The organism is Streptomyces sp. D2-8, from assembly GCF_023184515.1.
Classification (GTDB): domain Bacteria; phylum Actinomycetota; class Actinomycetes; order Streptomycetales; family Streptomycetaceae; genus Streptomyces.
Genome location: NZ_JAAHBP010000009.1, coordinates 340,223 through 397,893 on the forward strand (window position 1 = coordinate 340,223; position 57,671 = coordinate 397,893).

Genomic DNA, 57,671 nt, shown 5'->3' on the forward strand with positions numbered 1-57,671 from the left:
GTACCGGTCGGCGGCGGCAAGCGGGTGTGGAGCGAGATCGTCGTCACCCGCCCGGAACGGGAAACGGAACCCGGCGAGGAGCCGGACGAGGAGCCTGAGCCCGAGCCGGAGGAGGAGCGCAAGCCGGGCCGCGGCTGGGGCCTGGGCCGCGACCGCACCTGGGGCCTGGGCCGCAACCGGGACCGCCGCAAGGCCCGCGACCAGAGCCCGGACCGCGAGGACGACCGGACCAGGGACCGCGACGGCAACCAGGGCGGGGTCCGCGACGAGGACCGGACCAGGGATCAGATCGGTGACCGGACCGGGGACCACAAGGACGACCGGGCCACGGACCACACGGGTGACCGGACCGGGGGCCGCGACGAGGACCGGACCACAGGCCACATCGACGACCGGGCCACGGACCAGATCGGTGACCGGACCTGGGACCACAACGAGGACCGGACCACAGGCCACATCGACGACCGGACCACAGGCCACACCGGCGACCGGACCGCACACGGGACCGAGAGCCACGACACGGGCCGGAGCGAAGGCGGAATCGCCGGCCTGAGCGGGGGCCTGGGCCGCGACCGGAGCGGGATCCGGGAGCCCGGCCCGAACGGGACCCCGAGCACGGACCCGAACACACCCCCACACCAGAACCGGAACCCGAACCGGCCTCACGAGGGAGGTTTCTGATGCGTGGCCTCGGCCTGCGCGGCGCCGCCGGGCTGCTGGCGGTCCTGCTGGCTGTGTCCCTGGCCGGATGCGCCGACAGCGGCGGGGAGAGCGAGGGTGGTCTGACCATCGGGCTGCTGCTGCCCAGCCGGGCCGTGCCCCGCTGGGAGAAGTCCGACAAGCCCTTGATCGAGAAGCGGGTCAAGGAGCTGTGCCCCGACTGCACGGTCGTGTACGCCAACGCCGAGAACGACGCGGCGAGCCAGCGGCAGCAGATGACCTCCATGATCACCCGGGGGGTCTCGGCCCTGGTCCTGGACGTCGTCGACCCCAAGGCCCTGCGCTCCTCGGTCCGCGCCGCGCAGCGCGAGGGCATCCCGGTCGTCGCCTACGACCGGCTCGCCGAGGGCCCGATCTCGGGGTTCGTCAGTTTCGACGGCGCCCAGGTCGGCAGGCTCCAGGGCCAGGCCCTCATGAAGGGCATGGGCGCCAGGGCCGACGGCGGCGGTGTCGTCATGATGAACGGCGACCCGTCCAGCCCCAACGCCGCCTGGTACGAGGGCGGGGCCCGGGCCGTCCTGGAGGACAAGGTGCGGATCCTGAAGTCGTACAACACCCTGGGCTGGCGTACGGAGAACGCGCACGACCACATGTCCGCCGCGATCAGCGACCTCGGCCCGAGCGCGATCGACGGGGTGCTCGCGGCCAACGACTCGATCGCGGCCGGTGTCATCTCGGTGCTCAGGAGCGCCCGCGTCTCACCGCTGCCCCCGGTCACCGGGCAGGACGCCGACCTCGACGCCGTGCAGCGCATCCTCAAGGGCGAGCAGTACATGACCGTCTACAAGCCGTTCCGGCTGGAGACCGAGGCGGCCTCCGCGATGGCCGTCGCCCTGGCGCGCGGCAACGACATCGACGCCCTGGCCACATCGACGATGGACAGCCCCACGACCGAGGACATCCCGGCGATTCTGCTCACCCCGACCGCCGTGACGCGCGAGACGATCGGCCGGACGCTCGTCCGGGACGGTGTCTACACGCTCGACGAGATCTGCACTCCGAAGCTCCGCTCGGCCTGCGAACGGGCCGGGCTCACCCGGTGAGCGAGGTGGTCCCCGTGGCCCATCCCCCCGTACTGGCGTTGCGCAGCATCACCAAGCGGTTCGGCGGCGTCCAGGCGCTCGTGGACGTCGACCTGCAGGTCCGGGCCGGCGAGGTCGTGGCCTTGGCGGGCGACAACGGAGCGGGCAAGTCCACGCTGGTCAAGGTGATCTCCGGGGTCAGCCCCGCCGACCGGGGCGTCATCGAGTGGGAGGGTCGCCTCGTGCAGATCAAACGCCCGCACGACGCCCACGCCCTGGGGATCGCGACCGTCTACCAGGACCTCGCCATGTGCGACAACCTGGACGTCGTCGGCAATCTCTTCCTCGGCCGCGAGATCGACCGGGTGGGCATCCTCGACGAGGTCGAGATGGAGCGTCGCGCCCGTGATCTGATGCGCGCCCTGTCGATCCGCATCCCCGACGTGCGGATGCCGGTCGCCGCGCTGTCGGCCGGGCAGCGGCAGGCCGTCGCGATCTCCCGCTCCCTCATGGGCGCCCCCAAGGTACTGCTGCTCGACGAGCCCACCGCCGCCCTGGGCGTGGAGCAGACCAGCCATCTGCTGGACCTGATCGAGGAGGTGCGCGACCACGGTATGGCGATCATCCTCATCAGCCACAACATGGGCGACATCAAGGCCGTCGCGGACCGGGTCGCGGTGCTGCGGCTGGGCCGCAACAACGGGCTGTTCGACGTGAGCACGGTGACCCAGGAGCAGATCCTCTCCTCCGTCACCGGGGCGGCGGACAACGCCGTGGCCCATCGCTCGAAGGGCGACGAGGAGGCGTGGCCGTGAGCCGCGGCGGCGGGCCGCACCGGGACGGCGGTCCGGCCGGGCCGGGCAGCGCCGGGCCGGTCACCACCGGCCAGGAGCGGCGCGCCGGCCGCGGCTGGCAGGACAGTCTGCGGGAGTACGCGCTGGAGGTCCGCGGCAGTGTGCGCGAGGGGGAGCGGGGGCCGCTCCTGGTCATCGCCGGGCTGATCATGATCTGGATCGTCTTCCAGGGGCTGGACGACAAGTTCCTCTCGCCGCGCAATCTGTCCAACCTCAGTGTGGACATCGTCGGGACCGGGCTGGTCGCCGTCGGCATCGTGTTCGTGCTGCTGATCCGGGAGATCGATCTGTCGGTCGGCTCGGTCAGCGGCCTGGCGGGTGCCGCGTTCGCCGTGCTGAACGTGAACCACGGGGTGCCGGAGTGGCTGGCGGTGATCGTGGCGGTGGCCGCGGGGACGGCCGTGGGTGCCTTCCACGGGATTTTCCACGCCTGGCTCGGCGTGCCCGCGTTCGTGGTGACGCTGGCCGGGCTGCTGATCTGGAACGGCCTGACGCTCTATCTGCTGGGGGCGAGCGGCACGATCAACATCGACGAGGAGGGCCTGGTCGCTTCCCTGACCAGCCGGCACTTCGACGACGACCTGGCGGCGTACGCGGTCGCGGCGCTCGGCACGGCCGGGTACTTCCTGGCCGCGCGCCGCCGGCGGCGCCGCCACCGGGCGACCGGGATGCCCTACCTGCCCGGGGTGGAGATCTGGATGCGCACCGGTCTCCTCGCGGTGGTCGCCTTCGCCGCGGCCTACACCCTCAACCGGTTCCAGGGGCTGCCCCTCGCGCTGCTGATCTTCCTGGTGGTCCTGGTCGTCTCGGACTACGTGCTGCGCCGCACCCGCTACGGGCGGCGGGTGTACGCGCTCGGCGGCGGGGTCGAGGCGTCCCGGCGGGCCGGCATCGGGGTGGAGCGGGTGCGGGTCGCGATGTTCATGGTGTCGGGGACGCTGGCCGCGGTCGGCGGGCTGTTCGTGGCGTCGGGACTGACCTCGGCGAGCCCCACGACGGCCCGTGCCGCCGGTTCGGGGATGCTGCTGATCAACGCGATCGCGGCGGCCGTCATCGGCGGGACGAGTCTGTTCGGCGGGCGGGGCTCGCCCTGGTCGGTGCTGCTCGGTGTGGTGGTCATCCAGTCGATCGCCTCGGGCATGGGGCTGCTGGGGGTCCAGGACGCCGTGCAGTTCATGATCACCGGTGGTGTGCTGCTGGCCGCCGTGGCGGCCGACGCGCTCTCCCGCCGCTCTCAGGCCAGACGTGGCCGACCATGAACCGCAACATGCCGGAAATCCGCCGATTACTGCGCTTCTTACGAAATGTCTAACAAGTGGCAAAGGTGGGTAGGGGCGAGGTGTCATGAAGCGCAGCCGCCTCACCTACGCGGCCGTGGCCGTCGCGGTCGCAGTCGCCGCCGGTCCGGCCCTCGCCGGGTGCGGTGACACCGATCCGCCCGGCGGCGAGGAGCAGGCCGACATCAGCGTGCTCGCGACGGACGTGCCGCAGATCCAGACCCTCAAGAAGCTCACCAAGAAGCACTTCACGGCGGAGACCGGCATCACCGTCGACTACACGCTGCTGCCGGAGAACGAGGCGCGGGAGAAGATGAACCGCGAGTTCGCGACCCAGGCCGGCACCTACGACGTGGCGAGCGTCAGCGCGTACGAGGTGCCGATCTACGCGGACAACGGCTGGCTCGCCCCGCTGGACTCCTATGTGAAGGCGGACGAGGACTTCGACCAGGACGACGTCTTCCCGAACCTTTCGGCCTCGCTGACCGGGGAGGACGGCAAGCTCTACGCCGAGCCCTTCTACGGCGAGGGCTCCTTCCTGATGTACCGCAAGGACCTGTTCCGCAAGGACGGGCTGACCATGCCGTCGAACCCGACCTGGGAGCAGGTCGCCGACCTCGCCGCCCGGGTCGACGGTGCCGAGGGCGCGAGCGGCATCTGCCTGCGCGGCCTGCCCGGCTGGGGCCAGAACCTCGCCCCGATCAACACGGTCGTCAACACCTTCGGCGGCGCCTGGTACGACATGGACTGGAACGCCCGCCTGACCTCACCGGAGTTCAGGAAGGCCGTCGGGTTCTACGTCGACCTGCTCCGCTCCCACGGCCAGCCCGGCGCCGAGCGGATGGGCGTGCTGGAGATCCTGGACCGGTTCGTCGGGGGCAAGTGCGCCATGATGTACGACGCCACGTCGCTGGCCTCGTCGATCGAGGCCGACAGTTCCTCGGTCAAGGGCAAGGTGGGCTACGTCCCGGCCCCGCACGAGCGGACCGACAAGGCCGGCTGGCTGTGGACCTGGGCCTGGGGCATCCAGGAGGCGGCCGAGAACAAGGACGCCGCCTGGGAGTTCATCTCCTGGGCGTCCTCCAAGGAGTTCCAGGAGCTGGTCGGCCAGGAGGTGGGCTGGACCTCGGCGCCCGCCGGGAACCGCAAATCCCTCTACGAGAGGCCCGAGTACCAGCAGGCGGCCAGAGCCTGGTACCGGCAGGAGTACACGGCGGCGACGGACTCCGCCGACCCGAAGGACCCCGGCGTCGGCCCCCGCCCCTACGACGGCATCGGCTTCCTGAGCATCCCCGAGTTCGCCGTGCTGGGTACGGCGGTCTCCGGGCAGATCGCCGCGGCCATCGCCGGGCAGCAGTCGGTGGACACGGCCCTGGACAAGGCGCAGGACCTCGCCCAGGCCGCGGCGGCGAAGTACCGCGGCGAGTGACCCGGCGGCCCCTCACCGCTGTTCGGAGAGGCCCAGCACCTGGTTGTCCGACGGAAGTTCGCCCCTGGGCGGCAGTTCCACGGTGAACTCGGTGTGCCCCGGCACGCTGCGCACCCGGGCCCGTCCGCCGTGCGCGTGCACGATCGCCTCGACGACGGCCAGGCCGAGCCCGGACCCTCCGGCGCCCGGGCCGCTGCGCGAGCGGGAGGCGTCGGCGCGGGTGAAGCGGTCGAAGACGGTGGCGAGGAGATGCTCGGGAATGCCGGGGCCGTCGTCCCGGACGCGGATCACGCGGCGCTCGGCGGTGTCCTCCACCTCGGCGACGACCGTGGTGCCGGGCGGGGTGTGGAGGCGGGCGTTGGCGAGGAGGTTCGCCACGGCCTTGCGCAGACCCGGCTCGTCGCCGGTGACCAGGGTGGATGCGTCGAGGGCGGTGACGGGGAGCGCCAGTCGCCAGGTGCGGTCCCGGTCCGCCGCCCGGGCCTCCCACACGGCCTCGGCGACCAGCGCCGCCAGGTCCACCTCGGCGGACCGCAGCGGACGGCCCTCGTCCAGGCGGGCCAGCAGCAGGAGGTCTTCGACCAGGCCCGTCATACGGGCCGACTCGGCGGAGACCCGCCGCCAGGCCAGGGCCGGATCGACCGGGGCGGTACCGCGGTTCATCAGCTCGGCGTATCCGGCGATCGACGCCAGCGGCGTACGGAGTTCATGGCCGGCGTCGGCGAGGAAGCGGCGCATGCGTTCCTCGCTGCGGTGCACCCGTTCCTCGTCCCGGTGGCGCGCTGCGCGGGAGGACTCGACGTGGTCGGTCAGGCGGTTGAGCGCGGCGCCGACCTGCCCGGCCTCGCTGCCGGGGCCGGTGTCCGCCTCGGGCACCCGGGGCAGCCCGGCGGGCCGGTCCGGGCCGAGCGGCGCCAGGGCGACCTCGGCGGCGGTGGCGGCGACCCGGTCGAGGGGCCGCAGCTGCCGCCGTACGACGACCGCACAGGCGCAGCCCGCGACCGCCAGTCCGGCGGCTCCGAGGGCCGCCCCGGCCACGGCGAGCCGGCCGGTCAGGTCCTGGACGTCGTCCATGGGCAGTCCGGCGAGGACGCGGACCCCGCTCGCGTCGAGGCCGGTGACCCGGTAGGTGCCGAGGCCGGGGACGGTGCGGGTGCGGGGGGTGCCGTCGGGGGCGATGCCGTGCAGGGCGGCGCGCTGGCCGTCGGTGAGGGTCCGTGGCCCGGCGTCCGGGCCGGTCACCGCCGCGGCGGTGAGCGTGCCCCGCGCGTCGAGCCGGGCGGCGAGCAGCCCGGCGGGGTGGCCGTTTCCGTCGAGGAACGTCAGGTCACGGTCGCCGTCCGGGCGGAGCGAGGCCTCGGCCAGGCCGTGTTCGGCCGCGTCCATGACCCGGCCGTCGAGGTCGTCCAGCAGCAGGGCCCGCTGGACGAGGAACGCCACCGGCGCCATGACGGCACAGACGGCGACGAGGACGGCGCCGATCAGGACGAGGAGCCGGGTGCGCAGGGCGCGGAGGCGTGGCCCGGTGGACGGGGGCGTGGTCATCTGCCGTCCTCGGCCGGGCCGGCCGCGCCGCGGGCGGACGGGACTCGGTTGCGGCCGGGCGGGGGCCCAGGGGTGCCAGACATGTACCGATCCTGCACCGGCCGGCTGGGGGAACCCTGTGTTCAGCCTGAGCACCGGCGATGTCCTGCCCGCGAACGGCGCGGGCCGCGCCCCCGGTCACCCCGGAACGCGGCCCTCGAACTGCCGTGGCGGTCCGCTTACTTGCGGATCAGGCTGCGCAGCACGTACTGCATGATGCCGCCGTTGCGGTAGTAGTCCGCCTCGCCGGGGGTGTCGATGCGGACGACCGCGTCGAACTCGACGCCGGTGTCGGTGGTGACCTTCACCGTGCGCGGGGTGGTGCCGTTGTTGAGCTCCTCGACGCCGGTGAAGTCGAAGGTCTCCTCACCGGTGAGGCCGAGGGACGCGGCGGACTGGCCCTCCGGGAACTGCAGCGGCAGGACGCCCATGCCGATGAGGTTCGAGCGGTGGATGCGCTCGTACGACTCGGCGATGACGGCCTTGACGCCGAGGAGCGCGGTGCCCTTGGCGGCCCAGTCACGGGACGAGCCGGAGCCGTACTCCTTGCCGGCCAGGACGACCAGCGGGATGCCGGCGGCCTGGTAGTTCTGCGAGGCGTCGTAGATGAACGACACCGGGGCGTCCGCCTGGGTGAAGTCGCGGGTGTAGCCGCCCTCGGTGCCCGGCGCGATCTGGTTGCGCAGGCGGATGTTGGCGAACGTACCGCGGATCATGACCTCGTGGTTGCCGCGGCGGGAGCCGTAGCTGTTGAAGTCACGGCGCTCCACACCGTGCTCGGTGAGGTACTTGCCGGCCGGGGTGTCGGCCTTGATGGCGCCGGCCGGGGAGATGTGGTCGGTGGTGACCGAGTCGCCCAGCTTGGCGAGCACCCGGGCGCCGGAGATGTCGGAGACCGGGGTGGTCTCCATCGTCATGCCCTCGAAGTACGGGGGCTTGCGCACGTAGGTGGACTCGGCGTCCCACTCGAAGGTGTTGCCGGTCGGGATCGGCAGCGCCTGCCACTGGGCGTCGCCCGCGAAGACGTCCGAGTAGGACTTGGAGAACATGTCCTCGCCGATGGCGTTGGCGACGACCTCGTTGACCTCCGCCTCCGTCGGCCAGATGTCCTTCAGGAAGACCGGGTTGCCGTCCTGGTCGGCACCCAGGGCGTCCTTGGTGATGTCGACCTTCATGGAGCCGGCGAGCGCGTAGGCCACGACCAGCGGCGGGGACGCCAGGTAGTTCATCTTGACGTCGGGGTTGATCCGGCCCTCGAAGTTCCGGTTGCCGGAGAGGACCGAGGTGACCGCGAGGTCGTGGTCGTTGACGGCCTTGGAGACCTCCTCCGGCAGCGGGCCGGAGTTGCCGATGCAGGTGGTGCAGCCGTAGCCGACGAGGTTGAAGCCGACCTTGTCGAGGTACGGGGTCAGGCCCGCCTTCTCGAAGTAGTCGGTGACGACCTTGGAGCCCGGGGCGAGGGTGGTCTTGACCCACGGCTTGCGGGTCAGGCCCTTCTCCACCGCCTTCTTGGCCACCAGGGCGGCGGCGACCATGACGTACGGGTTGGAGGTGTTGGTGCAGGAGGTGATGGCCGCGACCGTCACCGCGCCGTGGTCGATCTCGTACGACGAGCCGTCGGGGGCGGTCACGGTGACCGGGTTGGACGGGGCGCCGTTCGGGGCGACGGCCGGGGCGTCGGAGGCCGGGAAGGACTCCTGGCCCGCCTCGTCCACGCTGTCGACGTAGTTGCGGACGTCCTGCTTGAACTGCTCGGCGGCGTTCGCGAGGACGATGCGGTCCTGCGGGCGCTTCGGGCCGGCGATGGACGGGACGACCGTCGACAGGTCCAGCTCGAGCTTCTCGGAGAAGTCCGGCTCGGCCTTCGGGTCCAGCCAGAGGCCCTGCTCCTTGGCGTACGACTCGACGAGCGCGAGCTGCTGCTCGGAGCGGCCGGTGAGCTTCAGGTACTTGATGGTCTCGTCGTCGATCGGGAAGATCGCGGCGGTGGAACCGAACTCCGGCGACATGTTGCCGATGGTGGCGCGGTTCGCGAGCGAGGTGGCGGCGACGCCCTCGCCGTAGAACTCGACGAACTTGCCGACGACGCCGTGCTTGCGGAGCATCTCGGTGATGGTCAGCACGAGGTCGGTGGCGGTGGTGCCGGGCGTGAGCTCGCCGGTCAGCTTGAAGCCGACGACGCGCGGGATCAGCATGGAGACCGGCTGGCCGAGCATCGCGGCCTCGGCCTCGATGCCGCCGACGCCCCAGCCCAGTACACCGAGGCCGTTGACCATGGTGGTGTGCGAGTCGGTGCCGACGAGGGTGTCGGGGTAGGCCTGGCCGCCTCGCACCATCACGGTCCGGGCCAGGTGCTCGATGTTCACCTGGTGGACGATGCCGGTGCCGGGCGGGACGACCTTGAACTCGTCGAACGCGGTCTGACCCCAGCGCAGGAACTGGTAGCGCTCGCGGTTGCGGCCGTACTCCAGCTCGACGTTCTGCGCGAAGGCCTCGTTGGTGCCGAACTTGTCGGCGATGACGGAGTGGTCGATGACCAGCTCGGCCGGCGCCAGCGGGTTGATCTTCGCCGGGTCGCCGCCCAGCTCCTTCACGGCCTCACGCATGGTCGCGAGGTCCACGACACAGGGAACGCCGGTGAAGTCCTGCATGATCACGCGGGCCGGCGTGAACTGGATCTCCTGGCTGGGCTGGGCCTGCGAGTCCCATCCACCGAGGGCACGGATGTGGTCGGCGGTGATGTTCGCGCCGTCCTCGGTGCGGAGCAGGTTCTCCAGCAGGACCTTGAGGCTGTAGGGAAGGCGTGCGGAGCCCTCCACCTTGTCCAGCCGGAAGATCTCGTACGACTCGTCGCCCACCTGCAGCGTGCTGCGGGCGTCGAAGCTGTTCGCCGACACGACAGTCTCCTTCATTGATGTGCGCGTACCACCACGATCCTGCCGCCACGGCATCTCGACCGATCCGCTAAGGTAAGGCTAAGTTAGGTGAGCCTTACCAGTAGGTCTGATGGTGGCGTGCGGCTGCGGTGCCCCTCGGCAGATATCTCGATGTCGAGATAACTCTAGTACACGAGGGCCGGATGGTCATGCCCGGATCCCGTGGCGTCCGCCGCAGACCCATGGACGATCTGCCATCGGTGCGCGAAGTCGGGGTATTCGCACTGAGCCGGGGTCGCCCGGTGACACCGAAAGGAGGCACCCCATGCCGCTCACGTTCCGCAAGAGTTTCCGGATCCTTCCGGGAGTGCGGCTGAACATCAACAAGCGCTCCTGGTCCATCACCACCGGCGGCGGAAAGAACGGCCCGCGCTACACCCGCAGCAGCACAGGACGTCGTACGACATCGATGGATCTGCCCGGACCTTTCGGATGGCGGCGCACCACGAAGGCGCGTCGACACTGAGGCCACCGGACGGGGTTGACATTCCGTCACCCGTTCAGACCCCCGGTCGGGCGCCATCTCATATCTGAGATAACCTCAGTCCCATGGCAGACGACTACCTCGTACGCATCGGCAAGCTCATCCGCGACGCCCGGCAGCACCGGGGCTGGACGCAGTCGCAGCTGGCGGAGGCGCTCGGAACCAGCCAGAGCGCCGTCAACCGGATCGAGCGCGGCAACCAGAACATCAGCCTTGAGATGATCGCGCGCATCGGGGAGGCCCTCGACAGCGAGATCGTGTCGCTCGGCTACGCCGGCCCGATGCATCTGCGGGTGGTCGGCGGGCGCCGGCTGTCCGGTGCCATCGACGTGAAGACGAGCAAGAACGCGTGCGTGGCGCTGCTGTGCGCCTCACTGCTCAACGAAGGACGCACCGTGCTGCGCCGCGTCGCCCGCATCGAGGAGGTGTACCGCCTCCTCGAGGTGCTGGGCTCCATCGGCGTGCGCACCCGGTGGATCAACGACGGTGTCGACCTGGAGATCGTGCCGTCGGCCGAGCTGGACCTGGCGGCGATCGACGCGGACGCGGCCCGCCGCACCCGCTCCATCATCATGTTCCTCGGCCCGCTGCTGCACCGCATGGACCACTTCAAACTGCCGTACGCCGGCGGCTGCGACCTCGGGACGCGCACGGTCGAGCCGCACATGATCGCGCTGCGCCGCTTCGGTCTGGACATCGCCGCCACCGAGGGCCAGTACCACGCCCAGGTCGACCGCGCGGTCAGCCCCGACCGCCCGATCGTCCTGACCGAACGCGGCGACACGGTGACCGAGAACGCGCTGCTCGCGGCCGCCCGGCACGACGGCATCACCGTCATCCGCAACGCCTCGTCCAACTACATGGTCCAGGACCTCTGCTTCTTCCTGGAGGCCCTCGGCGTCAAGGTCGACGGCATCGGCACGACCACGCTCACCGTGCACGGCGTGCCGACCATCGACGTCGACGTGGACTACTCCCCCTCCGAGGACCCGGTCGAGGCGATGAGCCTGGTCGCGGCGGCCGTCGTCACCGAGTCGGAACTGACGGTCCGCCGTGTGCCGATCGAGTTCCTGGAGATCGAGCTGGCGGTCCTGGAGGAGATGGGCCTCGACCACGATCGCACGCCCGAGTACTTCGCCGACAACGGCCGCACCCGGCTGGTGGACCTCACCGTCCGGCCCTCCAAGCTGGAGGCGCCGATCGACAAGATCCACCCCATGCCGTTCCCCGGCCTGAACATCGACAACGTCCCGTTCTTCGCGGCCATCGCGGCGGTCGCCCAGGGCCAGACCCTCATCCACGACTGGGTCTACGACAACCGCGCGATCTACCTGACCGACCTGAACCGCCTCGGCGGCCGGCTCCAGCTCCTCGACCCCCACCGCGTCCTGGTCGAGGGCCCGACCCGCTGGCGCGCCGCCGAGATGATGTGCCCGCCTGCGCTGCGCCCCGCGGTGGTCGTCCTCCTCGCGATGATGGCGGCCGAGGGCACGTCGGTGCTGCGCAACGTGTACGTCATCAACCGGGGTTACGAGGACCTGGCCGAGCGGCTGAACTCGATCGGGGCGCAGATCGAGACGTTCCGGGACATCTGACACCCGGGAATCCGGGGCGAGACCGGCCACTTCCGGTCGGCTTGCGGGCAGGCGAAGACGACGCCAGAGGTCGCTGCGCGCAAGGCGGAGCCGGGCGATCCGGGCGCCCGGCCGGTCGCGGCGGCGACACGGATGCCCGTCCCACGTCGTGCCTGTTCGACGCGGAGCCGAAAGCGACGGTGTCGGCTGGACGAGTGGGTCAAGTTCCGGCAGCTTGGGACCTGGTCTGTGGGCTGGGAGAGGGGATACATCGTGCGGGACCTGGCGTCGACGCTGGACCATGTCCGGACGGCGGACGGAAGGCGGCTGCGGGTCGAGTGCTCGGGGGACCCGCGCGGGCGGCCGGTGTTCCTGCTCCACGGCACGCCCGGCAGCCGGGTCGGCCCCAGACCGCGCCCCATGTACCTGTATCAGCGCGGAGTGTTGCTGATCAGTTACGACCGCCCTGGTTACGGGGGATCCGACCGCCAGCCCGGCCGCCGTGTCGTGGATGTCGTGCAGGACGTGACCGCGGTGGCCGACGCCTTGGGTATGGACCGCTTCGCGGTCGTCGGCCGTTCCGGCGGCGCCCCGCACGCCCTGGCGTGCGCGGCCCGGCTGCCGCACCGGGTGACCCGGGCGGCCACCCTCGTCACCCTTGCGCCGCGGGATGCGGAGGGCCTTGACTGGTTCGCCGGGATGGCGCCCTCCAACATCGACGAGTTCAGCACGGCGCTCGCCGATCCCGAGGAGTTCGAAGCCCGGCTCATCCCACGCACCGACTCCATTCGCTCCGACCCCGCCCGGCTGTTGGAGGAACTGCGCAAGGAGATGACCGAGGACGACCGGAAGATCGTCTCGGACAACGGCGTCCGCTCAATGCTGCTGCGCAACTACTGTGAGGCGCTGCGCAGTTCGCCGTACGGCTGGATCGATGACTCGTTCGCCCTGACCGAGCCCTGGGGATTCGACCCGACCTGTATCCAGGTGCCGGTGCTGCTGTGGCACGGCGCCCGCGACGCCTTCTCACCGGTGGCCCACTCGTCCTGGCTCGCGGAACGCATCCCACGGGCCACGTCCGTGATCGAGCCGTCCGCGGCCCACTTCGGAGCCCTGCGTGTGCTGCCGGACGTGCTGAGATGGTCGCTCATCGACGCGCCTCCCAGCGAGGACTTCGCGTTCCGGGAGGAACAGTCCGCCGGCTCGCCTTACACCGCCAGCGGCTCCAGGTCGCGATAGAGACGTCGTTCGTTGCGCGCGGACATCGTGATCGTGTTGTCGTCGCCGAGCAGCCGCCTCAACTCGCCCAGTGTCTCCTCACGCAGGCGGTCCGCCTCGTGGCTGCCCAGTGAACGCAGCGTCAGTGCCGAGTTGGCGACTGCGGTCAGGGTGTCCGGGTGGTGCCGCCCCAGCACCGTGCCCAGGCCGGAGACGGCCTTGTTCTCCAGGTCGTACGCCTCTTCGAAGCGGCCCTGGTCGGCCAGCACGTTGGCGAAGTTGAGTCCTGAGATCAACGTGTGCGGGTGATCCTTTCCCAGCATGTCCCTCATCCGCGGCAGGACCTTCTGGAACACCTCCTCGGCCTCTTCCACGTCCCCGCAGCCCCAGTGGAAGATGCCGAGGTTGTTGAGCGCGCCCTGGGTGTACGGGTGGGCCTCCCCCGGAACCTTCATGTACCCGGCCAGTGCCTGGCGGGCGACGTCCCGGGCCTGCTCCTTCTCGTCGGCCGCGTACAGGTCCGACGCGAGGTTCAGGTCGCAGGCCAGCCAGTCCGGATTCGGCGACGTGTACTGCTCGCGGTACCTTGCCAGGGTCGCGGTCGTCAGCCGTAGCGCGTCCTCCACCTGCCCCACTCTCCGCAGCGACACGGCGAGCGACTTGGCACAGCTGAGCGTGGGCGGGAAGTGCTCGCCCATGATGCGCTTGTGGTCCTCGTACACGCGGGAAAGGACCGCCACGGACTCCTCGTACCGGCCGATCTCCCGCAGGTCGCGGCCGAGGCTGGAGGCCGAGCCGAGTGTGTGGGGATGTGTGGGGCCGAGAACGACCATGCGGCGGTCGTAGACGTCCTGGTCCACGGCCCGGGCCTCGTCGTAGCGGCCCACCATGCGCAGCGCGAGTGCGAGGTTGTTGGCGGCGCTGAGTGTCCGCTGGTGCGACTCGTGGAAGATGTCGCGGAATCCTCGGTGCGCGGCCCTGGCCAGTTCCACCGCCGACCGGTACTCGCCGAGCGCGGCCAGGTCGCTCGAAAGGCCGGACGCGGTGATGTAGGTGTGCGGATGGTTGGAGCCCAGGACCTGCCGCTGACGTTCCAGCAGCTCCTCGTCGATCTCCCGGGCTTCCTGGTAGCGCCCTTGGGAGCGGAGCACGTTGGCAAGCTGACAGCGCAGGTAGAGGTACTGCATGTCGTTCTCACCGAGGCGCTCGATCCAGCGCTCCAGCACGTCCTCGGCCAGTTGGCGGGCGCTCGGGAAGTCCCCTCGCTTCCACAGGTACCGCACCCGGTCGATCAGCAGTCGCCGGGGTTTCGGCTCTGAGCAGTCCTGGATGCCCGAGGCCAGCAGATGAGACCAGATGGAGTCGAAGAGCGGCCAGGTCGACGGGTCGTCGGTGGGCTCGTCCCCGTCGGGCCGGGCGCTCGCGAGGACGGTGTGCACGACGTGCCGGGCCTCTTCCCGTTCCGCCTCCGAGAGCTGTGAGCGGATCACGGCCTGGACCAGTCGGTGGACCTGGATGCTGCCGCTGCTCTGATCGACCTTGGCGAGGGCGAAGCGCCCGATCTCGCGGATCACCCGTCCCAGGAGCAGACTCTCCTGGAGCGACGGGTCCCACTCCCGCAGGGCGTCCAGCATCTCCTTGTTGTAGAGCACGCGTACGGAGATCGGTTCCGGTGCCATGAAGGCGCACAGCTGGAGGAGCCGTACCGAGGCCGGTGAGCGTTCGTTGAGGCGGGCGATGGAGATGTTCCAGGTGGCGGCCACCGGCTGCGGGTAGTCCTTGGGGTGGTTGAGTCCCAGCACGGCGGTGGTCTGCTCGGTCAGTTCCCGCAGGTACTCGTCGGTGGGGGTGGCCGTCTCCGCGAGCCAGGCCGCGGCCTGTTCGACGGCCAGCGGCAGATCGCCCACGGCGTCCGCCACCCGGTCCGCTTCGTCGACGCTCAGGCCGGGGGCCTGCCGGGTGAGGTGCTCCACACTCTCCTCACGCGGGAACACGTCCACGGACAGGGAGGTGCCCTGCTGTGCCCACGCCTGGTTCCGGGAGGTGATCAGGATGTGCCCGCCGGCCGGGAAGTAGCGCTTGGTCGTTTCGGGGTCGTCCGCGTTGTCGAAGACGAGCAGCCAGCGCGTGGTCGGCACGCCGGACTCCAGCATCTGGACGACCTCGGCGCTGGCCAGCGCCATGTCGTCACCTCCGGACGCGCCGATCCTCGAACCGAGTTCGGCGAGCGAGGCGATGATGGTGTCCTTGTGCTCCGCGGAGATCCACCACACCAGGTCGTAGTCGGCGATGAAGCGGTGCACGTACTCCAGGACGATCTGTGTCTTGCCCACGCCGCCGAGTCCGAAGAGCGTCTGGGGCTGGGGAAGCACGATGGAGATGCCTTCACCGAGCTGCGAGCGCAGCTGTTCGAGGACGGCGGCCCGGCCCGTGAAGACGGTGTTGCGACTGGGAGCGTTGAAGATCGTCGGCCTGTTGCCCGGGAAACGTGGGTTCGCCGCACCGGCGGGCACCAGCTCGGCCGTCAGGTTCAGCGCCCTGAAGACTTTCCTGACGCACTCGGTCTCGTCCACACGGTTGAGGTCGACCGAGGGGTGCTCCGGGTCGGACCCGGGCATCTGCACACGGTCCAGCCTCAGTCGTGTCATCTCGACCGGCGGCAGGCCCGGAGCGGAGTCGGTGAGCGCCCGCCAGGCGGCCCGACCGTGTCTGGCCTGCTGGAAAGCGTCCGAGGTGAGGAGCAGCGTGCGCGTGGCCGGGTCCGGGCGCTCCGGGGCGCGAAGGGCCACGTCGTGCAGGGTCACCCGCGAGCAGTACGGCTTGAGGATCCCCTCCAGCCACTCCGCCCACATGCGGTCCTCGCCCGCGTACACCACGAAGACGTCCGCGGCCAGGGTCGTCGGCCTGCGCCGGGTGTAGGCGGCCAGGCAACGCTGCCGCACCGGCTCGGGGATCGGCGGCAGCCGGGTCACCTCTCCGTCCGAGATGACCTCCGTCAGGCGCTCGAAGGCGGACAGCAGCGAGCTGGAGACTCCGCTCTGGTCACCGATGGCCGCGAGCAACTCCTCGTACGCGTAGTACGGGCGGTACGGGATCTCGACCGCGCCCCAGTACTCGTTCAACTGCGCCGGGTCGAGCGGCTCGCCGTCCTTCCCCTTGGGCAGCCCGTCGAATTTCAGGCGGGCCAGTGCCCGTCCCGCGTCGGCCTTCTCCTTCTCGCCCTCGTCGACCCGCATCGGCACGGGAAGCACCCGGATCCGCCGGTCGCGGTAGTCCGCCTCGACGGTCCGGGCCACGGCGGCACCGCCGTCCAGCGCCTGATCGCTGAGCGTGAAGCAGTCGACGAGGACATCGGGCATCTGAATGGTGCAGATGTCCGCGCTGTCCGACAGACCGGTGCGGCTGTCGATGAGGGCGTAGTCGTACGACGCCTTCATGTCTTCGCGCAACGCGTCCAGAAAGATGCCGCCGCCGAGGCGGTCGTAGAAGTTGTCCCATTCGAAGGAGGACACAGTGGCCGAGTACGCGCGGTTCTGCTGCCCGGCGGACAGGAAGTCGAGCGAGCCTCCGTCGGGGAACGACAGTCCGAGGGCCTCCGTATCCAATGAGACGGCGTGCAGGCCGGCGCGCGCGTACTGCCGGTGCCAGGCGCCGGAGCGATGGCCTCCGTTGGTCGCCGCCCAGGAGTACTCGCTGATCATGTCGATCACCCCGGGGGTGGCCGCGAGGGTGCTGGGGTCGAGGAACGGGTGGAAGAAGCGGTGAAGTCCGGGGGCTTCAAGGTCCCAGTCGACGGCCAGTACACGTGCACCGTTGGCGGCGAGGATCCACGCCGTGTTCGCCAAGGCCATCGTGCGGCCCGTACCGCCCTTGTAAGAGTAGAACGTGATGATACGTCCACTCCGGCGCGCCATCATGCTTTTCCTCCGTTGTCGACCCCTGACACATGAAGCAGGGAGTTGGCGGGCTCGATGGGACGAGGCCGGGGTACCCGTCCGCGCTTCCGAGGGGCTGTGGGATCGGGCGCGCGTCGGTCGCGTGGAGAACGCTCAGCCGAGTATTCCCCATGGCGGTCCGGCAACGGAGACGACGACCGCGGCCCTGGGTCCGCGAGTTGACGCGGCTCGAGCGGAGGCAGGGGTCGTGAGCGCTGCCTCGATGTTGCGTCTCCACATACCCCCCTGCCGCTTGATGCCCCGGGGATGTCACCCGACGGCGGCATGTGGCCGGAATCAACACTGTGCCCCACCCGACTCTCCGACGGGTGGTTTGTTTTGCGCCGTTCTCCACCTGTATCCGGACATCTGACGCTGAGCGGTGTCCACAGTGTCCCGCAAGTCCACGAGCGTGACCGCCTTTCCGGCGAATTCGCCCTCGGCCAGGAAACCGTGCGGGAGCAGTGCCCCGATCGCGGCGAAGTCGCTGTCGTCGAGCACGATGTCCTCGTAGGAGATCCACTCTCCGCCGCCCACCACACAGCGGTATGTCCTCATCGGCGGTGGCGGTGTCATGCGGTACTCGGCGAGATGGAGCGCGCTGCACGCCTCGAACCCCACCCGGAACAACAGGATCTGCGCGTTCGCCGCGTACAGTCGCGCCAACGGGGACCGTTCCCCCAGATGGCAGTTCGGGTCGTGACCGGTGAGCAGACCGCGGGCCCGCGGGCCGATCGCGGCGAACGAGGTCTGGGGATGCGCGCTGCGCAACGACCTGGGCGTTGCGCGTACACAGTCGGCCAGCGCACCGACCGCCGGGCAGGGGGTGAGGTCCGGATCGAACGGGGGCATGCCCGCCCGGTAGACCGCCTTCTCCTGATCGGTCAGCCCTGCGGTGAGCGCGCGGTGGCGGTCGGAGGTATCGGAGTTCTCGGGGGTGAAGGCCGGCGTGACGAGCGTGCCCTTCGGGCCGAGGGCGCTCAGCAGGGCGTCACGTACCACGGCGGGAGCCAGGCCGGTGCCGCTCAGCGATGCGTGCACCAGCAGCACGCCTCCGCGCCGGACGCCCAGCCCGCTCAGAAAGTGAGCGAGGCGGGTGCCGTCAGTCATGGAGAGTCGTCCACTCCGTACGCAGCTCGTCGGCCAAGTAGGTTCCGTTCTCCGTGAGTTCATGCCGGGGAAGGCCGGCCAGCTCGCTCAGGACCCGGCCGGCCAGGATGCGCGCCGAACCGGCTTCCGGTGACGGACGGGCGGCTTTGCCGACATACTCGCTGGCCAGGTCGAGGAGACGCCCTGCCGGGCTGCCCGGCAGGTGCAGGTCGACGACCTCGCGCAGAGCGGAGAGCCGCGCCTTGCGACCGAGGCGGGGCAGCTCCCGGACGAACTCCTCCGGCTCGAAGTCGATCCCCACTCCCAGCGCGCCGCCGCCACAGGTGCCCAGCTGCACTCCGGCGCCTGCGGCGAGCGGGGTGATCGTCGTTGCGGCGGAGGCGTTGACGCTCTCCCACCAGCCGGGCTCACGCTCGTCCAGGAGACCGTACGCGGTTCCCAGCCGACTGCGGAACGCGTCCAGAGAGCCGGGGTCGAGCAGTGGGGTGACCGCTGCGGAGAAGCAGTCACGGAACGGGTCGGCGTCATCGATCAGCAGCGACAGACCGTGCCTGAGCGGCAGCGACACCAACGGCCGCCATCTCTGCAGGGTGAGGGACGAACCGCGGGGCCCGCCCGCCACGGGGTCCACGCCGCGCACCCGGAAGTCACCCTCCGCGACCCGGAATTCCACCCGCCCGGGCCGTGACAGTCGCACGGTGCCCAGGGTCGGGAGCGGGACCAGGGGGCTCGGCTGCTCCCAGCGCAGCGTCGCCTCGACACCCGCGCGCAGCGCTGCGGCCGTGGCCACCGCCATGAAGCGCGGCAGATCCGCCGTGCCGTCCCAGGAACGGATCAGGGAGGGCCGGAGATAAGGATGGGAGATGACCGCGTCGAGGTGAGGGGCTGTGGCTTCGTCGGAGTCCAGGCGGACCAGGAGGCTCCAGACCTCGTCCCAGCCGGCACTGCCGGTGAGCTTGGTGTTCACCCCCGCGAGCAGCACACGGTCCAGGCTCAGCCGCGCTCGCCTGAGTGCGCCGACGCTCGTCACCGCCGGAGCCAGCGTGCGCTCCGTGATCCGTTCGGCGACTCCCTCGATCAGGGCACGCAGGTCCGCACAGTACACCGACGGGTTGTCGAAGGCCCGTTCGGTGCTGTAGCGATGTGCGTACAGTCCTCCGCCGCAGGTGTCGAGGACAGGGCATCGCCGGCAGGTCTCGCTGACCCCACTACGGCCGTCCAGGGTCCTCGCGCGCTCGGTGAACTCCCGGAAGCCATGCCGGAACACGTCGTACCCGGTGGCGGGCGCGCCGTCGTACGCGATCTTGAGTGAGTCGGACCGGGTGATCGTGCCGTCGGTCTCGACGACCGCGATGCCGCCGTGGGAGAGTCCCAGCGCCTCGGTCAGGGCGGGGCCACCGCGCAGCGTGCTGAGGATCGAGTCGAAGGTCCGCACGGGCACCGGGCGCCCTTGCTCGTCCCACCGGTCGAAGACTCTGAGAAGCCAGTCGGCGTAGGGCGTGGCCGCTCCCGGGCGCCCGGGCGGCGGTGGTGCGTCCCAAGTGGCGTGGGGCAGGAGGTAGTCGATCCGCGGGGGGTCGAGGCCGGTGAGCGCGTCGTGCACGAGGACCGGATCGTTGGCCACGTCGATCGTGCAGAGCAGCCCCTGGAAGAGGTGCCGGTACTCGGGCAGACGCAGCAGTTCGAGCCCTCGCACCACCCGTTCGTGACTGCTGCGGCCCCGATGGTCGCGCCGGTGCCGGTCGTTCGCGGCCCGGTCGCCGTCCAGGGAGAGGCCCACGGTGACGTCGAACTCCCTGAACACCTCCAAGTGCGCGCGGTTCAGCCGCACACCGTTGGTGTGGATGTGCAGATCAAGGTCGGTCGTGGGGGCCAATGCACGGGTGAGTTCCGCGCAGATCGACCGCAGGCGGGCCGGACCCGCCAGCAACGGCTCGCCACCGTGCAGGATGACCGAGAGCGACCCGAGCTGCTGCTCGCAGGCGTACTCCGAGAGCCGGCGGGCCACCTGACGGAGGGTCGTCTCGGAGATCAGCGGTGGCATCCTCCGCCAGCTCTGATCCGCGTGCCGATACACGTAGCAGTGGTCACACGCCAGGTCGCATCTGCTGTGGACCTTCAGGACCAGTTCCCGGACGGCCACGTCCGTCACACCTCACCGGCAGCGCTGCGCGACCGCATGCCGACCGGGCTAGACGGCGGAGTTGAAGGTGCGGTGCGTCCCTGCGCCGTGCTGTCCCTGGGCCGGGGTCACTCGCTGCACGACCGTGGTCACCTCGATCCCGTGGATGCAGATCTCCGCGAGCGGGGTTCTCTCGGAGGCAGGGACTTCCGTAGGGGGCTTGTCTGCGGGTTTCGTGACGGGAATCTTCATCTGCGTCGGCTTCACCTTGGGTCGGGGCCGCCTCCCACACACCGGGGACGGCGAGAGTCCGGGGCTGGAGTTGACACGGTGCGCGTAGACGTTCCGCCAAGCATGCCTCTGCCATCTTCGCAGCCCCTGCGCGAGGTGGGCAATGCGTACCGCAATGCCCTGTGCGGCAGCGGTGATTTCTCGTCATCGATGCCCCGGGCGTTCACAGGAGCACCGAACAGCGAGCCGGACCGGCACACTTCAGACCGGCAACAGCAACTCCAGATCCCGGTCGACGCGCTGCCAGCCGCGGCCCGCCGCCGTCCAGGGGTGTCCGGAGCCGAATCGCTTGTCGAACGCACTCACCGCCCGGTCCCGTAACCGGCCGGCCTCCGCCGTACGGCCCGTCGAGCGCAGGGTGACCGCCAGACACAGGTCGGCGATCAAGGTGTCCGGGTGACCGTCTCCGAGGCAGGAGCGCAGGGCTTCCGCACAGGCCCGTGCCATGCTCTCGGCCGCGGCGAACTGCTCCAGGTCGCCGAGGACGTTGGCCATCGTCAGCCGCCCGCACAGGGTGTACGGATGCGCGTCACCGAGAAGCCTTCCGAAGGACCGGACGGTCCGCGTGGCCGCCGCCAGCGCTTCGTCGGTCTCCCCCGCGGTGCGCAGCCACGCCGCGAGGTTGTGGTCGCAGACCGCGTTGTCCGGGTGCTCGGGGCCGCGCAGCTGGGCGACACCGTGCTGGAGACGGCTGATGACCGAGCGCGCGGCGGCGAGGTCGCCCGCACCGGCGGTCAGGGCCGCCAGGTTGACACCGCACACCAGCCAGTCGGGATCGCCTCGGTCCCGTCCCGTCGTGTAACCCTCCTCGGCATCCGCAGCGAGCGCGTCGGCCTCGTGGCGCTGTCCGATGCGACGCAGGGAGACCGACAGGCTGACGGTCGCGCGCAACGCGCCATGGGTGTTCTGGAAGCGCAGGCTCTCCAGGACGGGGCGCAGTACGCGCACGGAGCCGGCGTAGTCGCCGAGCTCCCGCAGGTCCCGGGCAAGGCCCAGTGCCGAGGCCAGCGTCGACGGATGGCCGTCTCCGAGTACCCGGCACTGCCGTTGCCAGGTGGCCAGGCTCCGCTCCCGCGCGGCCGAGTAGTCCCCCACCAGACGCAGCGACCGGGCGAGAGCCTCGGCGGCGGTCAGCGTCTGCGGGTGCTCTTCGCCGAACAGGTCGTGGAATCCGGTGTGCACCTCGCGCGCCAGCTCCAGGGCCTCGCCGAACCTGCCCAGCGCTCTCAGGTTCTCCGCCAGGCCCGCCGCGGTGATCAGGGTGTGCGCGTGTCCGGGCGGCAGCAGCCCACGCTGCCGGGTCAGCGTACGGGAGTCCAGACCGTACGCCTCCTCATGGGCTCCCAGGCTCCGCAATGCGGCCGCCTGGTGGTTGCGCAGCTGGAGCACTTGCTGGTCGTCGTCTCCCCCGTCGACGGCGGTCCAGCTCTGGTCCAGCCGGCGGCCCAGCTCGAGGGCCCGGGCCGGCATGCCGTACTGCGCGGTACGGCGCACTCGCTCCAGCAGCACGGCGCGGGTGTCGCCGTCGGGGCACCCGTCCGCACCGGCGTGGTCGAGGTGGGGCCAGAGTCTCTCGAACGACTGGTCGTCCGTCTCGGTGACGGAGTCGTCGCGCCGGGGGGCGGCGGCCGTGAGGAGCCGGTGTGCCTCGTGACGGACCTCGTCCCTCTCGCCGGCGGACAGGGAAGCCGTCACCAGGCGCTGCACGACCCGGTGCACCTTCAGGGTGTGGCCGGCTTGGTCGACCTCGGCCAGGCCCAGCCGACTGAGCTCCTGCACCTCTCGGTCGACCAGCATCGGCTCGTGCAGCGAGGCATCGTGCGGACGCAGCAGGCACAGCGCGGTGTCGGTGGACAGCAAGCTCAGCGGCAGTGGCAGCGGCGCGAGCCGGCTGCACAGGGCGAGCAGCCGCAGCGCTGCGGGAGCGCGCTCGGCGAGTGCCTCCAGGGCCACTCCGGTACTCGCGGCGATCGCCGGGGAGGCCGGGTCGTCTCCGCCCCTCGCGGCCCGGGCGTCGCGCCAGACGGCCAGCCGGTGCAGGTACTCCTGCGCCGACGGGAACTGCGCGAGCCACGATCCGGCCTGCGCGACGGCCAGCGGGAGGTCGCTCGCCGTGGCCGCGATCCGGTCCGCGTCCACGGCGGAGAGCGCCGGAACCCGCCGCCGCAGCAGCTCGATGCTCTGCTCCCGGGTGAACACGTCGACCCATATGGGACGCATGGTCTCGCTCCACGCGCGGTCCCGGGATGTCACCAGCACATGCCCGTGGGGTCCGGTGGGCAGCAGCCCCGACAGGGCCTGCGGGCCACCGGCGTTGTCGTACACCATGAGCCACCGGCCGCTCGGCGCCCCCGAGTCCAGCGCGTCGAGAGCCCGGCCTGCGGCCGTGGGCACGTCGTCGCCGTGACGCAGGCCCATCCGCTCCGCCAGCTGTGCCAGCGACAGCAGGACCGACTCCCGGCTCTGAGCACGGATCCACCACACCAGGTCGTACGCCGCCTGGAAGCGGTGGGCGTACTCCACCGCCAGCTGGGTGCGCCCGGTGGCGGTGAGACCGTTGTGAGGGAGTATCACAGCCCGTTGCTGACTGACCTTCAGCGTGGCGTCGAGCTGGTCGAGCAGCCGGTCCCGGCCCACGAAGAAGGGGTTGCGCGCCGGCGCCTCCCACACGTCCGGCGTCCGGCGCGGGAACGGCGGCCGGGCCGACCTCAGTGCGCGTTCAGCCGCCTCGCCGGACAGTCCGACACCGCGCAGCAGGGCCTCAGCGGTGCGTGGCTCGTCGAGGGAGGTCAGGTCGACTGCCTCGTAGTCGCTGAACGGGGGCGTGAGCGGGACGGGCTCGACCCGCAGCGGGATCAGCTTCCCCGACGAACCGGAACCGGTCTCGCCCATGCTCTCCCACAGGGTCCGGGACTGCGGCGAACGCAGGAAGGACGACGACAGCAGGGCAAGGGTGCGAGGCGCTCCGCCCCGGGTGCCCGGCTCGGTGCCGCTGCCGGGTGCGATGACCTCGAAACCGGAGCCGGTCAGCAGCCAGCCGACCCAGTCGGCCCACATCCGGTCCTGCGGGGCGTACCACAGCCGCAGCGGCGTGGCGATGGGGGACAACGGCCGGATGAAGGAGGCGAGATGGCGTCTGCGTAGTTCGTCGTCCAGGGGCGGCAGACGCCGCACGCGGCCGTTGGTGATCAGCTCCGTCAGGAGCTCGAAGGCGGTCAGCAGGCTGTCGGGTTCACTTGGAGGGTCACCGAACGCGGCAAGGGTCTCTTCGTAGGCGTAGTCCGACCGGTGCGGGACTTCCATGCCGGTCCGGGAGTCGGCCGGCAACTCCTGGAAACTGACCCGGACGAGCTCACGGGCCGCCGCCAGGCGCGTGTCCCGGCCGTCGGCGACCCGCATCGCGACGGGCAGTACGCGCAGGGGGCGGGGGTGGACGTCCCGGAGTATGGAGCGGGCCATACGTGCCGCGCCCTCGATGCTCTGCGAGCTCAGGGTGAAGCAGTTGACCAGGACGTCCGGCAGGTCGATGGTGCACAGGCCGACCAGGTCGCTCACGCCGCAGCGGCTGTCGATGAGCGTGAAGTCGTAGTGGCTCTTCATGTCGTGGCGCAGCGCCTCCAGGAACCGGGCGCCACCGAACCGCTCGGCGAACTCCCGCCAGCTGAAGTCCATCAGGTGTGTCAGGTACTCGCCGTCCTGCCGTCCGGCAGGCATGTAGTCCAGGCTTCCGCCGTCGGGGAAGGTCCAGTCGACGGAGACGGCGTGCGGCAGGACCCGGGCAAGGCGCTGCCGCAGGTCCGCCGCCGACTCGGTGACCGGTCGCGTACGCCATTCCGTGACGTAGCCCGAGAACAGGTTGAGCACGCCCGTGGTGGCGGCCGAGGTCGCGCCGTCGAGGAACGGGTGAAAGTAGCGGTGCAGCCCCGGCGCTTCCACGTCCCAGTCGGCGGCCAGCACGTGGTACCCGTTGGAGGCCAGGATCCACGCGACGTTGGCCACGGCCATGGTCCGCCCCGTGCCGCCCTTCTGGGAGTAAAAAGTGACGATCTGCCCGTCAGAGCTCAGGGTCATCACGCGTCTCCTGAGCGACTCCCGGCTCCGGGACGGGGCCGAGCAGCCTCGGCCGGGGGACGGGGGGACCGGCGGGCGGGTAGACGGGCGACACGTAGCGGAGGAACTGGGCAGCCGCCCACTGGATCACGGTCGGGAGGATGTCGGCGAACGCGGCCAGGGAGGGCACTCCGCCCGTCGCAGCCCGGGAGACGCTGCGGCCTCGCTGCAGCGTGCGCGGCAGGGTCTTCTCCAGGGCCAACTGCAGCTCCGTCCCTGATGACTCGTTGTCCGGGTCGGAGAGGTCCCACGGCACAATGACCACGACCCACGGCTGGGCCGCCGCGTCCACCCGGGTGAGCAGCTCCCGCTGCTCCGGGTCGGCGACCGCCCAGCGGTCGAGCAGCATCACCGTCGGTGCCGACGGGCGCGCCTCGGCGAGCAGACTGCCGACCGCTTCGTCCAGAGGTTCGACCGTGGTGAGGTAGTCGAGCCCGCGCACCTGCTCCGCGGCGAAGTCCGCGAGCGGCCGGGCGGTGTCGCCATCGCTCTCCCGGTACGGGTTCCAGTCGACCGGGGAGGGGCCGTAGCAGCGTTCCGAGCGCCCCGGCGGCAGTTCGCGACTGCTGGGCGCGGCCACGACGATGCGCAGCCGACGTAACACGGGTGGCGACCCGAAGGCGTTGGGCAGGTCCGCCAGTTTCTGCGGTTCGCCTCTGGGCACCGGATTCTCGTGGGCTGTGGTGACGATCGCCCGGGCCAGGAGCAGGACGGCGTGCTCGTAATCGGTCCGGTACCGGCGCAGCTTCATCAGCGAGTACAGGCCCTCGGACGCGTAGTGCGGGCCGAAGCGCTCATGGTCGTGGTGCAGGCTCTTCGCGGTCGAGGGAAGACGCTCGGCCTGCACGGGCGTCCACAGCGCCGGCACGATCGCCGGCAGGGCGGTGGCCTGCGAGGTCCGGCCCCGCGCCTGGCGCAGCGCGAAGGCCCGCCACTCGCGGCCGCAGTGGTCGCTGGCGAAGTAGCGCGGTGAGTACAGCGGTACGAACACCCGGCAGGTGGCCAATGCGGCCGACAGGCGCGAACTCCAGTCCTCACCGATCCGCATCGCGCGGTCCATGAACCCGGCCGACTCGCCCTCCGGCAGGTCTGTCAGCATCAGGATGTGCTCACAGAGGTCTTGGTAGAGCCGGTGCACCCACATGTCCGGGTCCGGGCCGTCGGTCGCGCGACGCGGCGTGTGCGCGTAGCTGAGGAAGAAGTAGGGGACGTGTGGGTCCGTCCGCTCCGGTTCCTGGTTCACACCAAGGCCTCCCCCCACACGTCCGGCGGTCACAGCGTCCGCAGGAACATGGCCAACTCGAGCATGTCGACTCGCACATAATCCTCTGGAAGGACCACGATCGTCAGCTCTTTGCAGATGACCGACCGCCGTGACCTCGTGACAAAGGACAACAGGATCAGTTTGATGAGACTCGCGTGATCCATACTGTCGATGCGGGCCAGGCCCGATCCGATCACCGGCATGGCCACCGCCTCGCGGCGGGCGTGCAGATGCATCGCATGCCACAGTTCTTCGAGGCTGTTCCAGATCTGGTCAGGTCCCGAATCGACGGTCAGGTCGTTGCGCATCGTGCCGTAGGCGGTGAGGAAGTAGCGCCTCTGTGGCGAGCCGAGGACGGCGACCGTGCCCAGGGGGTAGCGGGCGAGTTTCCCCACCCGCTTCGCCGCCCGGTCCTCCACTCGAACCGGCGGTACGCCCGCGAGCGCGGTGTCGATATCGCCGTCGAGCCGGGTGGTCTCGCTCGCGTACAGACGATGCAGGAACTGGCCCTGCACGCTGCGGTGGACGATCAGCAGATCGTCCCGGGTGTCGGTGTCGAACACATCGTTGCTGCCGATGACCAAATGGCCCGGTTGCTCGAAGAGGTCGCCGACCTTGACGGTCACCTCGAATCCCGGGTGCAGGAACTCGTGGCTCACCTGGGTCCGCGGCCAGGATCCCAGGATGCCGCCGACCAGCGAGAGACCGACGATGGTGAGAAACGCCGTGGTGCGCGGCAGGGAGCTGTCCGGCCAGAACGCCAGGTACAGCTGGACGGCCCCCGACAGCAGACCGAACTGAACGGCGCAGGCGCGGCCGGCGGTGGACAGACCGAGGCGCGTGCGGAAGATCGTCCGTGCCTGATGTCTGATCATCCGGCTCATTCCGGTCCCTCGGTACCCATGCTCCCCGTCGTGACCGGCAGGGCGCGTGGCGGGTCTTCGTAGACGCCGGTGAATCTGGACCTTTTCCGGGGCAGGCTGTTCTGTTCTTCGCGCAGTGCCTCCACGATCTGTTCCAGATCGGTGATCCTGCTGATCTGCTCCCGCATGAGCGAGGTGAGATCCTCCAGGATCTCCTCCGTGGAGCGGCGCGGCGGCGCCTGTTCAGGAGCGTCCGCCGTGAGGTCGATGGAGGCGAGGGAATCGCGTAATTCGGGCCACACTTTGTGGAAAAGGCTGTCGACCCGGGTGTTGTCGGGGTGGCGCTTGGCGGACTCACGCAGGACGGAGTTGATGGTCCTGACCATGTTCAGCACATCCTCCTCGTCGTGCGCCCGTGTCGACTGGAACTGGCGCAGCGGACTGCTCGCCGCCTCCAGGTCGTCGTGACTGCCCTCCAGCAGGAAAGGCACGACTTGGCCCTTGCGCTCGTCGACCTCTTTGGACAGGGCTCCCGACTCGAAGGTGATCCACGGGGCCCCCAGGTTCGCCCGAGTGACGCAGGCGATACCGAAGGAACTCTCGTCGAGCTGTCTCTTGATCTCGTCCAGTCCGCGTGCGCCCTTCCTGATGCTTTCCGAAGAGACGAAGGGCTCGATCTCGTCGCTGAAGTAGCGAAGCCACGAGGCCAGCCGCTCGGCACACGTCCGGGACGGCAAGCCGGACCAGCTCAGAAAAATCTTCATATGACGCCCCCCGCATCACACCCCGCCATACGAATCGTCCCGACACAAGCCAACTGCCCCTCCAGCGTGGCAAGTAGCCCTGGAGCCGCTGCGGACTTCCTGGACACGGACCAGGACGGCACGGGGTGCCTACGGCAGTAGGTCCCCTCAAGGACTTTACTGGGCCGCCCAGCCGCATCAACAGGCGCGAGCATCGAACAGCCGTAAGGCCATGTGTACGACGGGAGCGCGGGGCGGGGCGACGGCTGAGCCCGTCAGTACGGCTTGTTCACCGCCGTGACGGTCGTGGCCTTGAAGTCGGACACCTGGGCGTGCTGGAAATTGCCCATCCGGCCCCAGCGGACGACCGTCACGGTCGTGCCGTCGCGGCCGACCGAGAAGAGGCCGATGTCGGAGGAGCCCCAGACGGAGGCGGTGTGGATGCCGTAGACGTGGGCTCCCTCCTCGACGGCGCCGTCGATCGGCGTGGCGGACGCCCGGCGCTGGATCGACACCGACCGGCCGCTCGTGGTCGACCTGCGCAGCCCGTTCGCCTACGCGGCGCTGCACATCGACGGGTCGGTCAACATCGTCGACGAGCTGTTCGCCGAACTCCTCCAGGGCGGGCTGCCGTTCAGCCGGCGTCAGCCGGTGCTGCTGGCCTGCCCGGTCGGTGAGCAGTCCGCGCGGTACGCGGCGCTGCTGACCCGGATGGGCCACCCGGACGTGCGCAGCCTGGCCGGCGGCGTCATCGCCTGGCGGGACGCGGGCGCGCCCCTGGTACGGGACTGACCGGCATGACGTACCGATCACCCACGAGGCCGGTGTCGACCGGATCGAGCGCTGGACGGCCGACCTGGCCGCCCGGCTCACCGACGGGCTGCGCCGGCTGGACGCCTACGAGGTCCTCGGCTGCCCCCTCAGCCTGGCCGCCGACACGACCGTGCAGCGCCGCCGGGGCATCGTGACCCTGCGGCACCGCGCCATCGACTCGGGCGACCCGGGGTTCCTCCTGTTCAGCCACGGGTGCATGGTCCGCTCCGACCATCACTGCCAGGGCGACGCGGGCGAGAAGACCGGTTCGGTGCGGGTGAGTCTGCACGTGTACAACACGGTTGAGGAGATCGACCGGCTGCTGTCTGTTCTCGCATCACTCCAGTGACACCGCCAACTATGCGTAATGGGAACCGTTTCCACCTGTAGGCTCGGGCCGACAGGGGACAGGTGCGAGACGGCAAGGTGGCGCGACCGGATGGGGCTGAGTCTGGCGACGGCGGAGCGATGGGTGGAGCGCTGGGAGCTCCAGCAGCGGCGGTACGCCGTCGACCGCGAGGAGCGGTTCACGGTGATCGCCGATGTCGTCGAGCACGTCACGGCGGGGCGCGCGGCTCCGCCCCTCGTCGTGGACCTGGGCTGCGGGCCCGGCTCCCTCGCGGCCCGGCTGGTCCGGCGGCTGCCGGACGCCGAGATCGTGGCCGTGGACCGGGACCCCGTCCTACTTGAGCTGGGCCGCACCCACCACCCGGACGCGGCCCGCTATGTCGACGCGGAGATCGGCGCGCCCGGCTGGGTGCGGGCGCTGGAACTGGACCGGCCCCTGGACGCGGCGGTCTCGACGACGGCCCTGCACTACCTCGACCGCGACACCCTGCTCGGCACCTACCGGCAGCTGGCCGCGCTGCTGCGCCCCGGGGGCGTCCTCGTCAACGGCGACCACCTCCCCCAGGGCGAGACGGGCCCGGCCGAGATCGCCACCCATGTCGGACGGTGCCGGGCCGACCGGCAGCGCGTGTTCACCCACGAGGACTGGGACTCCTGGTGGGCCGCGGCCGGCGACGACCCGGAGCTGACCGACCTCCTCACCGAGCGCCGCCGCCGCGAGGCCCCCCTCGGCACCGGCCGCCCCGCGGAACTCCCCCTCCCCGCCCATCTGGAACTCCTCCGGCAGGCCGGCTTCGCCAAGGCCGGCCCGGTGTGGCAGTACGGCGACAGCTGCGTGGTCGTGGCAGTGCGCTAGACCGGAGGTTCACCCGTGCGCCCCGCCTCGGATGGCGGGCGGAGGCTGGTCCTCCGACAATACATGCAGGGATCGCTATATGTTAATGTCGCCATGTCCGGCCCAGGGAGACACGTCACGGCCGGCACCAGCACACGCAAGGAGCTCCACCATGACCACCGCCCAGCACATCACCCACGAGGACCACGCGCACGCCCACGGCGACGACTGCGGGCACCTCGCCTTCACCCACGGCGACCACACGGACTACGCCCACGACGGCCACGTCCACCGGACGCACGACGGCCACACCGACGAGTGCACCAGCGACGGTCACGCGGTGCACCAGAACCACGACCACGAGCACGGCGACGACTGTGGCCATCTGGCCGTGCGGCACGACGACCACACGGACTACGTGCACGACGGACACCGCCACGCCGCCCACGAGGGACACTGGGACGACCACTGACGGCAGTCGCCCCGGGTCGAGCGAAGAGCAAACTGGGAATCGTTGTCATATGCTAATGTATGCATATGACAACGACGCCCTCTCCCCCGGTGGACGAGCCGGATCCGACCCTTCAGGCGGCCGGCGAGCTGCTGCGCGCCCTGGCCTCTCCCGTACGGCTGGGCATCGTGCGGGAACTGTCCGGCGGCGGGAAGTACGTCCACGAACTCGTGACGGCCCTGGGCGTCAGTCAGCCGCTGGTCTCCCAGCACCTGAGGGTGCTGCGCACCTCCCGGATCGTCACCGCCCGGCGTCAGGCCCGCGAGACGCGGTACACCCTCACCGACGACCACGTGGCGCACATCGTGCTGGACGCCATCCGGCACGTACAGGAGTAGCGCCTCAGGTCAGGCTGTCCCACTCGACGGTGCGGTCGCACCAGCGCCGGAGCAGGGTCCGGTCGTGGCCGACGGCCAGCAGGGCGGCGCCCGTCGCGGCCCGGTAGTCCTCGACAGCCACGACCAGGGCGGCGGCCGTCGAGGCGTCGAGCATCGCGGTCATCTCGTCGCACACCAGCAGACGCGGGCGCAGCACCAACGCCCGGGCGAGGCAGGCGCGTTGCAGCTGCCCGTCGCTGACCTCGTGCGGCCGCCGGGTCAGCAGGTCGGGGGTGAGACCGACGACAGGGGCCAACTCGGCGATCCGGCCGGGGACTTCATCGCCGCGACCGGTGGCGCGCAGGGGCTCGGCGATCAGGTCGGTGAGCGGCAGCCGCGGGTCCGCGGAGAGCCTGGCCTGCTGGAAGACGACCCCGAAGGCGGTGCGCTTCTCCCGTGGGGCGCGGTGGCGCCAGCGCCGTACGGGCTCGCCGTCGAGGAGCAGGGTGCCGGAGTCGGGACGGTGCAGCAGGGCCGCGACCCGCGCGAGGGTGGACTTGCCGCAGCCGCTCGGGCCGAGCAGGCCGACGGACTCACCCGGCGCGACGGCCAGGGAGACGTCCCGGACCACCGGGGCGTTCCTGGCGTATCCGGCGGTGATGGAGCGAAGTTCAAGCACGGACGTCCTCCGGCACGTGCGGGTGGTGGCAGGCGACGGCGCCGGGGGGCGGCGGGGCGGCGCAGGCGCCGGTGGCCCGGTCGCAGCGGGCGGCGAAGGCGCACCCGTCCGGGAGGTCGCCGAGTTCCGGCGGCATGCCCGGGACGGGAGTGAAGGCACGGTCGGGCAGGGCTTGGAGCAGGCCGCGGCTGTACGGGTGGCGGGGCCCGGGTGAGCCGAAGAAGGCGGTGGCGTCGGCGAGTTCGACGATCCGTCCGGCGTACATGACCGCGACCCGGTCGGCGATGCGCTCGGCGGCCGCCAGATCGTGGGTGATCATCAGCAGGGCGCGTCCGCGGCCACCCTCGCCCGGGTCGTCCACGTGCCGCCGCAGTTCGTCGGCCGTACGGTCCACCAGGTCGCGGTCGAGTCCGGTGGTGGGTTCGTCGGCGAGCAGCAGGGGTGTGTCGCCGACCAGGGCGAGGGCGGTCGCGGCGCGCTGGGCGAGACCGCCGGACAGCTGGTGGGGGTGGCGGTCGAGGTGGTCCGCGGGGAACGCGGCCCGTTCGGCGGCGGCCTCGGCGGCGGCCCGCAGGGAGGCGCGCCCCCGGGTCGCGGTCAACGCGGCGACCGTCTCCTCCAGTTGGGACCGGACGGTGCGGACCGGGGTGAGGTGGGCGGCCGGGCTCTGCGGTACCAGGCCGATGAGCCGCCCCCGCACGGTGCGGGCGAGGGTCCGCTCGTCGGCCGTGAGCAGGTCCAGGTCGCCGAGGAGGGCCGAGCCGGCGGTCTGGGCGTTGCCGGGGAGCAGTCCGAGCAGGGCGGAGGCCAGCACGGACTTGCCGCAGCCGCTCTCCCCGATCAGGGCCAGGCACTCGCCGGGCGCCACGTCGAACCGCGCGTCGGTGACGGCGGCGACGCGGCGAGCCGCGGGCATCAGGAACCGCACGGAGAGTCCGCGGACGGACAGCACAGGCGGGGTGACGTCCATGTCGGCGCTCACAGCATCAGCTCCGATCGGTGGCGGGGGTTGATCCGCTCCCGCCAGGCCCCGGCGAGTCCGGCGATGGCGAGCGTGGGGACGATGAGGAAGAGGCCCGGGAAGAGGGTCGGCCACCACTGGCCGGCGAGGAGGGAGCCGCGCGCGCTCTGGATCAGGGTGCCGAGGCTCGCCGTGTGCGTGGGCAGCCCGAGTCCGAGGAAGGACAGCGCCGACTCGTGCCACATGGCGTGCGGCACCATCAGCACGGCGGCGAGCGCGGCCTGGGGGAGAACGGCGGGCAGCAGGTGCCGTACCGTCACCCGCCACCGGGAGGCCCCACCGGAGACGGCGGCGTCGACGTACGGCCGCGACCGCAGCGACAGCACCTCGGCACGGACGATCCGGGCCGTGGACAGCCAGTGGGTCAGCGCCACCGAGATCACCACCGGCCACACCCCGGGCCGGAACATGGCCACGATGAAGATGCCGAGCAGCAGGTGCGGCACGGACGAGAACGTGTCGACCACCCGCATCAGGGCCCGGTCGGCCCACCCGCCCAGCGCCCCGGCGGCCGCGCCCACCGCCGTGCCGACGACGGTCGCGGTCAGTGCCGCCGCCACCCCGACGAGCAGCGAGACGCGCAGGCCGTAGACGCAGCGCAGCAGCAGGTCGCGGCCGACGTCGTCGGTGCCGAACGGGTGGGCCCAGGAGGGCGGTCGCAGCTTGGCGGCGAGGTCGACGGCCTGCTGGTCGAGCTGGACCAGCGGCGGCACGAGCAGCACGGCCAGGACGGTCGCGGTCACCAGCACGGCGGAGGTGCGCACGCGCAGGGCGCGGGTGGAGCGGCGCCGGGGTCCGTGCGAGCGCCACTCGGTCCGCTCCGGGGCGGCGGGTGCGTCACATGTCACTGAGCTTCACCCTCGGGTCGAACAGTCCGTAGAGCAGGTCGGCGAGCAGGTTCCCGGCGAGCACCGCTGCGGTGGCCAGGGTCGTCAGGGCGGCGAGCAGCGGGAAGTCGACGGCGGTGGCCGCCTCGACGGTGGCCGCGGCGATGCCCGGCCAGCTGAAGACGCTCTCCACCAGCAGCGCCCCGGTGATGAGTTCGGGGACGCGGGAGCCGATGAGCGTGAGCACCGGAAGGAGCCCGGAGCGCAGGGCGTGGCCGAGCAGGACGGTGCCTTCGCTCAGGCCGCGGGCGCGGGCGCCGCGTACGGGGTCCTCCGCCAGCGCGTCGCCGACGCCCTGGCGTACGTACAGGGTGAACCACGGCAGCTGGGACACGGCGAGGACACCGGCGGGCAGGAGGAGATGGCTCGTGACCTGTCCTGGCGTGACCTGTTCGCTGCCGGTGTCGGTCAGACCGCCCGCCGGGAGGACGTCCCACTGGAGGGCGAACAGCCAGATCGCGAGCAGCGCGATCCAGAAGACCGGTGCCGCCTCCAGCGTGTAGGCGAGGGAGGTGACGGTCCGGTCGACGAGCGAGCCGGGGCGACGGGCGGCGAGCACGCCGAGGACCGTGCCCACCAGCACGGCGGCGGCGAAGGCGACCGCGCAGAGCAGCGCGGACCACACGAGCCGTTCGCCGATGACCTGGGCGACCGGCTGCCGCATGACGCTGGAGTGGCCGAGGTCGCCGGTGAGGGCGGAGGTCAGCCAGTGCCACCAGCGGGCGGCGAAGGGCCGGTCCACGCCGAGGTTCTCGCGCAGCTGGTCCAGGGTCCGCTGGTCGGCGCCGAGCGCGGCGGTGCCGGCGTACGCCTTGACGGGGTCGAAGGGGGAGGCTGCGGCGATGGCGAACACACCGAAGGTGACGACGAGCAGGACGGGGACGGCGAACAGGGCCCGTCGTCCCGCCAGTCGTGCCATCGCTCCCCAGGGGAGGCGGGTCACTTCTTCGGCTGCCAGTCCTCGATGTTCCACCAGGGGCCGCTGGCGAAGCCGTGCTCGTGCGGCTCCAGCTGGGTGGTCAGGCCGTCCCAGCGGTCGGCCAGCACGTAGAGGTGGTCGATGTGGGTGAGAAAGGTGTAGCCGGGGTCCTGCGCCAGGGCGCGCTGGAGCTTGTCGTAGGCGGACGTGCGCTCGGCCGGGTCCTGGCTGCGGCGGCCGTTGTCGAGGGCGCGGTCCACGGCCGGGTTGTCGTAGCGGGCCATGTTGTTGAAGCCGTCGCCGGCGAGGGAGGAGTGCAGCAGGGTGTAGAGGCCGAAGTCGGGGTCGCCGGTGCTGCCGAAGCCGGCGAGGACGGCGTCGTCCTTCATGCGGGGCTCGATGACCTCCCAGGTGGCGCTCTCCACCTTCACCTCGATGCCGGCCTTCTTGGCGTCGGAGGCGTAGGCGAGGGCGTGGTCCTGGCGGACCTTGTCGCCGGAGGGGTAGAGCAGGGTGAAGGCCGCCCGCTGTCCGTCCTTGGTGCGGACGCCGCCCTCGCCGGGCTTCCAGCCGGCCTCGTCCAGGATCTTGCCGGCCTTGCCGAGGTCCTGGGTGCGCTCGATGTCCTCGGTGAACGCGGGATCGTCGACGGGCAGCGGTCCGTACGCCGGGCGGCCCGCGCCGTCGAGGATCTTGTCGACCATGGCCTCGCGGTCCACGGCGGCATCGAGGGCCCGGCGGATCGCGCGGTCGCCGGTGACCTTGTTCGCGGTGGGGAGGGTGACGGCCCGGAAGTCGTAGGACCGGGCCTCGTAGGTCCGCTTGGCGTCGTCGTCCTTGAACGTGGTGGCGAGGTTGGGCGGGAGGACCGCGCCGTCGAGGTCGCCGGAGCGCAGACGGGTGGCGCGCACGTTGTCGTCGCCGATGACCGCCATGGTGAAGGTCTTCACCTTCGGCTCGCCGCCCCAGTAGCGGGGGTTGGCCTTGAAGGTGAGCTTCTCGCCCTTGCTCCACCGGGCGAGGACGTACGGCCCGGTGCCGACCGGCTTCGTGTGGAAGGAACCGGTGTTGGGGTCCTGCTCCCCCGCGATGTGCTCGGGGACGATGGGCAGAACGGTGCGTGCGGCGAAGGGCGCGTAGGGGTACTTGAGCGTGAAGACGACCTTGTCGTCGCCGCTCGCCTCGACCTCCTTGACGGCGTCCAGCTCGCTCTTGAAGGTGTTGTTGGTCTTCGGGTCGAGGGCGGTCCGGTACGTGTAGACGACATCGGCGGCCGTCAGCGGTTCGCCGTCGCTGAACTCGACCCCGTCGCGCAGGGTGTAGGTGTAGGTGCGGCCGCCGTCGGTGACCTCGGGGAGTTCCGCCGCCAGAGCGGGCTTCAGCTTGAGGTCGGCGTCGCGGGCGAGGAGTCCGTCGAAGATCTTGGAGTTCCCGTCCTTGCCGTAGCCGAGCAGCGGGCTGAGGGTGTCCGGCTCGGAGGCGACCCCGAGCACGACGGACCCAGCGGACTTGCCGTCGCCCGAACCGCCGCTGCTGGGGGCCGAGCAGGCGGTGACCGCCGCGGCCAGTGCCGCCGTGACGGCGGCCCCTCGTATCCGACGGGTCGACATGTGACCTCACACCCTTGTTGCTCATATAAGGCTGTTGCAAAGACATCGCAATTAAACAGGATCGGCGGGCGTCCCGGACCCGGGTCGCCCGCCGTACCGTTCACCGTCGTGTTCAGGCCTGGGTCAGGGTGATGTCCTGCCCCTGGACCGCGTGGAAGCTGGGCAGCGGCAGGCCGCTGAAGGTGCGCAGCTCCATCAGGGTGGCCTCGACGTGGGCCGCCCCGGCCACGAGTGCGCCGGGCGCGGTCCCGCCCGCGTTCACCCAGCGGTGCACCGCGCCGTCGCACACGGCCCGGGTGCCGCCGATGCCGTGACGGGCCGTGGAGGCGCCCTGGCTCACCGAGGAGCTGACGAAGACCGGGCCGCTGGAGCTCGCGCAGCGGTAGGTGCCGGACAGGGTGACGGTGCCGTCGGCGGCGATCCGGCCCACCGTGTCGACCGTCACGGAGCCGGTCGGGGCGGCGGCGGACGCGGTGGCGGGTGCCGCGCCGGCACCCGTGAGGAGGAGCAGCGCGGCACCGGCCGCCGCGCCGAGAAGGGGACGTACACGCATGGGGGAAACCTCCCGGAAGGGGTGGATTTGCGGCTTCCACTCGTACCGGCCCTCCGGGCCGGCGCCCGTGACCCTCACCCCATCGGTGGCGAGTCCGCGCCGGCCGTCGTGGAACCGTCCTGGGAATGTCCTGGGCGTGTCACGCTTCCGGTCGGGCCGTTCCGATGACTCCGGTGCGGGAGGATGGTCTGTCTGTACGAGTCAGACGAACCCTTCGGATGGCCCTACCGACGTGGAGGTGCGCCATGTGTGCCCACCAGCCCCTGTGCCCCGCGACCGACTCCCCCGCCGCACACGTCGTGGCGGCCCGCCCCGAGCAGGGCTGGAGCCTGCTGTGCGACGGGACGGTCCTCTTCGACGACACCGGCGAACTGCTCCCGGACGGGCGCGTGGTGCAGCCGCGCCGGGTGACGGCCGAGGGGCTGGCCGTCGCGGCCTGACCGGAGGGCCGCTCCACGGCGACGCGAAAGCCGCCGCTCTACGGCAGGACCGCGAAGCCGTCCAGTTCCACCATCGCCTCCGCGTCCCACAGCCGGACGACCTCCACGACCGCCATGGCGGGGTAGTCGCGTCCGGCCAGCTCACGCCACAGACGGCCCAGTTCGGGCGCGTGCGTGCGGTACGCCGCGACATCCGTGGCGTAGACGGTGACCCGGGCCAGGTCGGACGGCGTGCCGCCGGCCGCGGCGAGGGCGCCCAGCAGGTTGGTGAGGGCCCTCTCGAACTGTTCGGGCAGGGTATGTCCGACCACCTTGCCGTCGATGTCCAGGGCGGTCTGGCCCGCCAGGAACACCACCCGCGACCCGGAGGCCACGACGGCGTGGGAGAAGCCGGCCGGCGGGGACAGCTCGGGCGGGTTGACGCGCTCGGTGCTCACCGGGCCTCCTGACGGGCGTACAACTCCTTGGCGATGATGCCGCGTTGCACCTCGCTGGCCCCCTCGTAGATCCGCGGGGCGCGCACCTCACGGTAGAGGTGTTCGAGCAGATGGCCGCGTTGCAGCGCCCGGGCGCCGTGCAACTGGACGGCCGTGTCGACGACGTACTGCGCGGTCTCGGTGGCGAGCAGTTTCGCCATGGCGGAGCGCCGGGGCACGTCCGGGGAGCCGGCGTCGTACGCCGACGCCGCCGCGTGGACCATCAGCCGGGCCGCCTCCGTGCGCAGGGCCATCTCGGCGACCTGGTGCGAGACGGCCTGGAGGTCGCGCAGCTTGCCCCCGAAGGCGTCCCGCCCGGCGGTGTGGGCGAGGGTCGCGTCGAGTGCCGCCTGCGCCATGCCGACCGCGAACGCGCCGACGCTGGGCCGGAACAGGTTGAGTGTCCCCATGGCGACCCGGAAGCCGCGGTCCACCTCGCCGAGCACGTCGTCGGCCGTCACGGGCACGGCGTCGAAGTCGAGCGCGCCGATGGGGTGCGGCGAGAGCATGTCGAGTCCGCGGCCGGTCAGGCCCGGCCGGTCGGCGGGCACGAGGAAGGCCGTGACGCCACGGGCCCCGGCTCCCGGGGTGGTCCGGGCGAAGACGGTGTAGAAGTCGGCCTCGGGGGCGTTGGAGATCCAGCACTTCTCGCCGGTGAGGCGCCAGCGGGCGGGGCCGTCGGGGGCGGCGGTGAGGGTCACGGCGGCGGGTGCCGGGCCGGCAGCGGATGCCGTGGCGCCGGTGGGCGCCGGGTCCGCCGCGAGTGCCGGGCCGGCGGCACGCGCCGTGGCGGCCGGTGCCCGGCCGTCCTGTGCGGCGGCTTCCGCCTCCGCCCGCAGCTCCAGCGCCGCCGCGTCCGACCCCGCCCCCGGCTCGCTCAGCGCGAAGGCCGCGATCGCCGTGCCGGCGGTGACCCGGGGGAGCCAGCGGGCGCGTTGCGCCTGTGTGCCGTACGCGTGGACCGGGTGGGCGCCGAGGCCCTGGAGGGCCAGTGCCGTCTCGGCCTCCGTGCAGGCGTAGGCGAGGGATTCGCGCATCAGGCACAGGTCGAGCGCACCCGAGGCGAACAGGCGTCCGAGCAGTCCGAGGCTGCCGAGTTCGGCGACCAGGGCCCGGTTCACATGCCCCGGTTCCCCCTTGTCGGCCAGCGGGCGGAGTCGCTCCGCGGTCAGGGTGCGCAGTTCGGCACACCAGGCGAGTTGTGCCGGTTCGAGCGAGAATGCGGTCATCGCCGGTCCCTTCTCCGCCACCCTGCGTTCCGGCTGGGCCACTCCGAGGCTATCGCGGACCGTTGACTGTCGTCACCAACACGATACGCTCCAGGGGCGAGCCCACCACGCCAAGGGGGCGAACCGTATGAACGCACGGGGCACGGCCCACGTCGACACCTTCACCCGGGACCATCTGCCACCCCCGGACCAATGGCCCGAGCTCCGCTTCGATCTGCCGGAGCTGCACTACCCCGAACGGCTCAACTGCGCCGCCGAACTGCTGAACGGCCCGCCCGACGACCGCCCGGCGTTCCTCACCGCCACCGGCGAGCCGTGGACGTACGGCGAGCTGCGCGCCCGCGTGGACCGCGTCGCCCATCTGCTCACCGGCGAACTCGGCGTCGTCCCCGGCAACCGGGTGCTGCTGCGCGGCCCCACCACCCCCTGGCTCGCCACCTGCTGGCTGGCGGTGCTGAAGGCGGGGGCCGTGGCGGTCACGGTGCTCGCCCAGCAGCGCCCGCACGAGCTGAGCACGATGTGCGAGATCGCGCGGGTGCGGCACGCCCTGTGCGACATCCGGGCCGTCGACGACCTCGCCAAGGCCGAGATCCCCGGCCTGCGGATCACCACCTACGGCGGTGACACCCCGGACGACCTCCTCAACCGCCCGGCGCCGGACACGCCGTACGGGGCCGTCGCCACGGCGGCCGACGACGTGGCACTGATCGCCTTCACCTCCGGCACCACCGGCCGCCCCAAGGGCTGTATGCACCTCCACCGGGACGTCCTGGCGATCGCCGACACCTTCTCCCGGCACGTCCTGAAGCCCCGCGCGGACGACGTGTTCACGGGCAGTCCCCCGCTGGGCTTCACCTTCGGTCTCGGCGGGCTGGTGGTCTTCCCGCTGCGGGCCGGCGCGAGTGCGCTGCTGCTCGAACAGGCGGGGCCCCGGCAGCTGCTGCCCGCCATCGCCCGGCACCGGGTCTCCGTGCTGTTCACCGCGCCGACGGCGTACCGCGCGATGCTCGACGAGCTCGACGGGCACGACGTCTCCTCCCTGCGCCGCTGCGTCTCGGCCGGCGAGAACCTGCCCGCGGCCACCTGGCAGGCCTGGCACGAGCGCACGGGCCTGCGCGTCATCAACGGCATCGGCGCCACCGAACTGCTGCACATCTTCATCTCCGCGGCCGACGACCGGATCCGGCCCGGGACCACCGGCGTTCCCGTGCCGGGCTGGCACGCGCGCGTGCAGGACGCGGACGGCGAGCCCGTACCCGACGGGCAGCCGGGGCTGCTCGCCGTGCGCGGTCCGGTCGGCTGCCGGTACCTCGCCGACCCGCGGCAGCGCGACTACGTGCGCGACGGCTGGAACGTCACCGGCGACACCTACGTCCGCGATCCCGACGGCTACTTCCGCTACGTCGCCCGCGCCGACGACATGATCATCTCGGCCGGGTACAACATCGCAGGCCCCGAGGTGGAGGACGCGCTGCTGCGGCACCCGGACATCGCGGAGGCGGCGGTCGTGGGACGGCCCGACGAGGCCCGCGGGCAGGTCGTGCTGGCCTTCGCCGTCCTCAAGGAGGGCGCCGAACGGGACGCCGAGGCACTGCGCGCCTTCGTGAAGAAGGAGCTGGCACCGTACAAGTGCCCGCGCGAGATCGTCTTCCTGGACGCGCTGCCGCGTACGGCCACCGGAAAACTCCAGCGGTTCAGGCTGCGTGCCCCGGGGGTACCGGAAGGCGACCAGGAGTGATCCGTACGACCTAAGATGATCAACGTGTCCGACCAGCATGCACCACGGTCTCTCATCGTCACGCTCTACGGCGCGTACGGCCGCTTCGTGCCGGGCCCCGTGCCGGTAGCCGAACTGATCCGGCTGCTGGCCGCGGCCGGCGTGGACGCTCCGTCCGTACGCTCCTCGGTGTCGCGGCTCAAGAGACGCGGACTGCTCGTGCCCGCCCGCACCACCCAGGGTGCGGCCGGCTATGAACTGTCCCCGGACGCCCGCCAGTTGCTGGACGACGGCGACCGCCGCATCTACGCCTCGGCGCCGCCCGAGGACGAGGGCTGGGTGCTGGCGGTGTTCTCTGTGCCGGAGTCGGAGCGGCAGAAGCGGCACGTGCTGCGCTCCCGGCTGGCCGGACTCGGTTTCGGCACGGCCGCTCCGGGCGTGTGGATCGCGCCCGCGCGGCTGTACGAGGAAACCCGGCACACGCTCCAGCGGCTGCGGCTCGACGCGTACGTCGACTTCTTCCGCGGTGACCACCTCGGCTTCGCCCCGACCGCGGAGGCCGTCGCCCGGTGGTGGGACCTGGCCGCCATCGCCAAGGAGCACGAGGCGTTCCTCGACCGGCACGCGCGCGTGCTGCACGCCTGGGAGAAGCGCGAGGACACGCCGCCCGAGGAGGCCTACCGGGACTACCTCCTCGCCCTGGACTCCTGGCGCCACCTCCCCTACACCGACCCGGGCCTGCCGTCCGAGCTGCTTCCCGCGGACTGGCCGGGGGTCCGCTCGTCGGCGGTGTTCCGGGGGCTGCACGAGCGGCTGCGGGACGCGGGGGCGGGGTTCGTGGGGCTCTGAACCCCGCAGGCTCCGCCCGGTTTGCCGCGTTTGCTCCGCTGCGGAACGGTCAACGATGTCCGCGATCGCGCTGAGCCCGGCGTCCGGTGTGCTCTTCTTCTGGTGGGGGCAGCGCTTCCTGCTGGGCGGGCAGGTCCGCTGGAGCGATCTGCTCCCCGGGGCGCTGGCCACCATGGCGGGCCTGGTCGGCCTGCGCACCTTCTCCTACTTCGTCTTCACACCGCTCATCGTCACCAACGCGATCAACTACGGAGCGGTCGGCGTCGTCCTCGTCGTGGAGTCCTGGCTCATCGGCGTGGGCTACGTCGTCTACGGCGGGGCGCTGCTGGGCCGCTGGGTCCCGGAGCACCACGGACACCGGTATCACGCCGGGTAGCCGAACCTCGTACCAACGCACATGCCACCCCCAGGGATCTCAAGCCCGGCTCATGCGAATGCACAGGGGGTCTTACCCTTGCATCTGCGGCATTATCATCGGCGCATACTCACCTGAGGGAGCAGACCCGTGACGACCCGTACCGTGCGCCGGACGCGCCACCCGCTCCAGGTTGCCGCAGCAGGAGCCGCCGCCCTGCTGGCCCTGAGTGCCTGCTCGTCGTCCGGCTCGGATTCCTCGGCGAAGCCGGACTCCTCCGGGCCGGGCAAGCCCTCCGGCGAGGTGACCGTGTTCGCCGCGGCCTCGCTGAAGGAGAGCTTCACGACGCTGGGCAAGCGGTTCGAGAAGGAGCACCCCGGCACGAAGGTCACCTTCAGCTTCGGCGGCAGCGACTCCCTCGCCGCGAGCATCACCGGCGGCGCCCCGGCGGACGTCTTCGCCTCGGCCAGCCCCAGGACGATGAAGATCGTCAAGGACGCCGGGGCCGTCTCGGGCACGCCCGCGACCTTCGTCCGCAACGAGCTGGAGATCGCCACCCTCCCGGGCAACCCGCACCGGGTCTCCTCCCTCGAGGACCTCACCGGACGGGACCTGAAGGTGGTGCTCTGCGACAAGGAGGTGCCGTGCGGCGCCGCCGCGCGGCAGGCCCTCGACGCGGCCCGGCTCACGCTCACGCCGGTGTCGTACGAGCAGGACGTCAAGGCCGCGCTGACCAAGGTCGAGCTGAAGGAGGCCGACGCCGCCGTCGTCTACAAGACGGACGTGCACGCGGCGGGTGACAAGGTGGAGGGCGTGGAGTTCCCCGAGTCCGCCGACGCCGTCAACGACTACCCGATCGCCCTGCTCAAGGACGCGAGGAACGCCGAGGCAGCCAAGGCGTTCATCGCGCTGGTGCAATCCGCCGAGGGCCAGAAGGTCCTGAGCGGGGCCGGGTTCCTCACGCCGTGACCTCCCCGACCGACACGTCGCGCGCCGCGGCCGGCACCCTCCGGGTCGGTCCGCGGCGCCGGCGCGTCCGCCCGGGCGTCCCGCTGCCCCTGCTGCTCCCCGCGCTGATCGGTCTGGCCTTCCTGATCGTGCCGCTGGTCGCCCTGCTCGTGCGGACCCCGTGGCACAGCCTGCCCGAGCAGCTGACCAGCGCGGACGTCTGGCTGGCGCTCAGACTGTCCCTGCTCAGCGCCACGGCGGCCACCGCCGTCAGCCTGGTCATCGGCGTGCCGCTGGCCTGGCTGCTGGCCCGCGTCGACTTCCCCGGCCGCGGCCTCGTGCGCGCCCTCGTCACCCTCCCCCTGGTCCTGCCGCCGGTCGTCGGCGGTGTGGCGCTGCTGATGGCGCTCGGCCGCAACGGCATCGTCGGGCAGTGGCTCGACGCGTGGTTCGGGATCACCCTGCCCTTCACCACGGCGGGGGTCGTGATCGCGGAGGCGTTCGTGGCGATGCCGTTCCTCGTCATCAGCGTCGAGGGCACCCTGCGGGCCGCCGATCCGCGCTACGAGGAGGCGGCCGCGACCCTGGGCGCGTCCCGCTTCACCGCGTTCCGCCGGGTCACGCTGCCGCTGATCGCGCCGGGCATCGCGGCGGGCGCGGTCCTCGCCTGGGCGCGGGCGCTCGGCGAGTTCGGTGCGACGATCACCTTCGCCGGCAACTTCCCCGGCCGCACCCAGACCATGCCCCTGGCCGTCTACCTGGCCCTGCAGAGCGACCCGGAGGCCGCGATCGCCCTCAGCCTGGTGCTGCTGACGGTGTCGATCGCGGTGCTGGCGGGGTTGCGCGACCGTTGGATGCGTGCCGGATGACCCAGACCCACGAACAGGACGCGCACGCCGGCACCGCGACGGACGGGCTCGACGCCCGGCTCGTCGTGGAGCGCGGCGGCTTCCGTCTCGACGTGGCGCTGAGCGTCGCGCCCGGCGAGGTCGTCGCCCTGCTCGGGCCGAACGGCGCCGGCAAGACCACCGCGCTGCGCGCCCTCGCCGGTCTGACCCCGCTCTCCGGTGGCCATCTGCGGCTGGACGGCAGGGAGCTGGACCGTACGCCGCCGGAGGCCCGCCCCGTCGGTGTCGTCTTCCAGGACTATCTGCTCTTCCCCCACCTCACGGCCCTCGACAACGTCGCCTTCGGCCCCCGCTGCCAGGGCGCGAGCAAGGCGGAGGCCCGGGCGCAGGCCGCCGAGTGGCTCGACCGCCTCGGCCTCGCGGCGCACACCGGCGCCAGACCGCGCAGGCTCTCCGGCGGCCAGGCCCAGCGCGTCGCCCTCGCCCGCGCCCTGGCGACCCGCCCCCGGCTGCTGCTCCTCGACGAGCCGCTGGCGGCCCTGGACGCCCGCACCCGCCTGGAGGTCCGCGCCCGGCTCCGGCGCCATCTGGCCGACTTCGAGGCGGTCGCGGTGCTCGTCACCCACGATCCGCTCGACGCCATGGTGCTGGCCGACCGTCTGGTGGTCGTGGAGCACGGCCGGGTCGTCCAGGAGGGCACCCCGGCCGACATCGCCCGCCACCCCCGTACGGACTACATCGCGCAGCTCGTCGGCCTGAACCTCTACCGGGGCGAGGCCGACGGCCACACCGTCCGTCTCGCCGACGGCCCGCCCCTCACCACCACGGAGGTCCTGTCCGGCCCGGTCTTCGTGGCGTTCCCGCCCAGCGCGGTCACTCTCCACCGCGACCGGCCGACCGGCTCCAGCGCCCGCAACCTGTGGTGCTGCGAGGTGGCCGGCCTGGAGGCCCACGGCGATCAGATCCGGGCCGACCTCACCGGTGAACTCCCCCTCGCCGCCGACCTCACGACGGTCGCCGCGGCCGAGCTCGACCTCCACCCGGGCGCGCGGGTCTGGGCCACGGTGAAGGCGACGCAGACCCACGCCTATCCGGTCTGAGGCGGTCGGCATCCCCGTGGCTCAGGCTGCCGTCCTGACCGGCGAGCCCTCCGGGACGACGACGGTCTCCCGCACGACGCGGCGCCGCCGGGCCGGCACGAGCAGCGGGTGGGCGACGCCCCAGGCCGCGCCCTTGCAGATGATCTCCTTGTAGAGAGCGGCGAGCCGGCCGGTCAGGGCCGCCGACACCGCCCGGTCGTCCGCGGTGACGTACTGGATCAGGCCGTCCTTGCGGCCCAGTGAGATGCACTGGTTGAAGTAGCGCACGGGCACGGTCGGAAGCTTGCCTCCGGTCAGCCGGGCCGCGATGGCGTCGGCGGCCTGCCAGGCGGTGGGGACGCCCGAGGCGCACGACATCCGCAGGGGCTTGTCCCCGGGGCCCATCGCCAGGGCCGCGTCGCCGATGGCGTACACGTCCGGGTGCGACACCGAGCGCATGGTCCGGTCGACGACGATCTGGCCGGTGCCGGTGACCTCCAGGCTGGTCGCCTGGGCGATCGGGTGGACGGCGAAGCCCGCGGTCCACACGGTGACCGCGGCCGGGATGGCCGTACCGTCGGCGGTGGTGAGGTGACCGGCCTCGACGGCGGTGACGGCGGTGTGCTCGTGGACGGTGATGCCGAGCCGGCCGAAGACCTCGCGCAGGTGCCGGCCGCCCTTGTCCGAGAGCCAGTCGCCGAGGCCGCCGCGGGCGGCGAGGGCGACGTCGAGGTCCGGGCGGGCCTCGGCGATCTCGGTCGCCGCCTCCACGCCGGTGAGACCGCCCCCGACCACGACCACGGATTCTCCGGCGGCCAGGCCGGCCAGGCGCTCGCGCAGCCGGAGCGCTCCGGGGCGGCTCGCGATCTCGTGGGCGTGCTCGGCGGTACCGGGCACCCCCTGGTCGTTCCAGCCGCTGCCGAGGGCGTACACGAGGGTGTCGTACTCCAGTACCTCCTTGGTCGGCTCCCCGGTGGCGTCGGTCGCGGGGGCGGCGACGGTGACGGTCCGGCGGTCGACGTCGAGGGCGGTGACCTTTCCCTGCTTCAGTGCGACGCCGGTGCCCGCGAACATCTCACCGAAGGGCCGGGGCGCGAGGTCCTGGCCGACTGCGAGCTGGTGCATCCGGACGCGCTCGACGAAGTCGGGCTCGGCGTTGACGAGGGTGATGGCGACGTCTTCACGGTGCAGTCGCCGGGCGATGCGCCCGGCGGCGGTGGCTCCGGTGTAGCCGGCTCCGAGGACGACGATGCGGTGCTGCATGGCGTGGCTCCTGTCATGACGGCTGTCTCCAGCGGATTCACCCCTTGAACCGGGGGGCCCGCCGTTTCCTGACAGGAATGTGATGTGATGCACATCACATCGCGCCCGGCCGGGTCAGAAGACCGTGAGCAGGGGGTCTCCGTGGTCGCCGGCGGCCCAGAGCCGGGTCGCGCGTTCGAGCTTGTCGGGGTTGACCTGGTTGCGGAACGCGACGATGCCGTCGGCGGCGACCTCCAGGCACATGACGCCGATGACCCGGCCGTCGAGGACCACCACGACGGCGGGGTCGCCGTTGGCGGTCCAGGCGTAGACCCCCGGCGAGCCGCCGACCAGGGCGCGCTTGGCCGCACCGGGCTTGAACAGGCCCCGCATGAACTTCGCGACCGCGAGGGCGCCCTCGAAGGCCTTGGCGCGGGCCGGGACCTTCCCGCCGCCGTCGCCGATCGCGACGGCGTCCTGGGTGAGCAGCCGCACGAGCGGCTCGGTCCGCCCGCTCGCGGCGGCCGCGAGGAACTCGTCGATGACCCGCCGCGCGGCGGCCTCGTCGATCTCGGTGCGCGCACGGGCCCTGCCCTCGGCGACGTGCTTCTTCGCGCGGTGCAGGATCTGCTGGCTGGCGGCCTCGGTGATGTCGAGGATCTCCGCGATCTCCCGGTGCGGGTAGTCGAAGGCCTCCCGCAGCACGTACACCGCCCGCTCGTTCGGGGAGAGGCGCTCCAGCAGGACCAGCACCGCGTAGGAGACCGATTCGCGCTGCTCGGCGGTGTCGGCGGGCCCGAGCATCCGGTCCCCGGCGAGCAGCGGCTCGGGCAGCCACTGGCCGACGTAGGTCTCGCGCCGCGCACGGGCCGAGGTGAGCTGGTTGAGGCACAGGTTGGTGAGCACCTTCGTCAGCCATGCCTCGGGAACGTCGATGCGGTCGATGTCGGCACCCTGCCAGCGCAGGAACGTCTCCTGCACGGCGTCCTCGGCCTCGCTCGCCGACCCGAGCAGCCGATAGGCGACGGCCTCCAGACGTGGCCTGAAGGCTTCGAACCGGTCCACGTCGTCCATGGTCATGGCCATGCCCCGGATCCTAACGTCCCCGGGCGGCGCCGTTCCCGAGGCTCAGCCGCGGTTTCGGTGCGTCGGTGCGGCCCGTCTGGGGGCGGCGGCTGCCCGCGCGATAGGGGGTCGGCCAGGTCGCGCCCGGGCCCGTGTAGCCCTGCTCGGCCGCCGCGTGCAGGGTCCAGTGGGGGTCGTAGAGGTGGGGACGGGCGAGGGCGCAGAGGTCGGTGCGGCCCGCCAGGATCAGGGAGTTGACGTCGTCCCAGGAGGAGATCGCGCCGACCGCGATCACCGGGATGCCGGTGGTGTGGCGGATCCGGTCCGCGAACGGCGTCTGGTACGACCGTCCGAACTCCGGCCGCTCGTCCGCCACGACCTGGCCGGTCGACACGTCGATCGCGTCGGCGCCGTGCGCGGCGAAGGCCCGGGCGATCTCGACGGCGTCCTCGGCGGTCGTCCCGCCCTCGGCCCAGTCGGTGGCGGAGATGCGGACGGTCATGGGCCGCTCCCCCGGCCACACGTTCCGTACGGCGTCGAAGACCTCCAGCGGGAAACGCAGCCGCTTCTCCAGGGAGCCGCCGTAGGCGTCGGTGCGCCGGTTGGTCAGCGGGGAGAGGAACCCGGACAGCAGGTAGCCGTGCGCGCAGTGCAGTTCGAGCAGGTCGAAGCCGGCCCGGGCGGCGCGGACGGCGGACGCCGTGAACTGTTCCCGGATGTCCGTCAGTTGAGCCCGGGACAGCTCGCGAGGAGTCTGGCTGAACCCCTTGTACGGGAGCGCCGAGGGAGCCACGAGCGGCCAGTTGCCCTCCTCCAGCGGCTCGTCCATGCCCTCCCACATCAGTCGGGTGGAGCCCTTGCGGCCGCTGTGGCCGAGCTGCACGCCGATCGCGGTGCCGGGGGCCCGGTCGTGCACGAAGTCGGTGATCCGCTTCCAGGCCTCGGCCTGCCGGCCGGTGTAGAGGCCGGCGCAGCCGGGCGTGATCCTGCCCTCCTCGCTGACGCACACCATCTCGGTCATCACCAGCCCGGCCCCACCCAGCGCCCGCGCGCCCAGGTGGACGAGGTGGAAGTCGCCGGGGACGCCGTCGGCCGCGGAGTACATGTCCATGGGCGAGACGACGACCCGGTTGCGCAGGGTCAGGCCGCGCAGCCGGAACGGTGTGAACATCGGGGGCGTGCCGGGCGGGCAGCCGAACTCGCGCTCCACCGTCTCCGTGAAGCGGGCGTCGCGCAGCCGCAGGTTGTCGTGCGTGACGCGGCGGCTGCGGGTGAGCAGATTGAAGGCGAACTGGCGGGGCGGCTGGTCCAGGTACAGGGCGAGGTTCTCGAACCACTCCAGGCTGGCCCGGGCCGCGCGCTGCGTGGAGGCGACGACGGGGCGCCGCTCGGCCTCGTAGGCGGTCAGCGCCTCGGGCAGCGAGTCCCGCTCCTCCAGGCAGGCGGCCAGGGCCAGCGCGTCCTCGACGGCGAGCTTGGTGCCGGAGCCGATGGAGAAGTGGGCCGTGTGCGCGGCGTCCCCGAGGAGGACGACGTTGCCGTGCGACCAGCGGTCGTTGACGACCGTGCGGAACGTCGTCCACGTGGAGTTGTTCGACTTCAGGGGGCGGCCGTGGAGCGCTTCCGTGAAGATCTTGGCGCAGCGCTCGATCGACTCCGCTTCGTCGAGCTCGTCGAAACCGGCCGCGTGCCAGACCTCTTCGCGCATCTCGACGATCACCGTCGAGGCGTCGGGGGCGTAGGGGTAGCCGTGGAGCTGCATCACGCCGTGTTCGGTCTCGGCGATCTCGAAGCGGAAGGAGTCGAAGGGGAAGTCGGCGGCGAGCCAGATGTAGCGGCAGCGGTGGGTGGTCACCCGGGGGCGGAAGACGTCGGCGTAGGCCTCGCGAGTGGTGCTGTGGACGCCGTCCGCGGCGATGACCAGGTCGTGGGTGTGCGGGAGGTCTTCCGGGGCCTCGGTGTGGAAACGGAGGCCGACGCCGAGTTCGCGGCAGCGGGTGTGGAGGATCTCGAGCAGCCGCTTGCGGCCCAGGGCCGCGAAACCGTGGCCGCCGGAGGTGTGGCGTTCCCCGCGGTGGACGATGTCGATGTCGTCCCAGCGGGTGAAGTGCTGCTGGAGGGCCTCGTAGACCTGGGGGTCGGCGTGTTCGATGCCGCCGAGGGTTTCGTCGGAGAGGACCACGCCGAAGCCGAAGGTGTCGTCCGGGGCGTTGCGTTCCCAGACGGTGATGTCCCGGGTGGGGTCGAGGCGCTTGAGGAGGGCGGCGGCGTAGAGGCCGCCGGGGCCGCCGCCGATGATCGCGACGCGCAGGGGGTGGCTCTTGCCGTCGCGCGAGTGCGGGTGCGTGGGGGCTTGTCGCGCCCGCGCGGCGGTAGCCGCACATTCAGCGCGGCCCCGCGCCCCTGAGGGCACCGCAGTCACCGTCCGCTCCATTTGGGAGGGCGCTTCTCTGTGAACGCCGCGTGGAATTCCGCGTAGTCCTCCCCCGTCATCAGGAGGGCCTGGGTCGAGGCGTCCAGTTCGATCGAGGCCGCCAGGGGCATGTCCAGTTCGGATGTCAGGAGCGCCTTAGTCTGGGCGTACGCCAGGGCCGGGCCCTGGGCCAGGCGGTGGGCCAGTTGGTGTGACGTCTCGTCCGCCCGGCCCTCCTCCGTCAGTTCGCTGATCAGGCCGATGCGCTCCGCCTCGGGGGCCCGGACCGGGTCGCCCAGCATCAGCAGGCGGGTCGCGTGGCCCAGGCCGACGACCCGGGGCAGCAGGTAGGCCGCGCCCATGTCGCCGCCGGAGAGGCCGACGCGGGTGAAGAGGAAGGCGAAGCGGGCGGTGGGGTCGGCGATGCGGAAGTCCGCGGCCAGGGCGAGGACCGCTCCGGCGCCCGCCGCCACGCCGTGCAGCGACGCGATCACCGGGAACGGGCACTCCCGGATCGCGCGGACCACCTGGCCGGTCATCCGGTTGAAGTCCAGGAGCTGGGCGGTGTCCATGCCGAGGGTCGCGCCGATGATCTCGTCGACGTCGCCGCCGGAGCAGAAGCCGCGGCCCTCGCCGGCCAGCACCAGGGCCCGTACGGACCGCTCCCGGGACAGCTCCGCGAGCAGGTCGCGCAGGTCGGCGTAGGCGCCGAAGGTGAGCGCGTTGAGCTTCTCGGGACGGGCCAGGGTGACGGTGGCGACGCCGTCGGAGACGTCGACGCGCAGATGCTCCCAGCCGGGGGTGCGGGCGGCGGAGCCGGTGAAGGGACTCATGACGTGCGGCCTCCTCGGGCGGGCACTGCCTCACTGAGCTCTACCCTCCGAAGCTATCACCCATCCGTGACTGTCGTCATGAGTGCGCGATAGACCGTTCGGGTAGGACTTCGGTGTGGGCCCGGCTGACCTGGGCCGGTCACATCCGTCACAGATCGTCCACACCGGCGTAACGGCGGGAGCAGCTGTGCGCGGCACCGCGTTCACCTGGGTAAGCCGTCCGGCAAGGAGGCAAGGGCGCCTCCGACGGTGCCCCTCGGACGTCTCCGGAGAGCGGCGCCGTACCATTCATCAGGTTGAAAGCAGGATGTCCTGCTCCATGAACGGACCCGCCGTGTACGAACTCTCCTCAGCCCCCGCCTCCTGGCGCATCGCGCTGCCGCACACCGCAGCGGCGGTGCCCGTGGCCCGTGCCCTGGTCCGTACGGCGCTGGCCGAGCTGGAGCAGGGAGCGGTCTGCGACACCGCGGAGCTGCTGACGGCGGAGCTGGTGGCCAACGCCGTGGAGCACACCCCGGGCGAGACGCCGATAGAGCTGGTCGTGGAGCTGATGCCGTCGGGCTGCCAGGTCGAGGTGCACGACACCGACCCGGCCCCGCCCGGCGACCTCACCTGCCCGGCCGGCGGGCCGCCCGACCCCTGGCAGGAGCACGGGCGCGGGCTGCTGCTGATCCGCGCCCTGAGTTCCTCCTGCGGGCACCGGCCGACCGAGTCCGGCAAGGCGGTCTGGTTCAGACTCCCTGTGGTACCGCCTCAGCGGCGCCCGTCGGCGTGACCGTGGCGAGCCGGGAGTTTTGGCGGCCGTAGAGGACGTAGAGGGCCAGTCCCACGGCCAGGAACCCCGCGAACTGGATCCAGGTCGTCGCGCCCGTCTCGTACATCAGGTACAGGCAGAATCCGACGCCGAGGAGCGGCGTGACGGGGTACAGCGGCACCCGGAAGCTGCGGGCGAGGCCGGGCTCGCGGCGGCGCAGGGCGATGACCGCGATGTTGACGACGGCCATGGTGGCCAGGGTGCCGATGGTGCACAGGTTGACCACCGCGTCCAGCGGGGCGAAGGCCGCGGGAAGCGCGAAGACGCCCGCCACGATCAGCGTGCCGGCGACCGGGGTGGAGGTCTTCGGCGACACCTTCTCGAAGACGCGCGGGATCAGTCCGTCGCGGGACATCGACATCAGGATCCGGGTCTGGCCGTACATCACGGCGAGCACGACCGAGGCGATGGCGACGACCGCGCCGAAGGCGATCACCCCGCCGCCGACGGTGGAGCCGGTGACCTGGTTGACGACGTAGGAGAGAGCCGCCGGACGGCCGCCGACCGCGTCGCCGCCGATGGCACCGATCGCGGCGAGCGCGACCGCGCCGTAGAGCAGCGTGACCAGGCCGATGCAGACGAGGATCGCCACGGGGATGTCCCGGCGCGGGTTCTTCGCCTCTTCACCGGCGGTGGTGATCGCGTCGAAGCCGATGTACGAGAAGAAGGCGGCGGTCGTGCCCGCGCCGATGCCGGCGAGGCCGGTCGGTGAGAACGGGGTGAGGTTGCCGTCCTCGAAGGCGGTGAAGCCGATCGCGATGAAGGCCACCAGGACGGCGAGCTTCAGCACGGCCATCGCGGCCGTGGCCCGGGCACTCTCGCGCACCCCGCGCACCAGAAGGACCGCGGCCAGGGCGATGACGACCACGGCCGGGAGGTTCACCACTCCGCCCTCGCCCGGACCGGCCGACAGGGCCGTGGGCAGGTGCAGTCCGACGACGCTCTCGAGGAGCTCGTTGACGTACTGGCTCCAGCCGACCGCCACCGCGGACACCGACACGCCGTACTCCAGCAGCAGGCACCAGCCGACGAGGAAGGCCGTGCCCTCGCCGAGACCGGCGTAGGCGAAGGAGTACGAGGAGCCGGAGACCGGGATCGCGCCGCCCAGCTCGGCGAAGGCGAACGCCGTGAAGACGCAGGTGACCGCGGCGAGGAGGAAGGAGACGACGACGGCCGGGCCGGCCTGGGCGACCGAGTCGGACAGTCCGACGAAGATGCCGGTGCCGACGATCGCGCCGACGCCGAAGCAGACCAGCTGGAAGAGGCCCATGGTGCGCTTGAGGCCGTGGCCTTCACGGTCGGCGCCCGATTCCGCCACGAGAAGGGCAGGGGGCTTGATACGGGGAGCGGGCATGCGGGTGGTGCTCGTTTCTGGTGGTGCGGGAGTGCGACGGGTTCGTCGCGCGGCGGCCGCGGAGAAGGGGTGGTTCCGGGCCGCCGGTCAGCATAAGGCCTGTTCAGGCGAGGGTTGCCACCATGACCGCCTTGATGGTGTGCATCCGGTTTTCCGCCTCGTCGAAGACGACCGAGTGGGCCGACTCGAAGACCTCGTCGGAGACCTCGAGGTACTCCAGGCCGTGTGCCGCGTGGATCTCCCGGCCGACCTTGGTGCCGAGGTCGTGGAAGGCGGGCAGGCAGTGCAGGAACTTCACGTCCGGGTTGCCGGTGGCGCGCAGGACGTCCATGGTCACGGCGTACGGGGCGAGGGCGGTGATGCGCTCGGCCCAGACCTCCTTCGGCTCGCCCATGGAGACCCAGACGTCCGTGGCGACGAAGTCGGCGCCGCGGACGCCCTCGTCCACGGTCTCGGTGAGCGTGATGCGGGCGCCGCTGGTCGCGGCGAGCGCGCGGGCCCGGTCGACGACCTCCTCGGCCGGCCAGTACTCCTTCGGCGCGACGAGGCGTACGTCCATGCCGAGCAGGGCGCCGGTGACCAGGTAGGAGTTGCCCATGTTGAAGCGGGCGTCGCCCAGGTAGGCGAAGGCGACCTCGGTCAGCGGCTTGTCGCAGTGCTCGGTCATGGTCAGCACGTCGGCGAGCATCTGGGTGGGGTGCCAGTCGTCGGTGAGCCCGTTGTAGACGGGGACGCCGGCGTGCGCGGCCAGCTCCTCCACATTCCGCTGGCTGTCGCCCCGGTACTCGATCGCGTCGTACATCCTCCCCAGCACCCGCGCGGTGTCCTTGACCGACTCCTTGTGCCCGATCTGTGAGCCGGAGGGGTCGAGGTACGTGGTCGAGGCGCCCTGGTCGGCGGCCGCGACCTCGAACGCGCAGCGGGTGCGGGTGGAGGTCTTCTCGAAGATCAACGCGATGTTGCGGCCCCGCAGGTACTGGGTCTCGGTCCCGGCCCTCTTGGCGGTCTTCAGCTCGGCGGCCAGCTCGACCAGAGCGCGGAACTCCTCCTCGGTGAGGTCCAGCTCCTTGAGAAGGTGGCGGCCGGCGAGGGCGGTCGGGACAGTCGCCATGAGGGCGCTCCAGGGATACGGGGACACAGACTTCTGGAATACTATACGAAATGCAGCATGTCTATACGGACGCCTCCCGGGGACCTCCAGCGGCCTCCTACACCGGATCCCGTTCGACCGGGCAGCTCATGCACCGCGGCCCGCCCCTCCCCCGGCCCAGCTCGCTGCCCGGGATCTCTATCACCTCGATGCCCTGTTTGCGCAGATGGGTGTTGGTGGTGGAGTTCCGCTCGTAGGCGACCACGACCCCGGGTTCGACGGCGAGGACGTTGCAGCCGTCGTCCCACTGCTCGCGTTCCGCCGCGTGCACGTCCTGCGTGGCGGTCAGCACACGGATCTGGTTCAGGCCGAGGGCGGCGGCGATCGCGCGGTGCATGTGCTCCGGCGGATGGTCGGTGACCTTCAGCTCCTTCTCGCCGACGCCCGGTTCGATGGTGTACGAGCGGAGCATGCCGAGGCCCGCGTACTGGGTGAAGGTGTCGCCGTCGACCATCGTCATCACGGTGTCGAGGTGCATGAAGGCACGCCGCTTGGGCATGTCGAGGGCCACGATCGTCTCGGCGGAACCGGCGGCGAACAGCTTGTGCGCGAGCATCTCCACCGCCTGCGGAGTGGTGCGCTCGCTCATGCCGATGAGCACCGCCCCGTTGCCGATGACCAGCACGTCCCCGCCCTCGATGGTGGACGGGTAGTCCGTCTGCCCCTTCGACCACTCGTGGAACGTCTCGTCGCGGAACAGCGGGTGGTGCCGGTAGATCGCCTCGAAGTGCACGGTCTCGCGCTGCCGGGCGGGCCAGCGCATCGCGTTGATGGACACGCCGTCGTAGATCCAGGCGGAGGTGTCGCGGGTGAAGAGGTGGTTGGGCAGCGGGCCCAGCAGGAAGTCGTCCAGTTCCATGACGTGGAAGCGCACGGACGTCGGCTCCGGGTGCACGTCGAGGAACTCGCGCTTCGTCATGCCGCCGACCAGGACCTCGGCCAGCTCCCGCGCGGGCAGGTTCTCGAAGGCGGCTCTGAGCGGGTCGGTGGCCAGCGGGCCGTACTCCTTCTCGTCGAAGACCCGTTCCAGGACGAGGGATCTGGCCGCCGGAACCTCGAGCGTCTCGGCCAGCAGGTCACCGAAGAGGTGGACGGCGACACCGCGGTCGCGCAGCACATCGGCGAACCCGTCGTGCTCGGCGCGGGCCCTGCGCACCCACAGCACGTCGTCGAAGAGCAGCGAGGTCTTGTTGCTGGGGGTGAGCCTTTTGAGCTCGAGATCGGGCCGGTGCAGGATGACGCGGCGCAGCCGCCCGGCCTCGGAGTGGACGTGGTATGCCATGCATCCATCCTGACCATCGGAGAGCGTATTGACGCGCTCCTCGACCGTTTCCATGACCGCCAGTTCTCGTCGCGTCGACGACAAACGCGATGGGACGGGCTCATACCCGGGGCGACGCCTCCAGCAGTTCCTCGGGCCGGGCCAGCATCCGGCGGGCGGCCCGGCCCGGTTCGAGGATCGTGCGGGCGACGATCCAGCCCGCGAGGGCATGCGCCCGGCCGGGGCGGCGGCGAGGACGTCGGCGTACCGGACGAGGGCGGCGGTGGCGTCCCCGGCGGCGAGGTGCTCGTCAGCGGTGCGCGGGGCTGCGGGACGGGCGGCGAAGGCGTGGGTGCGCCCATCCGGCCAGGAGGCGCGGTCGGAGCGGAAGCGGAAGTCCGACGGCGCGGCGGCCGGGGCGGGCACCACGTTGCGCAGCCGCCATCCGGTGCGGTGCAGAGCGGCGGCCGTGCGGGCGCGGGACAGCGCGGCCGGGGGGACCGCCTCCCGCAGCCGGCCGTCCAGGGTGCGGGCGAGCCCCGACACGAGGGCGCGGCCCTTAACGGTCAGACGGCCGCTGGTCAGCAGGGTGCATGACGTCCTCACGCTGCTTGGTTCCGCGCGCATCGACGTGCAGGTTCAAGTGCTCGGAGAGCACCCCGGCGAAAAACACCCGCCCGGTGTGACCGGCTCGTGGGGGGGGGAGGTCGGTGGAGACAGCGGCGGGATTACGCGAGTTCGGACGCACGCCGGAAGGGTGGCTGCTCCGCCTGACAGAGGCGCTGTGCGAACTGAGCTGTGTGGAGGATCAGCCTGACTGACCAGCCAACGTAGCACGTCATTTCCCGACTAACCAGGGCGCTTGGCTTCGGAGTCACAAAGCGCAGGTGGGCGACAGCAAAGCCGCCGCCCACCCGTTCACAGCCTCGGGTCGACCGGCTCCGACTCCAGCGCCAGCACCCCGAACACCGCCTCGTGCACCCGCCACAGCGGCTCGCCCTCGGCCAGCCGGTCCAGGGCCTCCAGGCCCAGGGCGTACTCGCGGATCGCCAGGGACCGCTTGTGGTTGAGGAACCGCGAGCGCAGGCGGGCGAGGTTCTCCGGGCGCGTGTACTCCGGGCCGTAGATGATCCGCAGGTACTCGCGGCCGCGGCACTTGATGCCGGGCTGCACCAGGCGGCCCTGGGTGTCGCGGACCACTGCGCCGACCGGCTTGACGACCATGCCCTCGCCGCCGCGGCCGGTCATCTCCAGCCACCAGTCGACACCGGCCCGCACCGACTCCGGGTCGGCGGTGTCGACGTACAGCCGCCGGGTGGTCTGGAGCAGGCCGCTGCCGTCGTGCTCGACGATGCGGTCGAGCAGGGCGAGCTGCTCGTCGTGCGCCAGGCCTGCGAGGCTGCGCCCCTGCACCGCGAGGATCTGGAACGGTGCCAGCCGGACCCCGTCCAGGCCCTCCGTGGTCCAGCAGTAGCGGCGGTACGCCTCGGTGAAGGCGGCCGCGTCGGTGGCGCGTTCGCCGGTGCGGGACAGGAGGCCGGCCACGTCCACGCCGCGCGCCGCCGTGCCCTGCAGGGCGGCCAGCGCCTGCGGGAGCACCGCGCCGGACGCGGCGCCCACGGCGGCGTACTGCGACCGCAGCAGCCCGGACGCCTTCAGCGACCAGGGCATCAACTCGGCGTCCAGCAGCAGCCAGTCGGTCGACAGCTCGTCCCAGAGGCCGGCCTCGCCGATCGCCGTGCGCACCCGGTCGAGGATCTCCTCGGTGAGGGCCTCGTCGTCGAGGAACGGGCGGCCGGTGCGGGTGTAGAGGGACCCGGTCGGGCCTCCCCCAACGCCGAAGCGCTTGCGGGCCGCTTCCGCGTCCCGGCACACCAGGGCCACCGCCCGCGAGCCCATGTGCTTCTCCTCGCACACGACCCGCGCGACGCCGTCGTCCTTGTACTGGGCGAACGCCTCCGCGGGGTGCTCCAGGTAGCCCTCGATGCGACTCGTGGCCGTCGGCGCCATGGTCGGCGGGAGGTACGGCAGCAGCCGCGGGTCCACCGCGAAGCGGCTCATGACCTCCAGGGCCGCCGCCGCGTTCTCCTCGCGGATCGAGATCCGGCCCTGGTGCCGGGTCTCCACGACCCTGCGGCCCCGCACGTCCGCCAGGTCCAGCGGGCGGCCGTCCTGGCCGCCGGGCGCCTCGGTGCGCAGCGGCTTCGCCGGCTCGTACCAGACCTGCTCCGCCGGGACGTCGGCCAGCTCGCGCTCCGGCCAGCGCAAGGCGGTGAGCTTGCCGCCGAAGACCGCGCCGGTGTCCAGGCAGATGGTGTTGTTGAGCCAGGTCGCCTCCGGCACCGGGGTGTGGCCGTAGACGACGGCGGCCCGGCCCCGGTAGTCCTCCGCCCACGGGTAGCGCACGGGCAGGCCGAACTCGTCGGTCTCCCCGGTCGTGTCGCCGTACAGGGCGTGACTGCGGACCCGGCCGGAGGTGCGGCCGTGGTACTTCTCGGGCAGACCGGCGTGGCAGACGACCAGCCGGCCGCCGTCGAGGACGTAGTGGCTGACCAGGCCGTCGAGGAACTCCCGTACCTCGGCGACGAACGCCTCGCTCTCGCCCGCCATCTGCTCGACGGTCTCGGCGAGGCCGTGGGTGTGCTGGACCTTGCGGCCGCGCAGGTAACGGCCGTACTTGTTCTCGTGGTTGCCGGGCACGCACAGGGCGTTGCCGGACTTCACCATCGCCATCACGCGGCGCAGCACACCGGGGCTGTCCGGACCTCGGTCGACCAGGTCGCCGACGAAGACGGCCGTACGGCCCTCCGGGTGGACACCGTCGACGTAGCCCAACTTGCCGAGCAGCGCCTCCAGTTCGGCGGCGCAGCCGTGGATGTCGCCGATGATGTCGAACGGGCCGGTGAGGTGGGTGAGGTCGTTGAAGCGCTTCTCGGTGACGACCGTGGCGTGCTCGACCTCGTCGGCGCCGCGCAGGATGTGCACCTTGCGGAAGCCCTCGCGCTCCAGGTGCCTGAGGGAGCGGCGGAGTTCGCGGGTGTGGCGGTGGATGACCCGGCGGGGCATGTCGGCGCGGTCGGTGCGGGCCGCGTTGCGCTCGGCGCACACCTCCTCGGGTACGTCGAGCACGATCGCGACCGGCAGCACGTCGTACTGCCTGGCCAGGTCGATCAGCTGGCGGCGGGCGTCGGGCTGCACGCTGGTCGCGTCCACGACCGTGCGGCGGCCGGCGGCGAGGCGCTTGCCGGCGATGTAGTGCAGGACGTCGAAGGCGTCCCTGGTGGCGCTCTGGTCGTTCTCGTCGTCCGAGACGAGGCCGCGGCAGAAGTCGGACGAGATGACCTCGGTGGGCTTGAAGTGCCTGCGGGCGAAGGTGGACTTGCCGGAGCCGCTGGCTCCGACCAGCACCACCAGGGACAGGTCGGTGACGGGCAGCACGCGCCCCTGCTGTGTGTCGGTCATGCCGCCTTCGCCTCCTTCGGCGTGGTCAGGGTGAACACGGCCATCTGGGTGGGCGGCCCCACCTCCGGGTCGTCGGGGCCCACGGGTTCGAACCCGACGCCGTAGCC

44 protein-coding genes and 5 pseudogenes (2 of these 49 running past the window's edge) are annotated in these 57,671 nt (G+C 71.5%); 21 read left to right on the forward strand and 28 right to left on the reverse strand.

The window, feature by feature from the left end; translation table 11 throughout:
• The 5 genes and pseudogenes from G3I77_RS19535 to G3I77_RS19555 form a co-directional block, all read left to right on the forward strand.
• Positions 1–51: pseudogene (locus G3I77_RS19535) on the forward strand (SpoIIE family protein phosphatase); its annotated part reaches 2,526 nt to the left of the window's first position; the annotation flags it as partial.
• Between the two features lie 629 nt (positions 52–680).
• A complete protein-coding gene (locus G3I77_RS19540) occupies positions 681–1,763 on the forward strand; it encodes a substrate-binding domain-containing protein (protein WP_248505480.1) in 1,083 nt (360 codons plus the stop codon).
• 14 nt (positions 1,764–1,777) lie between these two features.
• The gene (locus G3I77_RS19545; protein WP_248505482.1) at positions 1,778–2,557 is read left to right on the forward strand and encodes an ATP-binding cassette domain-containing protein; all 780 of its coding nucleotides are present in this window, start codon (positions 1,778–1,780) and stop codon (positions 2,555–2,557) included.
• Complete coding sequence (locus G3I77_RS19550; protein ID WP_248505485.1) at positions 2,548–3,855, forward strand: sugar ABC transporter permease; 1,308 nt, start codon at positions 2,548–2,550, stop codon at positions 3,853–3,855. The genes G3I77_RS19545 and G3I77_RS19550 overlap by 10 nt, the downstream gene beginning before the upstream one ends.
• A gap of 85 nt (positions 3,856–3,940) precedes the next feature.
• The gene (locus G3I77_RS19555; RefSeq protein WP_248505487.1) at positions 3,941–5,302 is read left to right on the forward strand and encodes a sugar ABC transporter substrate-binding protein; all 1,362 of its coding nucleotides are present in this window, start codon (positions 3,941–3,943) and stop codon (positions 5,300–5,302) included.
• Positions 5,303–5,314: 12 nt separating this feature from the next.
• Here the strand turns inward: G3I77_RS19555 and G3I77_RS19560 are convergent, their stop codons facing one another.
• Positions 5,315–6,847: a cell wall metabolism sensor histidine kinase WalK gene (locus G3I77_RS19560; protein ID WP_248505488.1), complete on the reverse strand. Its 1,533-nt coding sequence runs from the start codon at positions 6,845–6,847 to the stop codon at positions 5,315–5,317.
• Positions 6,848–7,065: 218 nt separating this feature from the next.
• The gene (gene acnA / locus G3I77_RS19565) at positions 7,066–9,783 is read right to left on the reverse strand and encodes an aconitate hydratase AcnA (protein ID WP_308311399.1); all 2,718 of its coding nucleotides are present in this window, start codon (positions 9,781–9,783) and stop codon (positions 7,066–7,068) included.
• A gap of 304 nt (positions 9,784–10,087) precedes the next feature.
• On the opposite strand from acnA, the gene G3I77_RS19570 reads away from it, so the two are divergent.
• From G3I77_RS19570 to G3I77_RS19580, 3 genes are all read left to right on the forward strand, one after another.
• The gene (locus tag G3I77_RS19570; RefSeq protein WP_033308449.1) at positions 10,088–10,288 is read left to right on the forward strand and encodes a DUF4236 domain-containing protein; all 201 of its coding nucleotides are present in this window, start codon (positions 10,088–10,090) and stop codon (positions 10,286–10,288) included.
• Positions 10,289–10,371: 83 nt separating this feature from the next.
• Positions 10,372–11,901 (forward strand): UDP-N-acetylglucosamine 1-carboxyvinyltransferase, encoded by a 1,530-nt coding sequence (locus G3I77_RS19575; protein WP_248505492.1) that lies wholly within the window; start codon positions 10,372–10,374, stop codon positions 11,899–11,901.
• A 252-nt stretch (positions 11,902–12,153) separates the two neighbouring features.
• On the forward strand, positions 12,154–13,119 hold the full coding sequence (locus tag G3I77_RS19580; RefSeq protein WP_248505495.1) for an alpha/beta fold hydrolase: 966 nt from the start codon (positions 12,154–12,156) through the stop codon (positions 13,117–13,119).
• On the opposite strand, the gene fxsT (G3I77_RS19585) is transcribed toward G3I77_RS19580, so the two are convergent.
• The 9 genes and pseudogenes from fxsT (G3I77_RS19585) to G3I77_RS19625 form a co-directional block, all read right to left on the reverse strand.
• The gene (fxsT, locus tag G3I77_RS19585) at positions 13,089–17,015 is read right to left on the reverse strand and encodes an FxSxx-COOH system tetratricopeptide repeat protein (RefSeq protein WP_248505497.1); all 3,927 of its coding nucleotides are present in this window, start codon (positions 17,013–17,015) and stop codon (positions 13,089–13,091) included. The two genes, G3I77_RS19580 and fxsT (G3I77_RS19585), sit on opposite strands and share 31 nt — an antisense overlap.
• Positions 17,016–17,330: 315 nt before the next feature.
• Positions 17,331–18,143 carry an aminoglycoside N(3)-acetyltransferase gene (locus G3I77_RS19590; RefSeq protein ID WP_248505499.1) on the reverse strand — a complete coding sequence of 271 codons (813 nt, stop codon included), beginning with the start codon at positions 18,141–18,143 and terminating at the stop codon, positions 17,331–17,333.
• On the reverse strand, positions 18,136–20,295 hold the full coding sequence (fxsB, locus tag G3I77_RS19595; RefSeq protein WP_248505501.1) for a radical SAM/SPASM protein FxsB, inactivated metallohydrolase extension form: 2,160 nt from the start codon (positions 20,293–20,295) through the stop codon (positions 18,136–18,138). Before fxsB ends, G3I77_RS19590 begins: the two co-directional genes overlap by 8 nt.
• 39 nt (positions 20,296–20,334) lie before the next feature.
• Positions 20,335–20,517: a hypothetical protein gene (locus G3I77_RS19600; protein WP_248505503.1), complete on the reverse strand. Its 183-nt coding sequence runs from the start codon at positions 20,515–20,517 to the stop codon at positions 20,335–20,337.
• Between the two features lie 240 nt (positions 20,518–20,757).
• The gene (fxsT, locus tag G3I77_RS19605) at positions 20,758–24,627 is read right to left on the reverse strand and encodes an FxSxx-COOH system tetratricopeptide repeat protein (protein ID WP_248505505.1); all 3,870 of its coding nucleotides are present in this window, start codon (positions 24,625–24,627) and stop codon (positions 20,758–20,760) included.
• Entirely contained in the window at positions 24,611–25,909 is a 1,299-nt protein-coding gene (locus G3I77_RS19610; protein WP_248505506.1) for a TIR-like protein FxsC, read from the reverse strand. Before G3I77_RS19610 ends, fxsT (G3I77_RS19605) begins: the two co-directional genes overlap by 17 nt.
• Positions 25,910–25,938: 29 nt before the next feature.
• Entirely contained in the window at positions 25,939–26,814 is an 876-nt protein-coding gene (locus G3I77_RS19615) for a macro domain-containing protein (protein WP_248505508.1), read from the reverse strand.
• Entirely contained in the window at positions 26,811–27,557 is a 747-nt protein-coding gene (locus G3I77_RS19620; protein WP_248505509.1) for a toll/interleukin-1 receptor domain-containing protein, read from the reverse strand. Before G3I77_RS19620 ends, G3I77_RS19615 begins: the two co-directional genes overlap by 4 nt.
• Before the next feature lie 254 nt (positions 27,558–27,811).
• Positions 27,812–28,006, reverse strand: a pseudogene (locus G3I77_RS19625) (hypothetical protein); the annotation flags it as partial.
• A gap of 1 nt (position 28,007) precedes the next feature.
• On the opposite strand from G3I77_RS19625, the pseudogene G3I77_RS19630 reads away from it, so the two are divergent.
• The 5 genes and pseudogenes from G3I77_RS19630 to G3I77_RS19650 all read left to right on the forward strand — a co-directional run.
• Positions 28,008–28,328 (forward strand): annotated as a pseudogene (locus tag G3I77_RS19630) (rhodanese-like domain-containing protein); the annotation flags it as partial.
• A gap of 28 nt (positions 28,329–28,356) precedes the next feature.
• A pseudogene (locus G3I77_RS19635) lies at positions 28,357–28,698 on the forward strand (aminotransferase class V-fold PLP-dependent enzyme); the annotation flags it as partial.
• Positions 28,699–28,788: 90 nt separating this feature from the next.
• Entirely contained in the window at positions 28,789–29,553 is a 765-nt protein-coding gene (locus tag G3I77_RS19640) for a trans-aconitate 2-methyltransferase (RefSeq protein WP_248505511.1), read from the forward strand.
• A 151-nt stretch (positions 29,554–29,704) separates the two neighbouring features.
• Positions 29,705–30,004: a hypothetical protein gene (locus tag G3I77_RS19645; protein WP_248505512.1), complete on the forward strand. Its 300-nt coding sequence runs from the start codon at positions 29,705–29,707 to the stop codon at positions 30,002–30,004.
• Positions 30,005–30,069: 65 nt separating this feature from the next.
• Complete coding sequence (locus G3I77_RS19650; protein ID WP_248505513.1) at positions 30,070–30,381, forward strand: helix-turn-helix transcriptional regulator; 312 nt, start codon at positions 30,070–30,072, stop codon at positions 30,379–30,381.
• Between the two features lie 4 nt (positions 30,382–30,385).
• On the opposite strand, the gene G3I77_RS19655 is transcribed toward G3I77_RS19650, so the two are convergent.
• From G3I77_RS19655 to G3I77_RS19680, 6 genes are all read right to left on the reverse strand, one after another.
• Positions 30,386–31,039: an ABC transporter ATP-binding protein gene (locus G3I77_RS19655; RefSeq protein WP_248505514.1), complete on the reverse strand. Its 654-nt coding sequence runs from the start codon at positions 31,037–31,039 to the stop codon at positions 30,386–30,388.
• Positions 31,032–32,009: an ABC transporter ATP-binding protein gene (locus G3I77_RS19660; RefSeq protein ID WP_248505611.1), complete on the reverse strand. Its 978-nt coding sequence runs from the start codon at positions 32,007–32,009 to the stop codon at positions 31,032–31,034. The genes G3I77_RS19655 and G3I77_RS19660 overlap by 8 nt, the downstream gene beginning before the upstream one ends.
• A gap of 8 nt (positions 32,010–32,017) precedes the next feature.
• Positions 32,018–32,908, reverse strand: a complete 891-nt coding sequence (locus tag G3I77_RS19665) for an ABC transporter permease (protein WP_248505515.1) — start codon at positions 32,906–32,908, stop codon at positions 32,018–32,020.
• Positions 32,898–33,866: an ABC transporter permease gene (locus tag G3I77_RS19670; protein WP_248505516.1), complete on the reverse strand. Its 969-nt coding sequence runs from the start codon at positions 33,864–33,866 to the stop codon at positions 32,898–32,900. Before G3I77_RS19670 ends, G3I77_RS19665 begins: the two co-directional genes overlap by 11 nt.
• A 20-nt stretch (positions 33,867–33,886) precedes the next feature.
• Positions 33,887–35,476 carry an ABC transporter substrate-binding protein gene (locus G3I77_RS19675; protein ID WP_248505517.1) on the reverse strand — a complete coding sequence of 530 codons (1,590 nt, stop codon included), beginning with the start codon at positions 35,474–35,476 and terminating at the stop codon, positions 33,887–33,889.
• Between the two features lie 112 nt (positions 35,477–35,588).
• Positions 35,589–36,029 (reverse strand): DUF6299 family protein, encoded by a 441-nt coding sequence (locus tag G3I77_RS19680; protein WP_248505519.1) that lies wholly within the window; start codon positions 36,027–36,029, stop codon positions 35,589–35,591.
• Between the two features lie 245 nt (positions 36,030–36,274).
• On the opposite strand from G3I77_RS19680, the gene G3I77_RS19685 reads away from it, so the two are divergent.
• Positions 36,275–36,469: a DUF5999 family protein gene (locus G3I77_RS19685; RefSeq protein ID WP_248505521.1), complete on the forward strand. Its 195-nt coding sequence runs from the start codon at positions 36,275–36,277 to the stop codon at positions 36,467–36,469.
• Between the two features lie 38 nt (positions 36,470–36,507).
• Here the strand turns inward: G3I77_RS19685 and G3I77_RS19690 are convergent, their stop codons facing one another.
• Positions 36,508–36,906 (reverse strand): RidA family protein, encoded by a 399-nt coding sequence (locus tag G3I77_RS19690; RefSeq protein WP_248505523.1) that lies wholly within the window; start codon positions 36,904–36,906, stop codon positions 36,508–36,510.
• Positions 36,903–38,174 (reverse strand): acyl-CoA dehydrogenase family protein, encoded by a 1,272-nt coding sequence (locus tag G3I77_RS19695; protein WP_248505525.1) that lies wholly within the window; start codon positions 38,172–38,174, stop codon positions 36,903–36,905. The genes G3I77_RS19690 and G3I77_RS19695 overlap by 4 nt, the downstream gene beginning before the upstream one ends.
• Positions 38,175–38,301: 127 nt before the next feature.
• On the opposite strand from G3I77_RS19695, the gene G3I77_RS19700 reads away from it, so the two are divergent.
• The 6 genes and pseudogenes from G3I77_RS19700 to G3I77_RS19725 all read left to right on the forward strand — a co-directional run bounded on the left by G3I77_RS19700 (position 38,302) and on the right by G3I77_RS19725 (position 43,991).
• The gene (locus G3I77_RS19700; protein WP_248505526.1) at positions 38,302–39,912 is read left to right on the forward strand and encodes an AMP-binding protein; all 1,611 of its coding nucleotides are present in this window, start codon (positions 38,302–38,304) and stop codon (positions 39,910–39,912) included.
• Positions 39,913–39,927: 15 nt separating this feature from the next.
• Complete coding sequence (locus G3I77_RS19705; protein ID WP_248505528.1) at positions 39,928–40,740, forward strand: PaaX family transcriptional regulator C-terminal domain-containing protein; 813 nt, start codon at positions 39,928–39,930, stop codon at positions 40,738–40,740.
• A 64-nt stretch (positions 40,741–40,804) separates the two neighbouring features.
• A pseudogene (locus G3I77_RS19710) lies at positions 40,805–41,116 on the forward strand (ribonuclease BN); the annotation flags it as partial.
• 129 nt (positions 41,117–41,245) lie between these two features.
• Positions 41,246–42,064, forward strand: coding sequence for a molybdate ABC transporter substrate-binding protein (modA, locus tag G3I77_RS19715; RefSeq protein ID WP_248505530.1), 819 nt, complete (start codon positions 41,246–41,248; stop codon positions 42,062–42,064).
• Positions 42,061–42,912 carry an ABC transporter permease gene (locus G3I77_RS19720; protein WP_248505532.1) on the forward strand — a complete coding sequence of 284 codons (852 nt, stop codon included), beginning with the start codon at positions 42,061–42,063 and terminating at the stop codon, positions 42,910–42,912. The genes modA and G3I77_RS19720 overlap by 4 nt, the downstream gene beginning before the upstream one ends.
• Positions 42,909–43,991: an ABC transporter ATP-binding protein gene (locus G3I77_RS19725; protein ID WP_248505533.1), complete on the forward strand. Its 1,083-nt coding sequence runs from the start codon at positions 42,909–42,911 to the stop codon at positions 43,989–43,991. The genes G3I77_RS19720 and G3I77_RS19725 overlap by 4 nt, the downstream gene beginning before the upstream one ends.
• A 21-nt stretch (positions 43,992–44,012) precedes the next feature.
• Here the strand turns inward: G3I77_RS19725 and G3I77_RS19730 are convergent, their stop codons facing one another.
• The 4 genes from G3I77_RS19730 to G3I77_RS19745 all read right to left on the reverse strand — a co-directional run bounded on the left by G3I77_RS19730 (position 44,013) and on the right by G3I77_RS19745 (position 49,523).
• The gene (locus G3I77_RS19730; RefSeq protein ID WP_248505534.1) at positions 44,013–45,233 is read right to left on the reverse strand and encodes an NAD(P)/FAD-dependent oxidoreductase; all 1,221 of its coding nucleotides are present in this window, start codon (positions 45,231–45,233) and stop codon (positions 44,013–44,015) included.
• 114 nt (positions 45,234–45,347) lie between these two features.
• A complete protein-coding gene (gene sigJ, locus G3I77_RS19735) occupies positions 45,348–46,298 on the reverse strand; it encodes an RNA polymerase sigma factor SigJ (protein WP_248505535.1) in 951 nt (316 codons plus the stop codon).
• Between the two features lie 10 nt (positions 46,299–46,308).
• Positions 46,309–48,711, reverse strand: a complete 2,403-nt coding sequence (locus G3I77_RS19740) for a bifunctional salicylyl-CoA 5-hydroxylase/oxidoreductase (protein WP_248505536.1) — start codon at positions 48,709–48,711, stop codon at positions 46,309–46,311.
• Positions 48,696–49,523 carry an enoyl-CoA hydratase family protein gene (locus G3I77_RS19745; RefSeq protein ID WP_248505537.1) on the reverse strand — a complete coding sequence of 276 codons (828 nt, stop codon included), beginning with the start codon at positions 49,521–49,523 and terminating at the stop codon, positions 48,696–48,698. Before G3I77_RS19745 ends, G3I77_RS19740 begins: the two co-directional genes overlap by 16 nt.
• A 307-nt stretch (positions 49,524–49,830) precedes the next feature.
• Between G3I77_RS19745 and G3I77_RS19750 the strand changes: the two genes are divergently transcribed.
• Positions 49,831–50,298: an ATP-binding protein gene (locus tag G3I77_RS19750; protein WP_248505539.1), complete on the forward strand. Its 468-nt coding sequence runs from the start codon at positions 49,831–49,833 to the stop codon at positions 50,296–50,298.
• On the opposite strand, the gene G3I77_RS19755 is transcribed toward G3I77_RS19750, so the two are convergent.
• The 5 genes from G3I77_RS19755 to G3I77_RS19775 all read right to left on the reverse strand — a co-directional run.
• Complete coding sequence (locus G3I77_RS19755; protein WP_248505540.1) at positions 50,255–51,691, reverse strand: amino acid permease; 1,437 nt, start codon at positions 51,689–51,691, stop codon at positions 50,255–50,257. The two genes, G3I77_RS19750 and G3I77_RS19755, sit on opposite strands and share 44 nt — an antisense overlap.
• Before the next feature lie 103 nt (positions 51,692–51,794).
• Positions 51,795–52,802, reverse strand: coding sequence for an ornithine carbamoyltransferase (argF, locus tag G3I77_RS19760; protein ID WP_248505542.1), 1,008 nt, complete (start codon positions 52,800–52,802; stop codon positions 51,795–51,797).
• Positions 52,803–52,899: 97 nt separating this feature from the next.
• Positions 52,900–54,123, reverse strand: coding sequence for an arginine deiminase (locus G3I77_RS19765; RefSeq protein WP_248505613.1), 1,224 nt, complete (start codon positions 54,121–54,123; stop codon positions 52,900–52,902).
• An 897-nt stretch (positions 54,124–55,020) separates the two neighbouring features.
• On the reverse strand, positions 55,021–57,564 hold the full coding sequence (locus tag G3I77_RS19770) for a polynucleotide kinase-phosphatase (protein ID WP_248505543.1): 2,544 nt from the start codon (positions 57,562–57,564) through the stop codon (positions 55,021–55,023).
• Positions 57,561–57,671, reverse strand: the end of a protein-coding gene (locus tag G3I77_RS19775; RefSeq protein WP_248505544.1) for a 3' terminal RNA ribose 2'-O-methyltransferase Hen1. It continues 1,353 nt past the right edge of the window; only the last 111 of its 1,464 coding nucleotides appear in the window; its start codon lies beyond the right edge, outside the window — the gene reads right to left on this strand; its stop codon occupies positions 57,561–57,563. Before G3I77_RS19775 ends, G3I77_RS19770 begins: the two co-directional genes overlap by 4 nt.

Coding starts and splice junctions, on each gene's coding strand:
- G3I77_RS19600 (WP_248505503.1), bottom strand. CDS start 20,517: ATGAAGATTCCCGTCACGAAACCCGCAGACAAGCCCCCTACGGAAGTC.
- G3I77_RS19700 (WP_248505526.1), top strand. CDS start 38,302: ATGAACGCACGGGGCACGGCCCACGTCGACACCTTCACCCGGGACCAT.
- G3I77_RS19770 (WP_248505543.1), bottom strand. CDS start 57,564: ATGACCGACACACAGCAGGGGCGCGTGCTGCCCGTCACCGACCTGTCC.
- G3I77_RS19705 (WP_248505528.1), top strand. CDS start 39,928: ATGATCAACGTGTCCGACCAGCATGCACCACGGTCTCTCATCGTCACG.
- G3I77_RS19575 (WP_248505492.1), top strand. CDS start 10,372: ATGGCAGACGACTACCTCGTACGCATCGGCAAGCTCATCCGCGACGCC.
- G3I77_RS19765 (WP_248505613.1), bottom strand. CDS start 54,123: ATGGCATACCACGTCCACTCCGAGGCCGGGCGGCTGCGCCGCGTCATC.
- G3I77_RS19570 (WP_033308449.1), top strand. CDS start 10,088: ATGCCGCTCACGTTCCGCAAGAGTTTCCGGATCCTTCCGGGAGTGCGG.
- G3I77_RS19620 (WP_248505509.1), bottom strand. CDS start 27,557: ATGAAGATTTTTCTGAGCTGGTCCGGCTTGCCGTCCCGGACGTGTGCC.
- sigJ (WP_248505535.1), bottom strand. CDS start 46,298: ATGGCCATGACCATGGACGACGTGGACCGGTTCGAAGCCTTCAGGCCA.
- argF (WP_248505542.1), bottom strand. CDS start 52,802: ATGGCGACTGTCCCGACCGCCCTCGCCGGCCGCCACCTTCTCAAGGAG.
- fxsT (WP_248505505.1), bottom strand. CDS start 24,627: ATGACCCTGAGCTCTGACGGGCAGATCGTCACTTTTTACTCCCAGAAG.
- G3I77_RS19670 (WP_248505516.1), bottom strand. CDS start 33,866: ATGGCACGACTGGCGGGACGACGGGCCCTGTTCGCCGTCCCCGTCCTG.
- G3I77_RS19680 (WP_248505519.1), bottom strand. CDS start 36,029: ATGCGTGTACGTCCCCTTCTCGGCGCGGCGGCCGGTGCCGCGCTGCTC.
- G3I77_RS19730 (WP_248505534.1), bottom strand. CDS start 45,233: ATGCAGCACCGCATCGTCGTCCTCGGAGCCGGCTACACCGGAGCCACC.
- G3I77_RS19725 (WP_248505533.1), top strand. CDS start 42,909: ATGACCCAGACCCACGAACAGGACGCGCACGCCGGCACCGCGACGGAC.
- G3I77_RS19750 (WP_248505539.1), top strand. CDS start 49,831: ATGTCCTGCTCCATGAACGGACCCGCCGTGTACGAACTCTCCTCAGCC.
- G3I77_RS19590 (WP_248505499.1), bottom strand. CDS start 18,143: ATGACTGACGGCACCCGCCTCGCTCACTTTCTGAGCGGGCTGGGCGTC.
- G3I77_RS19685 (WP_248505521.1), top strand. CDS start 36,275: ATGTGTGCCCACCAGCCCCTGTGCCCCGCGACCGACTCCCCCGCCGCA.
- G3I77_RS19615 (WP_248505508.1), bottom strand. CDS start 26,814: ATGAGCCGGATGATCAGACATCAGGCACGGACGATCTTCCGCACGCGC.
- G3I77_RS19555 (WP_248505487.1), top strand. CDS start 3,941: ATGAAGCGCAGCCGCCTCACCTACGCGGCCGTGGCCGTCGCGGTCGCA.
- G3I77_RS19740 (WP_248505536.1), bottom strand. CDS start 48,711: ATGGAGCGGACGGTGACTGCGGTGCCCTCAGGGGCGCGGGGCCGCGCT.
- G3I77_RS19650 (WP_248505513.1), top strand. CDS start 30,070: ATGACAACGACGCCCTCTCCCCCGGTGGACGAGCCGGATCCGACCCTT.
- G3I77_RS19745 (WP_248505537.1), bottom strand. CDS start 49,523: ATGAGTCCCTTCACCGGCTCCGCCGCCCGCACCCCCGGCTGGGAGCAT.
- G3I77_RS19755 (WP_248505540.1), bottom strand. CDS start 51,691: ATGCCCGCTCCCCGTATCAAGCCCCCTGCCCTTCTCGTGGCGGAATCG.
- G3I77_RS19645 (WP_248505512.1), top strand. CDS start 29,705: ATGACCACCGCCCAGCACATCACCCACGAGGACCACGCGCACGCCCAC.
- G3I77_RS19540 (WP_248505480.1), top strand. CDS start 681: ATGCGTGGCCTCGGCCTGCGCGGCGCCGCCGGGCTGCTGGCGGTCCTG.
- G3I77_RS19660 (WP_248505611.1), bottom strand. CDS start 32,009: ATGGACGTCACCCCGCCTGTGCTGTCCGTCCGCGGACTCTCCGTGCGG.
- G3I77_RS19640 (WP_248505511.1), top strand. CDS start 28,789: ATGGGGCTGAGTCTGGCGACGGCGGAGCGATGGGTGGAGCGCTGGGAG.
- G3I77_RS19560 (WP_248505488.1), bottom strand. CDS start 6,847: ATGACCACGCCCCCGTCCACCGGGCCACGCCTCCGCGCCCTGCGCACC.
- G3I77_RS19695 (WP_248505525.1), bottom strand. CDS start 38,174: ATGACCGCATTCTCGCTCGAACCGGCACAACTCGCCTGGTGTGCCGAA.
- fxsT (WP_248505497.1), bottom strand. CDS start 17,015: ATGATGGCGCGCCGGAGTGGACGTATCATCACGTTCTACTCTTACAAG.
- G3I77_RS19675 (WP_248505517.1), bottom strand. CDS start 35,476: ATGTCGACCCGTCGGATACGAGGGGCCGCCGTCACGGCGGCACTGGCC.